This is a genomic window from Amnibacterium soli, assembly GCF_039544415.1.
In the GTDB taxonomy this organism is placed as follows: domain Bacteria; phylum Actinomycetota; class Actinomycetes; order Actinomycetales; family Microbacteriaceae; genus Amnibacterium; species Amnibacterium soli.
The window spans coordinates 109255-165365 of sequence record NZ_BAABLP010000005.1; the positions used below are offsets into that span (position 1 = coordinate 109255).

At 72.9% G+C, this 56111-nt stretch carries 52 protein-coding genes, 2 tRNA genes and 2 pseudogenes (2 of these 56 only partly in view); 38 read left to right on the forward strand and 18 right to left on the reverse strand.

Annotation, left to right across the window (positions count from 1 at the left end; all coding sequences use genetic code 11):
- Positions 1-477 (forward strand): annotated as a pseudogene (locus tag ABEA53_RS12775) (site-specific integrase); its annotated part reaches 592 nt to the left of the window's first position; the annotation flags it as partial.
- A gap of 109 nt (positions 478-586) precedes the next feature.
- Here ABEA53_RS12775 and ABEA53_RS12780 read toward each other — a convergent pair.
- Positions 587-658: transfer RNA gene (locus ABEA53_RS12780), tRNA-Arg, on the reverse strand.
- A 32-nt stretch (positions 659-690) separates the two neighbouring features.
- On the opposite strand from ABEA53_RS12780, the pseudogene ABEA53_RS12785 reads away from it, so the two are divergent.
- Positions 691-1014, forward strand: a pseudogene (locus tag ABEA53_RS12785) (nuclear transport factor 2 family protein); the annotation flags it as partial.
- Here ABEA53_RS12785 and ABEA53_RS16945 read toward each other — a convergent pair.
- Positions 933-1217, reverse strand: a complete 285-nt coding sequence (locus tag ABEA53_RS16945; RefSeq protein WP_425550632.1) for a helix-turn-helix domain-containing protein — start codon at positions 1215-1217, stop codon at positions 933-935. The pseudogene ABEA53_RS12785 and the gene ABEA53_RS16945 overlap by 82 nt on opposite strands.
- Between ABEA53_RS16945 and ABEA53_RS12790 the strand changes: the two genes are divergently transcribed.
- Together ABEA53_RS12790 and ABEA53_RS12795 are read left to right on the forward strand one after the other, a co-directional pair.
- Positions 1164-1316, forward strand: coding sequence for a hypothetical protein (locus ABEA53_RS12790; RefSeq protein WP_345481611.1), 153 nt, complete (start codon positions 1164-1166; stop codon positions 1314-1316). The genes ABEA53_RS16945 and ABEA53_RS12790 overlap by 54 nt on opposite strands.
- Before the next feature lie 209 nt (positions 1317-1525).
- Complete coding sequence (locus tag ABEA53_RS12795) at positions 1526-5359, forward strand: AAA family ATPase (protein WP_425550633.1); 3834 nt, start codon at positions 1526-1528, stop codon at positions 5357-5359.
- Positions 5360-5420: 61 nt separating this feature from the next.
- Here ABEA53_RS12795 and mscL read toward each other — a convergent pair whose 3' ends face one another.
- Genes mscL through ABEA53_RS12810 form a run of 3 tightly spaced genes read right to left on the reverse strand, consistent with a single transcriptional unit; the run spans position 5421 to position 6861 of the window.
- Complete coding sequence (gene mscL, locus ABEA53_RS12800) at positions 5421-5858, reverse strand: large conductance mechanosensitive channel protein MscL (RefSeq protein WP_345481613.1); 438 nt, start codon at positions 5856-5858, stop codon at positions 5421-5423.
- A 52-nt stretch (positions 5859-5910) separates the two neighbouring features.
- Positions 5911-6243 (reverse strand): FmdB family zinc ribbon protein, encoded by a 333-nt coding sequence (locus ABEA53_RS12805; protein ID WP_345481614.1) that lies wholly within the window; start codon positions 6241-6243, stop codon positions 5911-5913.
- A 6-nt stretch (positions 6244-6249) separates the two neighbouring features.
- Positions 6250-6861, reverse strand: coding sequence for a 5-formyltetrahydrofolate cyclo-ligase (locus ABEA53_RS12810; RefSeq protein ID WP_345481615.1), 612 nt, complete (start codon positions 6859-6861; stop codon positions 6250-6252).
- A gap of 39 nt (positions 6862-6900) precedes the next feature.
- On the opposite strand from ABEA53_RS12810, the gene galU reads away from it, so the two are divergent.
- From galU to ABEA53_RS12825, 3 genes are all read left to right on the forward strand, one after another.
- Entirely contained in the window at positions 6901-7791 is an 891-nt protein-coding gene (galU, locus tag ABEA53_RS12815) for a UTP--glucose-1-phosphate uridylyltransferase GalU (protein ID WP_345481616.1), read from the forward strand.
- A gap of 4 nt (positions 7792-7795) precedes the next feature.
- On the forward strand, positions 7796-8443 hold the full coding sequence (locus tag ABEA53_RS12820; protein WP_345481617.1) for a GNAT family N-acetyltransferase: 648 nt from the start codon (positions 7796-7798) through the stop codon (positions 8441-8443).
- 102 nt (positions 8444-8545) lie between these two features.
- Positions 8546-9442: a hypothetical protein gene (locus ABEA53_RS12825; protein ID WP_345481619.1), complete on the forward strand. Its 897-nt coding sequence runs from the start codon at positions 8546-8548 to the stop codon at positions 9440-9442.
- Positions 9443-9523: 81 nt separating this feature from the next.
- Here the strand turns inward: ABEA53_RS12825 and ABEA53_RS12830 are convergent, their stop codons facing one another.
- Positions 9524-11908 (reverse strand): glycoside hydrolase family 31 protein, encoded by a 2385-nt coding sequence (locus ABEA53_RS12830; RefSeq protein WP_345481620.1) that lies wholly within the window; start codon positions 11906-11908, stop codon positions 9524-9526.
- Between the two features lie 71 nt (positions 11909-11979).
- On the opposite strand from ABEA53_RS12830, the gene ABEA53_RS12835 reads away from it, so the two are divergent.
- From ABEA53_RS12835 to ABEA53_RS12855, 5 genes are all read left to right on the forward strand, one after another.
- Positions 11980-12052, forward strand: a tRNA-Ala gene (locus ABEA53_RS12835).
- A gap of 103 nt (positions 12053-12155) precedes the next feature.
- The gene (locus ABEA53_RS12840; RefSeq protein WP_345481622.1) at positions 12156-12632 is read left to right on the forward strand and encodes a heme-degrading domain-containing protein; all 477 of its coding nucleotides are present in this window, start codon (positions 12156-12158) and stop codon (positions 12630-12632) included.
- Between the two features lie 147 nt (positions 12633-12779).
- The gene (locus ABEA53_RS12845; RefSeq protein WP_345481623.1) at positions 12780-13808 is read left to right on the forward strand and encodes an NAD-dependent epimerase/dehydratase family protein; all 1029 of its coding nucleotides are present in this window, start codon (positions 12780-12782) and stop codon (positions 13806-13808) included.
- A gap of 209 nt (positions 13809-14017) precedes the next feature.
- On the forward strand, positions 14018-14362 hold the full coding sequence (locus tag ABEA53_RS12850; RefSeq protein ID WP_345481624.1) for a histone-like nucleoid-structuring protein Lsr2: 345 nt from the start codon (positions 14018-14020) through the stop codon (positions 14360-14362).
- Positions 14363-14435: 73 nt separating this feature from the next.
- Positions 14436-14855 (forward strand): pilus assembly protein CpaE, encoded by a 420-nt coding sequence (locus tag ABEA53_RS12855; RefSeq protein WP_345481626.1) that lies wholly within the window; start codon positions 14436-14438, stop codon positions 14853-14855.
- 18 nt (positions 14856-14873) lie between these two features.
- Here ABEA53_RS12855 and ABEA53_RS12860 read toward each other — a convergent pair whose 3' ends face one another.
- A complete protein-coding gene (locus ABEA53_RS12860; RefSeq protein WP_345481627.1) occupies positions 14874-16085 on the reverse strand; it encodes an MFS transporter in 1212 nt (403 codons plus the stop codon).
- A 270-nt stretch (positions 16086-16355) separates the two neighbouring features.
- On the opposite strand from ABEA53_RS12860, the gene ABEA53_RS12865 reads away from it, so the two are divergent.
- The 5 genes from ABEA53_RS12865 (at position 16356) to ABEA53_RS12885 (ending at position 22072) form a co-directional block, all read left to right on the forward strand.
- Positions 16356-18857, forward strand: a complete 2502-nt coding sequence (locus tag ABEA53_RS12865) for a ribonucleoside-diphosphate reductase subunit alpha (RefSeq protein ID WP_345481629.1) — start codon at positions 16356-16358, stop codon at positions 18855-18857.
- Between the two features lies 1 nt (position 18858).
- Entirely contained in the window at positions 18859-18963 is a 105-nt protein-coding gene (locus ABEA53_RS12870; RefSeq protein WP_345481630.1) for a ribonucleotide-diphosphate reductase subunit beta, read from the forward strand.
- A 46-nt stretch (positions 18964-19009) separates the two neighbouring features.
- Entirely contained in the window at positions 19010-20002 is a 993-nt protein-coding gene (locus ABEA53_RS12875; RefSeq protein WP_345481631.1) for a ribonucleotide-diphosphate reductase subunit beta, read from the forward strand.
- Positions 20003-20433: 431 nt separating this feature from the next.
- Positions 20434-21453: a RelA/SpoT domain-containing protein gene (locus ABEA53_RS12880; RefSeq protein ID WP_345481632.1), complete on the forward strand. Its 1020-nt coding sequence runs from the start codon at positions 20434-20436 to the stop codon at positions 21451-21453.
- 118 nt (positions 21454-21571) lie between these two features.
- On the forward strand, positions 21572-22072 hold the full coding sequence (locus tag ABEA53_RS12885; protein ID WP_345481633.1) for a GNAT family N-acetyltransferase: 501 nt from the start codon (positions 21572-21574) through the stop codon (positions 22070-22072).
- 61 nt (positions 22073-22133) lie between these two features.
- Here the strand turns inward: ABEA53_RS12885 and ABEA53_RS12890 are convergent, their stop codons facing one another.
- Positions 22134-23462, reverse strand: coding sequence for an MFS transporter (locus ABEA53_RS12890; RefSeq protein ID WP_345481634.1), 1329 nt, complete (start codon positions 23460-23462; stop codon positions 22134-22136).
- A 71-nt stretch (positions 23463-23533) separates the two neighbouring features.
- Here ABEA53_RS12890 and ABEA53_RS12895 point away from each other — a divergent pair, with 71 nt between their 5' ends.
- The 9 genes from ABEA53_RS12895 to ABEA53_RS12935 all read left to right on the forward strand — a co-directional run bounded on the left by ABEA53_RS12895 (position 23534) and on the right by ABEA53_RS12935 (position 31975).
- The gene (locus ABEA53_RS12895) at positions 23534-24301 is read left to right on the forward strand and encodes an alpha/beta fold hydrolase (RefSeq protein WP_345481635.1); all 768 of its coding nucleotides are present in this window, start codon (positions 23534-23536) and stop codon (positions 24299-24301) included.
- Positions 24298-24978 carry an esterase/lipase family protein gene (locus tag ABEA53_RS12900; RefSeq protein WP_345481636.1) on the forward strand — a complete coding sequence of 227 codons (681 nt, stop codon included), beginning with the start codon at positions 24298-24300 and terminating at the stop codon, positions 24976-24978. The genes ABEA53_RS12895 and ABEA53_RS12900 overlap by 4 nt, the downstream gene beginning before the upstream one ends.
- 213 nt (positions 24979-25191) lie before the next feature.
- On the forward strand, positions 25192-25719 hold the full coding sequence (locus ABEA53_RS12905; RefSeq protein ID WP_345481637.1) for a DUF1697 domain-containing protein: 528 nt from the start codon (positions 25192-25194) through the stop codon (positions 25717-25719).
- A gap of 24 nt (positions 25720-25743) precedes the next feature.
- The gene (locus ABEA53_RS12910) at positions 25744-26373 is read left to right on the forward strand and encodes a TMEM175 family protein (RefSeq protein WP_345481638.1); all 630 of its coding nucleotides are present in this window, start codon (positions 25744-25746) and stop codon (positions 26371-26373) included.
- 186 nt (positions 26374-26559) lie between these two features.
- Positions 26560-28038 (forward strand): MDR family MFS transporter, encoded by a 1479-nt coding sequence (locus ABEA53_RS12915; protein WP_345481640.1) that lies wholly within the window; start codon positions 26560-26562, stop codon positions 28036-28038.
- 111 nt (positions 28039-28149) lie between these two features.
- Entirely contained in the window at positions 28150-29295 is a 1146-nt protein-coding gene (locus tag ABEA53_RS12920; protein ID WP_345481641.1) for a GAF domain-containing protein, read from the forward strand.
- An 18-nt stretch (positions 29296-29313) separates the two neighbouring features.
- Positions 29314-30135, forward strand: a complete 822-nt coding sequence (locus ABEA53_RS12925) for a sulfurtransferase (RefSeq protein ID WP_345481642.1) — start codon at positions 29314-29316, stop codon at positions 30133-30135.
- The gene (locus tag ABEA53_RS12930) at positions 30132-30740 is read left to right on the forward strand and encodes a GNAT family N-acetyltransferase (RefSeq protein ID WP_345481644.1); all 609 of its coding nucleotides are present in this window, start codon (positions 30132-30134) and stop codon (positions 30738-30740) included. Before ABEA53_RS12925 ends, ABEA53_RS12930 begins: the two co-directional genes overlap by 4 nt.
- 122 nt (positions 30741-30862) lie before the next feature.
- Positions 30863-31975: a type I restriction endonuclease gene (locus ABEA53_RS12935; RefSeq protein ID WP_345481646.1), complete on the forward strand. Its 1113-nt coding sequence runs from the start codon at positions 30863-30865 to the stop codon at positions 31973-31975.
- An 82-nt stretch (positions 31976-32057) separates the two neighbouring features.
- On the opposite strand, the gene hrpA is transcribed toward ABEA53_RS12935, so the two are convergent.
- Together hrpA and ABEA53_RS12945 are read right to left on the reverse strand one after the other, a co-directional pair.
- Entirely contained in the window at positions 32058-35951 is a 3894-nt protein-coding gene (gene hrpA / locus ABEA53_RS12940; protein ID WP_345481648.1) for an ATP-dependent RNA helicase HrpA, read from the reverse strand.
- A 65-nt stretch (positions 35952-36016) separates the two neighbouring features.
- Positions 36017-37111, reverse strand: a complete 1095-nt coding sequence (locus ABEA53_RS12945; RefSeq protein ID WP_345481649.1) for an NADH:flavin oxidoreductase/NADH oxidase — start codon at positions 37109-37111, stop codon at positions 36017-36019.
- Between the two features lie 143 nt (positions 37112-37254).
- Here ABEA53_RS12945 and ABEA53_RS12950 point away from each other — a divergent pair, with 143 nt between their 5' ends.
- The 5 genes from ABEA53_RS12950 (at position 37255) to ABEA53_RS12970 (ending at position 40971) form a co-directional block, all read left to right on the forward strand.
- Positions 37255-37524, forward strand: coding sequence for a GlsB/YeaQ/YmgE family stress response membrane protein (locus tag ABEA53_RS12950; RefSeq protein ID WP_345481650.1), 270 nt, complete (start codon positions 37255-37257; stop codon positions 37522-37524).
- Between the two features lie 110 nt (positions 37525-37634).
- Positions 37635-37850 (forward strand): hypothetical protein, encoded by a 216-nt coding sequence (locus ABEA53_RS12955; RefSeq protein WP_345481651.1) that lies wholly within the window; start codon positions 37635-37637, stop codon positions 37848-37850.
- 46 nt (positions 37851-37896) lie between these two features.
- Complete coding sequence (locus ABEA53_RS12960) at positions 37897-39723, forward strand: thioredoxin domain-containing protein (RefSeq protein ID WP_345481652.1); 1827 nt, start codon at positions 37897-37899, stop codon at positions 39721-39723.
- Positions 39724-39766: 43 nt separating this feature from the next.
- Complete coding sequence (locus ABEA53_RS12965) at positions 39767-40603, forward strand: aldo/keto reductase (protein WP_345481653.1); 837 nt, start codon at positions 39767-39769, stop codon at positions 40601-40603.
- A gap of 23 nt (positions 40604-40626) precedes the next feature.
- The gene (locus tag ABEA53_RS12970) at positions 40627-40971 is read left to right on the forward strand and encodes a DUF3140 domain-containing protein (RefSeq protein WP_345481655.1); all 345 of its coding nucleotides are present in this window, start codon (positions 40627-40629) and stop codon (positions 40969-40971) included.
- Between the two features lie 159 nt (positions 40972-41130).
- Here the strand turns inward: ABEA53_RS12970 and ABEA53_RS12975 are convergent, their stop codons facing one another.
- Positions 41131-41880: a PspA/IM30 family protein gene (locus tag ABEA53_RS12975; protein ID WP_345481656.1), complete on the reverse strand. Its 750-nt coding sequence runs from the start codon at positions 41878-41880 to the stop codon at positions 41131-41133.
- A gap of 57 nt (positions 41881-41937) precedes the next feature.
- Positions 41938-43995, reverse strand: coding sequence for a TPM domain-containing protein (locus ABEA53_RS12980; protein WP_345481657.1), 2058 nt, complete (start codon positions 43993-43995; stop codon positions 41938-41940).
- A 112-nt stretch (positions 43996-44107) separates the two neighbouring features.
- Between ABEA53_RS12980 and ABEA53_RS12985 the strand changes: the two genes are divergently transcribed.
- Positions 44108-45487: a GH1 family beta-glucosidase gene (locus ABEA53_RS12985; RefSeq protein WP_345481658.1), complete on the forward strand. Its 1380-nt coding sequence runs from the start codon at positions 44108-44110 to the stop codon at positions 45485-45487.
- Positions 45488-45553: 66 nt separating this feature from the next.
- Here the strand turns inward: ABEA53_RS12985 and ABEA53_RS12990 are convergent, their stop codons facing one another.
- Both ABEA53_RS12990 and ABEA53_RS12995 read right to left on the reverse strand, forming a co-directional pair.
- Positions 45554-46201: a response regulator gene (locus ABEA53_RS12990; RefSeq protein WP_345481659.1), complete on the reverse strand. Its 648-nt coding sequence runs from the start codon at positions 46199-46201 to the stop codon at positions 45554-45556.
- A complete protein-coding gene (locus tag ABEA53_RS12995; RefSeq protein WP_345481660.1) occupies positions 46198-47574 on the reverse strand; it encodes a sensor histidine kinase in 1377 nt (458 codons plus the stop codon). Before ABEA53_RS12995 ends, ABEA53_RS12990 begins: the two co-directional genes overlap by 4 nt.
- Before the next feature lie 198 nt (positions 47575-47772).
- On the opposite strand from ABEA53_RS12995, the gene ABEA53_RS13000 reads away from it, so the two are divergent.
- The gene (locus tag ABEA53_RS13000; RefSeq protein ID WP_345481661.1) at positions 47773-48648 is read left to right on the forward strand and encodes a hypothetical protein; all 876 of its coding nucleotides are present in this window, start codon (positions 47773-47775) and stop codon (positions 48646-48648) included.
- Positions 48649-48712: 64 nt separating this feature from the next.
- Here ABEA53_RS13000 and ABEA53_RS13005 read toward each other — a convergent pair whose 3' ends face one another.
- Both ABEA53_RS13005 and ABEA53_RS13010 read right to left on the reverse strand, forming a co-directional pair.
- The gene (locus ABEA53_RS13005) at positions 48713-49102 is read right to left on the reverse strand and encodes an NUDIX hydrolase (RefSeq protein ID WP_345481662.1); all 390 of its coding nucleotides are present in this window, start codon (positions 49100-49102) and stop codon (positions 48713-48715) included.
- Entirely contained in the window at positions 49099-49653 is a 555-nt protein-coding gene (locus ABEA53_RS13010; RefSeq protein ID WP_345481663.1) for an LOG family protein, read from the reverse strand. The genes ABEA53_RS13005 and ABEA53_RS13010 overlap by 4 nt, the downstream gene beginning before the upstream one ends.
- 71 nt (positions 49654-49724) lie before the next feature.
- Between ABEA53_RS13010 and ABEA53_RS13015 the strand changes: the two genes are divergently transcribed.
- Complete coding sequence (locus tag ABEA53_RS13015) at positions 49725-50939, forward strand: MFS transporter (RefSeq protein ID WP_345481665.1); 1215 nt, start codon at positions 49725-49727, stop codon at positions 50937-50939.
- Here the strand turns inward: ABEA53_RS13015 and ABEA53_RS13020 are convergent.
- The gene (locus ABEA53_RS13020) at positions 50923-51378 is read right to left on the reverse strand and encodes a DUF4395 domain-containing protein (RefSeq protein ID WP_345481666.1); all 456 of its coding nucleotides are present in this window, start codon (positions 51376-51378) and stop codon (positions 50923-50925) included. The genes ABEA53_RS13015 and ABEA53_RS13020 overlap by 17 nt on opposite strands.
- Positions 51368-51802, reverse strand: coding sequence for a thioredoxin family protein (locus tag ABEA53_RS13025; protein ID WP_345481667.1), 435 nt, complete (start codon positions 51800-51802; stop codon positions 51368-51370). The genes ABEA53_RS13020 and ABEA53_RS13025 overlap by 11 nt, the downstream gene beginning before the upstream one ends.
- Before the next feature lie 94 nt (positions 51803-51896).
- Here ABEA53_RS13025 and ABEA53_RS13030 point away from each other — a divergent pair, with 94 nt between their 5' ends.
- From ABEA53_RS13030 to ABEA53_RS13045, 4 genes are all read left to right on the forward strand, one after another.
- Complete coding sequence (locus tag ABEA53_RS13030) at positions 51897-52829, forward strand: DUF389 domain-containing protein (RefSeq protein ID WP_345481668.1); 933 nt, start codon at positions 51897-51899, stop codon at positions 52827-52829.
- A gap of 58 nt (positions 52830-52887) precedes the next feature.
- Positions 52888-54555 (forward strand): FAD-binding dehydrogenase, encoded by a 1668-nt coding sequence (locus ABEA53_RS13035; protein ID WP_345481669.1) that lies wholly within the window; start codon positions 52888-52890, stop codon positions 54553-54555.
- 111 nt (positions 54556-54666) lie between these two features.
- Positions 54667-55269: a TetR/AcrR family transcriptional regulator gene (locus ABEA53_RS13040; protein WP_345481670.1), complete on the forward strand. Its 603-nt coding sequence runs from the start codon at positions 54667-54669 to the stop codon at positions 55267-55269.
- On the forward strand, positions 55266-56111 hold the 5' portion of the coding sequence (locus tag ABEA53_RS13045) for an MFS transporter (RefSeq protein WP_345481671.1). The gene runs 390 nt beyond the window's last position; the window shows 846 of its 1236 coding nt (coding positions 1-846); it begins with the start codon at positions 55266-55268; the stop codon falls past the right edge of the window. The genes ABEA53_RS13040 and ABEA53_RS13045 overlap by 4 nt, the downstream gene beginning before the upstream one ends.

Below are 56111 nucleotides of genomic sequence, written 5' to 3' on the forward strand. Positions count from 1 at the left end.
GCGAGGCCGTCGCCCTGCGGCTGGACTCGGTCGACTTCGCTCGAGAGCGCATCGTCGTTCGGGCGAACGCAGTCAACGTCGCCGGTCACATCATCCCCGGCACGCCCAAGAGCCACGTCTCGCGCAGCGTCGCCTTCCCGCACTTCCTCGCGGCGAGCCTGCAGGTGGAGTGTGCGGGCAAGGCGCCTGGTGACCTCGTCTTCGGCGCCGGCACCGAGTACCTGCCTACGCCCACCCACCGGGACGGCTGGTTCGCCGGAGCGCGGAACCGGTGCGTGCAAGCCGACTCGACGTTCCCGGCCCGGCTCACCCTGCACGACCTCCGGCACACCGCTGCGAGCCTCGCGATCTCCGCCGGCGCGAACGTCAAAGCAGTGCAGCGCATGCTCGGCCATGCCTCCGCGGCGATGACGCTGGATACGTACGCGGACCTGTTCGAAGACGATCTGAACGACGTTGCAGGGGCCCTCGATCACGCAAGAACGGCTGCAGTTGCAGTCAAAACGCAGTCACGAGCCGGTTTCCAGAGGTCTGCCGGAACCCGCGATCCCCGGAACTACGCGGCAGAACCGGGCATGAAGAACGGTGCCCCTGGAGGGATTCGAACCCCCAACCGTTTCCTTAGGACGGAACTGCTCTTCCATTGAGCTACAGAGGCGGGCCAAGCGCGTTCTGGAGCAGTGTAGAGCCGTGGATGCAGACGACGCCGCCCGCCTGACCGCGCTCGAGGAATCGCTCTGGAGGCCCGCGACGCGGTTCGACCGGGCCCACCTCGCCCGCGTCTACGCCGACGACTTCGACGAGTTCGGCCGGTCCGGCAGGCACTGGTCGCGGGAGGCGTCGATCGCGGCGGACCCGGAGGCGTTCGAGACCGTGCTGCCGCTGCCCGGGCTGCGCATCCGCGACCTCGGGCCGGACGTCGCGCTCCTCACCTACCGCAGCGAGACCGCGTACCCCGACGACGGCGTGACGCTCGTCGCCAACCGCAGCTCGCTGTGGCAGCGGATCGAGGGGGAGTGGCGCCTCCGCTTCCACCAGGGCACGCCGGTGCACTGAGGCGCCGGTCGCGTCCGTCGGCGGCAGCGCGCGCAGCGCCCAGGCGGTCGCGCGGGCCAGCGGGCGGCGGCCTCGGTGCGGCTGCGGGCGCCGAGCTCGGCGCGGATGTGCTCCACCTGCTCCTCGACCGTGCGGGCCTCGATGCAGAGCGCGTCCGCGATGTCGCGGTTCGTGCGGCCGTCGGCGACGAGCGCGAGCACCTCGCCGCTCCCGCGGTGCTCGGCGGGAAGGGGACGGGCCAGATCCACCTCGTGCGCTGACCGAGGAGCAGGGGCGGCGCGGGGACCGATCAGTGTCCCCGCGCCGCTCCCGTTTCCTCGCGCGCCACGCCGCGGCGTGGCGGTGATGAGGCGGGCGCACCCCGACTTACAGTGGCGGCGTGCTGCATGCCGAGGAGGAGAGGGAGGCCGAGCAGGCCCCCGCGCCCCGCGTCGCGACCGGCACGGGGCTCGCCACCGCGCCGAACGCCCTGAGCGTCGGCGACCCCCGCTTCACCCCGGTGAACAGCGCGGTCGGCGCCTGGGACCGGTGGCGGGACGAGCTCGAGCAGGTCGGCGGCATCTCGCCCCTCATCCGCTTCGAGGACTCGGTGCGCACCCGCATCGAGCTGTCGACGACGCACCCCTCCGGCCTCGCGCAGTTCATCACGGGCAAGACGACGCTGCTGTCGAACCTGATCCGCGACGACCTCGCCTTCCGCACCGCCAGCGCGGCGGCCTCCACGCTCACCGCGAAGGCCGTCGAGCTCGCCGCCACCCGCGGCCTCGACGGCATGCACCTCGCGATCGGGCTCGCCGAGTGGCGGTTCGAGAAGCAGGACTTCCGCGGGCCGGTGCTGCTGCGCCCGCTCGCGATCCGCCGCTACGGCCGCGACTTCGAGCTGCGGCTGAAGGGCTCGCTGCAGCTGAACCCCGGCCTCGTCGCGGCGATGCGCGAGCAGTACGACATCGAGCTCGACCCCGCGGCGTTCGTCGCGCTCGCGCTGCAGGCCGGCGCGTTCAAGCCGCAGCCGGTCATCGACCGCCTGCGCGAGCTGACCGGCCACCTGCAGCGCTTCAGCGTGCAGCCCCGGCTGCTGATCTCCTCCTTCGGCGAGGTCGGCGCGGCCCTGCTCGCCGACGCGCGCGACCTCTCGCACCCCGTCATCGACGCGGTCGCCGGCAACCCGACCGCCGTGGCCCGGATCACGGGTGCGACGGAGCGGGTGGAGGTGATCCCGCAGGACCAGCGGCCGCCGACGCTCGACGGCGCGCTGCTCGACGCGGACCCCGAGCAGGAGCAGGCCGTCGCGGAGATCGCCGCCGGGCACCACCTCGCCGTGCACGCGCTGCCCGGCACGGGCGCGACGCAGACGATCGTGAACGCGATCGGCTCGCTCGTCGCGCAGCACAAGCGCGTGCTCGTGGTCAGCCCGCGCCACGCGACGCTGCGCGCGGTCGCCGGCCGGCTGGCCGACATCGGGCTGCCGGGGCTCACCGCGTCCGGCCGCTCCGCGCGCCGCGACCTGATCCAGGCGATCACCCGCAACGAGCGGGCCGAGGCCGCCGAGACGGGCGAGGTCGACGAGGCCCTGACCCGCCTCCGCTCCGTGCTGCTCGACTACCGCGCCGCGCTCGGCCGGCGCGACCCGGTGCTGCGCGTGAGCGTGCTCGACGCGCTCGGCGAGCTGTCCCGCCTGGCCCTGCTGCCCAGCCCGCCCGCGACGACGGCCCGCCTGTCGACCCGCGCGATGGAGGCGCTCGCGATGGACCGGGGCGCCGTCCAGCAGGACCTGCTGCACGCGGCCGCGCTCGGCGAGTTCCGCGTCGGCCCGCTGGACTCGCCCTGGTACGGGGCCGTCTTCGCCGACGGGCAGGGCGCCGCCCAGGCGCACGCGCTCGCCAAGCGGCTGTCGGCCACCGAGGTGCCGCGCCTGCTCGAGCGCGCCGACCAGCTCATCGCCGGCAGCCGGTTCCGGCCGTTCGGCACCGTCGCCGAGCTCGGCGTCTACCTCCGGCTGCTGCTCGACATCCGCGAGACGCTCGACAAGTTCCAGCCCGCGGTGTTCGACCGCTCGCTGGGCGAGCTGATCCTCGCGACCGGGCCGCGCCGCGACTCCAGCGAGATGTCCTCCGTGAACCGTCGGCGCCTCAAGCGCCTGGCGAAGGAGTACCTGCGCCCCGGCGTGCACGTCGCCGACCTGCACGACTGGCTGCAGCGGATCCAGCAGCAGCGGGTGCTGCACCAGCGCTTCGTCACGGCCGGGCAGACGCCCGACGTGCCCGCCGGCATCACCGACCTGTGGACCGAGCACTCGGCGGTCGCCGCCGACCTCGCCGCGCTCGACGAGCCGCTCGGGCTCACCGGCACGCCCGACTCGCTGCTGCAGGAGCCGATCGACGGCCTCGGCGACCGCCTCGCCGCGCTCGCCGCCGACTCCGACGTGCTCGAGAACCTGCAGGACCGGCAGACCGTGATGGCCCGCCTCAAGGCGCAGGACCTGGCGCCGCTGCTCGAGGACCTCGCCGGTCGGCACGTGCCGCCGGAGCGGGTCGGCGCCGAGCTCGAGCTCGCGTGGTGGAAGAGCGTGCTCGAGCGGCTGCTGGCCGAGGACCCGGCGCTGCTCGGCGCCAACACGACCGTGCTCGACCGGCTCGAGCAGGACTTCCGCCTCGTCGACGAGGCCCACGCCGGCGCGAACGCCAAGCGGCTCGCGTGGCAGCTCGCGGACGCCTGGCGGCTCGCGCTCGCCGACCGCGGTGCGGAGGCGGAGGCGCTGCGGCAGCTGCTCCAGAAGAAGGTCGACGACTTCCAGGTGCTGCACCGCGAGGCGCCGCACCTGATCAAGCTGCTCTCCCCGGTCTGGCTCGCGTCGCCGTACGAGGTGCACACCCTGGGCGACGTGGTGTTCGACGCCGTCTTCGTCGTCGACGCGGGCGCCCTGTCCTTCGCGGAGGGGCTCGGCGCGATCCGGCGCGCGAAGCAGGTCGTCGTGTTCGGCGACCCGGTCACGCAGACGCCCATGCCGTTCGACATCGCGGTGCGCGAGACGGAGCACGAGCAGGAGACGCAGAAGCGCCTCGACGAGCGCCAGGCGGACAGCGTCTTCCAGCGCATCGCGGACCTCGTGCCGACCGTCGAGCTGCGCACGAGCTACCGGGCGGGCGGCGAGGACCTGGCGGAGCTCGTGAACCGCCGCTTCTACGACGGCCGCATCGTCAGCGTGCCCTGGGCCGGCACCTTCCTCGGGCACGGCAGCCTCGTGCTCGACTACGTCGACAACGGCCACGGGCTGCCCGACGCGGAGACCGGCACGGTCGAGGCGACGGAGCCCGAGGTCCAGCGCGTGGTGGAGCGGGTGCTCGACCACGCCGCCACCCGCCCGCGGGAGTCGCTGATGGTGATCTCCGGCAGCGCGAAGCACGCGATCAAGGTGCAGCAGGCGGTGATGAAGGCGCTCGTGCGCCGCGGCGACGTCACCGAGTTCTTCACCCGCGACCAGGCCGAGCCGTTCATCGTCGTGACGCTCGCGGAGGCGGTCGGCCACAGCCGCGACCGCGTCATCCTGTCGGTCGGGTTCGGCCGCACGCCGCACGGCCGCACGCTGTCGCAGCTCGGGCCGCTCGCACGGCCCGGCGGGGAGCGCCTGCTCGCGGCGGCCGTCACGCGCGCCCGCCGCTCGCTCGCGATCGTCTCGTGCTTCCGGCCGGCCGACCTCGACGGCGACCGGATGCCCGCGGGCGTGCTCGCCCTGCGGCGGCTGCTCGCCGACGCGGAGGGGCGCATCTCGGACGAGGAGATCGACGACGACCGCGACGCGATGCTCGTCGACCTCGCCCGCCGCCTCCGGGCGCTCGGCATGACGGCGTCGCTCGGGTACCACGACAAGCTCGGGCTGGTCGCCTCCCACGGCGCCCGCGCGATCACCGTCGAGACGGACGCGGCGCTGCAGGGCAGCAGTCTGCGCCAGGGCCTGCGCCTGCGACCCGAGATGCTGAAGCGGCTCGGCTGGCACTACCTCCGGGTCCACAGCTTCGACCTGTTCAGCGACCCGGACATGATCGCCCAGCGCATCGCGATCGCCCTCGGCCCGCGAGCCCACTCCGCTGACGACGACGATCCCGATCGTCGAGGTCCGCACCTGACCGAGCCGCGCCGGCACCGCCGGGTGCGCACGCAGCCGGTACCGGGCTCCGACCCGACGCCGTCGGCGGGGGAGCGCGCCGCGGAGGACGAGCCCGCCGCCTGGGGCGACGCCGCCCTCGCGCCGGACACGGCGAACGACGCCCGCCTCCGCGCCGACAAGCCGCCCCACTGGGGCTGACCGGCTCCTGACGTCGACCGATCAGGGGGATCGGACCGCCGATCCCCCTGATCGATGGACATCAGTCCTGGCGGATGATGCGCTTGTCGCCGACCTGCTGGTCGCCCTGGAGCAGGTCGCGGATCTGCGCGAGCAGGTCCAGCTCCGTCGGGGGAGCCGGCACGTCGGCGGTCGGCTCGGCGGGCTGCTGGAACGCGCGCTTCATCATCGCGTTGATCGGCAGCACGAAGACGAAGTAGACGACCGCCGCGATGATGACGAAGTTGATGATCGCCCCGACGACGGCCCCGAACTTGATGTCCGCCGTGCCGGCCGTCAGCGGGATCGACACGACCCAGAGCTTGTCGAAGCTGTTCGCCCGGAAGATCGCGCTGATGATCGGGCTGAAGATGTTGGTCACGACAGAGGTGACGAGCGCCGTGAACGCGGCGCCGATCACCACCGCGACGGCGAGGTCGATGACGTTGCCGCGCAGGATGAACTCTTTGAAACCCTTCATGCCCTCCTGTCTAGCAGGCGGCCGACCGACGCCTGTGAACGGCGTGTAACGGTCAGGAGGAGGTCGACGGGGTCGACGCGGGCTTCGCGCCGCCGTCCGACTTCGCGGCCGGCTTCGCGCCGCCGTCGCCCTTCGGCGCGGAGGAGGACGACGAGTCGCTCTTGCCGCCGTCGCCGGATGTCTTGGCGCCGTCGCTGGAGGTGGAGCCCGCGCGCGAGTCGTTCCGGTAGAAGCCGGAGCCGTTGAACGTCACGCCGATCGAGCCGTACTGCTTGCGCAGCGCGCCGCCGCAGACGGGGCACTCGGTGAGCGGGGCGTCGCTGAACTCCTGGTGGACCTCGAGCGGGGTGCCGCAGTCGCGGCACTTGTAGGCGTAGACGGGCATGGGGCCTCAGATCCTCCGGTGGCGGGCGGAGCGGGTCGAGAACTCCACGGTCCTCGTCGGGGTCACGACGCCGTCGACGGCCTGGTCGTGACGTTCCCTGGGCACCTCGTCCACGAGCTCCGAGTCGAAGATTACCGCGTACACCGGAGGGCACCGCTCCATGGACCCGAGCGTCTTGTCGTAGTAGCCGCGGCCCCAGCCGAGGCGCATCCCGGTGCGGTCCACCGAGGCGGCAGGCACGACGATCAGGTCGACGTCGTTGATCGCGATCGGGCCGAGCAGCTCGCCGAGGGGCTCGGGCACGCCGGCGATGCCGAGCGTCTCCTCCTCCTCGTCCGTCGCGGTCGTCCAGTCGAGCAGGCCGTCGGTGCGGCTGATCGGGAACAGCACCCGGATCCCCTCGGCGCGCGCCCAGTTCGCGAACGGCCGCGTGTTCGGCTCGTCGACCGCGGAGAGGTAGCAGGACACCTGCTTCGCCCCGGTCGCGCGGGTCAGCGCGACCAGCTGCTCGGTGATCCCATCGCTCGCCGCGGACCGTTCGTCGCGGGTCAGGTTGTGCCGTCGCTCACGCAGCTCGGCACGCAGTGCCCGCTTCTGGGGTGCGAGGTCGCCCGTCATGGCCCGATTCTAGGAAGTGCGGGCGGATACCCTGACCCCATGGCGTACCACATCACCAAGGCCGTGATCCCGGCGGCCGGCCTCGGCACCCGCTTCCTCCCGGCGACGAAGGCCATGCCGAAGGAGATGCTGCCGGTCGTCGACAAGCCCGCGATCCAGTACGTGGTCGAGGAGGCGGTCGCCGCCGGGCTCAACGACGTGCTCATGGTCACCGGTCGCAACAAGTACGCGCTCGAGAACCATTTCGACCGGGTCTACGAGCTGGAGGCGACGCTCGAGAACAAGGGCGACCACGCGAAGCTCCAGCGCGTCCGCGAGTCGACGAACATCGCCGACATCCACTACTTCCGCCAGGGCGACCCGCGCGGTCTCGGCCACGCCGTGCTGCAGGCGCGCATGCACGTCGGGCACGAGCCGTTCGCGGTGCTGCTCGGCGACGACCTGATCGACGCCCGCGACCCGCTGCTGCAGCGGATGATCGACGAGTCGGGCAAGCGCAACGCCTCGGTCGTCGCGCTGATGGAGGTCGACCCCGACCAGATCCACCTGTACGGCGCCGCGAAGGTCGAGACGACCGACGAGGACGACGTGGTGCGGATCACCGGCCTCGTGGAGAAGCCCTCCAAGGAGAACGCGCCCTCCAACTACGCGATCATCGGCCGCTACGTGCTGAAGCCCGAGATCTTCCCGATCCTCGAGCACACGAAGCCCGGCAAGGGCGGCGAGATCCAGCTGACCGACGCGCTGGAGGAGATGGCCGGCGCCGCGTGGACCGGCGGCGTCTACGGCGTCGTCTTCCGCGGCCGCCGCTACGACACCGGCGACAAGATCGACTACATCAAGGCGATCCTGCAGCTCGCGACCGACCGCGACGACCTCGGCCCCGAGCTGCGGCCGTGGCTGCGCGAGTTCGCCGCCGGCCTCGACTGAGCACGTGGTCGTGCCCGTCCCCACCCTGCGCTCCGGCAGGGTCGGCATCCGTCCCATCCGCCTCCGCGACGCCCGCTCCATGGAGCGCGAGCTCGTGGAGGGGCGCGCGTGGATGCGCGAGTGGGAGGCGACCAGCCCCCGCGGCTCGGTCGGCTTCGACACCCGCGCGAGCATCCGCGCGCTGCAGCAGAACGCCCGCTCCGGCCAGGGGCTGCCGTTCGTCATCGAGGTCGACGGCGAGCTCGCCGGCCAGCTGAACGTCACGTCGATCGCGTACGGCTCGCTGTCCTCCGCGACGATCGGGTACTGGATCGCCGAGCGGTTCGCGGGCGCGAGCGCGACCCCGACCGCCGTGGCGCTCGCGACGGACCACTGCTTCCAGTCGCTCGGGCTGCACCGGATGGAGATCTGCATCCGGCCCGAGAACGCGAAGTCGCTGCGGGTCGTCGAGAAGCTCGGCTTCCGCTACGAGGGCCTGAAGCGCCGGTACATCCACATCAACGGCGACTGGCGCGACCACTACTGCTTCGGCCTCGTGACGGAGGAGGTGCCGGAGGGGGTCCTGCGGCGCTGGCAGGAGGGCCGCGTGCCGACCGACGCGGCCGCCGTGCCGGAGGAGGACCGCCGACTGGCGGCCACGCCCTTCCCCTGATCCGCGGACTCCCGAGCCCTCGGACTGGGGGCGCGGCGGACCGGCACGACACGCCGACGGCTCCTGCCGGGCGTGCTACCGCCTCGGCCCTAGCTTGACGCCATGGCAAGCCTGGGTGGCGGCGCGATCATCGCTTTCGCAGCGGTGCTGTGGTTGCTCTACCTGACCCCGACGTGGTTGCGTCGGCGCGAGTACGTGCGCACCGAGCGCACCGCGGTGCGCCTGCAGCAGACGCTGCGGGTGCTCGCGGAGACCGCGGAGGTGCCGGACGAGGTCCGCGCCGAGGTCTCGGCGAAGAGCGTCGCCGAGCAGCACCGCGCGCTGCGCGAGTCCGCCCGCCGTGCCGAGGCGGTCGCCCGGCCGCGCGACGCGAGGGCCGAGCGCACGCTGGCGAAGGCTGGACGGGTGCCGCGCGAGCCGCGCGTCCGCGCCGCCGCCGCCTCCGAGGTCGCGGCCACGCGCCTCCGCCGCTCGCGGGTGCTCGCCACCAACATCCTCGTCGTCGGCATCACGCTGACCGGGTGGGGCGTCTCCGACCTCGCCGCGGGCGGCCCGTGGGAGTTCCTGATCGCCGGGCTCGTCGTCTCGTTCCTCGCCGTCGGGCTGCTGCAGCGCGCCAGCACGGTCGCCGCCGCGCACCGCGCCGTCGCCGCAGTCGACCAGACGGTCGTCGTGCCGGAGGAGCAGCGCAGCTTCACGGACTGGCAGCGCGCCGAGCCCTCCCGTCCGACGTGGACGCCCGTGCCGCTGCCGAGGCCCCGCTACCTGGAGCAGGCGGTCGCCGAGGCGACGCCGGCCCCGCCGCGCAACGACATCGCGATCGCCGCCTCCCTCCGAGCCGCCGCGCAGCGCGCCGACGAGGCGCTGCGCGCCGCGCAGACCGCGCCGGAGGTCGCCGCGCTGGACCGCACGCCGGTCGACGCGGTCGACGCCATGGCCGAGAGCGGCCCGGTCCTCACGGACCTCGACGGCGTGCTGCGCCGCCGCCGCACCGCCTGACCCCGCGCGTCCTGCTGTTCGCCGATCAGGGGGATCGGTTCCCGATTCCCCTGATCGGCGAACAGCTCTCGACGACGCCGGTCAGCGGGCGGTGAGCAGCTCCGTCAGGGCGGCCAGCAGCGGCTCGGGCGGGTTCAGCGCCTGCAGCTCGGCGAGGCGGGAGGCGACGGGCCGGTCCGCGCTCGCGACGCGCCACAGCTCGGCCTTCGCCTCGTAGGGGTGCTGTGCGGCGTTCAGCAGCGCGAACACGCGCGTCGGCACGTCCTGCGTCGCGGGCTGCGGGTCCGCGCCGACGCCCACCGTGAACGCCTCCGTCGCGTCGCGGGTGACGGCGATGCTCACCCGGCCCACGCCCTGGTCGGTGATCGGCCGCTCCTCGCCGTCGACGAGCAGCGCGGTGCCGGCGGGCAGCCCGAGCACCGTGACGGTCCAGGTGCGCGTCTCCGGCACGACGCCGGCCGGGCCGTCCGCTGCGGCGACGTGCAGGGTGCCGGTCGCCTGGTCCCAGCGCAGCGCGGTCCGCACCGTCGGCACGGTGTCCGGCGCGGTGCCCGTCCCGTCGTCCTCCACGAGCGTGAACGCGCCGTCGGCGCCGGGCGCGACCAGCACCTCGAGGTGCGCGGGGTTCACCGTCGCATCGGTCTCGTGCTCCGCCGCGAGCGGCAGGATGCCGCCGGCGCGCAGCAGCGCGGGCACGCCCGTGTCGTCGCGGTGCAGCCGCACCGACCGGCCGCCCTCGTGCACGATCGTCGTCGCGACGTCGATCCAGGTGCCGGGCGGCAGCCAAGCGGTCACGTCGCCCTGCAGCGTCACGGCGTCGCGCGGCCGCGTGATCGGCGCGACGACCAGCTCGCTGCCGAACCGGAAGACGTTGGGGGAGGCGTACGCCGACGCCTCGGCGGGCGCGTCGTAGTACAGCGGCAGCACGAGCGGCACGCCCTCCTCCGCCGCCCGCCGGTTCATCGTGTGCAGGTACGGCACGAGCCGCACGCGCAGCCGCAGCGCCTCGTCGATCGCGGTGCGGGTCTCCGCGGGGAACGCCCACGGCTCCTTCGCGAGGAACGGGTTGTTCGACGAGTGGAGGCGCAGGATCGGCGACCAGACGCCGAGCTGCACCCACCGCAGCGTCAGCTCGTCGTCGCGGGTGCCCCACAGGTGACCGCCGACGTCGTGGCTCCACCAGCCGTACCCGATGTTCGAGGCGGTCGCCGTGAACTCCGGCTGGAAGTCGAGCGACGCCCAGCTGACGACGGTGTCGCCCGAGAAGCCGACGGGGTACCGGTGGCTGCCGGGGCCCGCGTACCGCGAGAACGTGAGCGGCCGGCGCCCGCCGCGACCGGAGTCGAGGAAGTGGAAGTGGTTCAGCATCCACAGCGGGTCGATGCCGGCGATGCGAGAGTAGGGGCCCTGCTGCCAGTCGAGCCACCAGAAGTCGACGCCCTCGTCCTCGAGGCGGTGGTGCAGCACGTCGAAGTACGCCTCGAGGAACGCGGGGTCGGTGATGTCGAAGGCGATCGGCAGCCCGTCCTCCGGGTCCCGCCCGAGCGCGCGCGCCATGTCCGCGTACGCGTCCTCGAACCCGCGCACGCCGTCGGCCGGATGCACGTTCAGGGTGATGCGCAGCCCGCGCTCGTGCAGCGCCGTGAGGAATCCCTCCGGGTCCGGGAACAGCGACCGCTCCCAGCTGTACCCGGTCCAGCCGCTGCCGAACTCCGGCACGGAGTCGACGCGGTGCCAGTCCATGTCGATCACGGCGACGCTGAACCGCACCCCCTCGCGGTCGAACCGGTCGAGCAGCGCCAGGTACTCGTCGGCGGAGTAGCGGTGGTACCGGCTCCACCAGTTGCCGAGCGCCCACCGGGGCAGCAGCGGCTGGCCGCCCGAGAGCGCGTAGAAGGCCGCGAGCGCGCCGGCGAAGTCGTGCCCGAACGCGAAGACGTACAGGTCGAAGCGGTCGCCCTCCGGCCGCACCCCGACCCAGCCGTCGTCCGTGAACAGGAAGGAGGCGGAGTCGTCGAGCACCGAGATGCCGCCGCGCGCGACGACGCCCGGTCCGAGCGGCACGCGCCCGTCGGCCATGTCGAGGGTGCGCGCGGTGCCGCCGAGGCTCGCGTCCGCGTCGCCGAACCGCCAGCTGCTGTGCCAGCCCGAGATCGCGCCGCGCGCATCGACCTTGAGGCCGTTCGCGGAGGGGCGCCGGCGGTCGTAGGTGAGGTGGAACCGGTCCGTGATGACCTCGAGCACCTCGTCGCCCTCCACCACGCGGAACGCGGGCACGGGCAGGTCGCGGTGCAGCGCGAGCGTGGAGGCGCGGTCCTCGAAGACGCCGTCCTCGGCCCACTCGATCCGCACGAGCCCGTCGGCGAGCACGGTCAGCCGGAAGCGGTCGCCCTGCACCACCGCGCCCTCGGCGGGGAGGGGGGAGAGCGGGACCTGGAAGCGGGCGTCGACGCCGGTCTTCTGCACGCCGCGATCCTAGGAGCGCGCGCCTGTTCGAGCCGGGGCCCCGGTCGGTGCTATCCTCGACAACCGAACACGGGGCCTTGGCGCAGTTGGTAGCGCGTCTCGTTCGCAATGAGAAGGTCAGGGGTTCGAATCCCCTAGGCTCCACCGCAACAGCAGGAAAGCCGCCCTCCGGGGCGGCTTTCCTCGTTCCCGGCCCGGCTCCTCGATCCGCAGGGGCCGGATCAGGGGCCCGTGGAAGACTGCGCGCGTGACGCAGGACGACGACGTGCAGGCCCTCGAGCAGCAGGAGCGCGAGCTCGTGTTCGACCGGTTCGACCACTTCCACGCCTGGCGGCTGGGGGTGCGGATCACCGAGGTCGCCCTCGAGGCCGGGCACCTGGTCGCGGTCGACATCCGCCGGCCCGGGCTGATCCTGTTCCGCTCGGCGCTGCCGGGCGTCACCGCGGACCAGGAGGCGTGGATCGCCCGCAAGTCCGCGCTGACCCTGCGGATGGAGACGAGCAGCGCGCTCGTCGACGCCCGCCACCGTGACGCGGGCGTCGACGCCCGGGCCGCGGGCTGGCTCGGTCCCGAGTACGCGATCACCGGCGGCTCGTTCCCCATCCGCGTCCGCGGCGCCGGCGTGGTCGCCGCGGCGACCGCCTCCGGCCTGACCTCGATGCAGGACCACGACCTGGTGGTCGACGGCATCCGCGACTACCTCGCCTCCGGGGCGGCGGACTGAGCGCCGAGGACCGGTCCTGCCGGATGGTCCGCACCCTGCCGGGCAGGTCCCGGCACGGGGGAGGCACGCCCTCCTCCGGCAGGGCGTCGGGTGGGAGCAGGCCCCGCACGACCTGAACGTGCAGGCCGTCCACCTACCGTGGCGGCCGTGCGCGTGGTCATCGTGGGAGCAACCGGGAACGTCGGCACGGCGGTCCTCCGCCGACTGAGGGACGAGGAGGGCGTCGACCTCGTCGGCGTCGTGCGGCAGGTGCCGCCACCGGGAGCGCCCGCGCCCTACGACCGCGTCGCCTGGCACGGCGTCGACGTCGCGCAGCCCTCGAGCGTCGCCGCGCTCACCGCGGCCTTCGCCGGCGCGGACGCCGTGATCCACCTGCCGTGGCTGCTGCAGCCGAACCACGACGAGCGGGTCATGGCGGCCACCAACATCGACGGCCTGAAGCACGTGCTCGCCGCGGTCGTCGCGGCCGGCGTCCCGCAGGCGGTCGTCGTGTCGTCCGTGGGCGCCTACAGCCCCGGCCCGAAGCGCCGACGAGTCGACGAGTCGTGGCCGACCGGCGGGCTGCACAGCTCGCACTACGCACGGCACAAGGCGGTCAACGAGCGCATCCTCGACCGCTTCGAGACGGACCACCCGGAGGTGGTGGTCGCGCGGCTCCGCCCGGGGCTCGTCATGCAGGGGGTCGTGGGCGACGAGCTGCGCTCGCTGTTCATGGGACCCTTCATCCCCGTCCGGTGGCTCGGCCGCGTACCGCTGCCGATCGTCCCCATCCCCGTGCGGACGGTGTCCCAGGTGGTGCACGCCGACGACCTCGCGGACGCGTTCGCCCGCGTCGTGCTGCGCCGCGCCTCCGGCGCGTTCAACATCGCCACGGAGCCCGTCATCGGGCCGCAGGACGTGGCGTCGGTGCTCGGCGGCCGCTGGCTGCCCGTGCGGATCGCTCCGATCCGCGGCCTCGTCTGGCTGCTCTGGCACCTCCGGCTGCTCGCGGCCGATCCCGGCTGGATCGACATCGCGACCTCGGTGCCGCTCATGTCGACGGATCGGGCGCGGGAGGAACTGGGCTGGGTGCCCAGGAAAGACGGGGTCGAAGCGGTCGCAGAAGCGGTGCGCGGCGTGTCCGACAGGACGCGTTCGGCCGGTTCTCCGCATCTCGGTCGAACGCGCGGAAGATGATGCGTCAGTGATTCCCCGCGCTGCTCCGGGGCCTCTCGGATAGAGAGCGTTCGACGCGGCCCCGGACTGCATTCGGTGCAGCAAGTGCCTGTTGATGCAACTCGCCGCGCAAAAGATGCGTGAATTCGGTGCAATAGTGTGTACAGTTCTTTTGTGCGCAAATTCCGCGCACCTCGAACTACCCTCTTCAACAGGAGCACTCCACACCCATGGCGCAGAAGTACATCGTGCAGCTCGTCGACGACCTCACGCAGCAGCCGATCGAAGACGGATCCGGCGAGAGCGTGCGGTTCTCGCTCGACGGCGTCAGCTACACCATCGACCTCACGAACGAGCACGCGGACGAGTTCCGCTCCGCGATCTCGCCCTACGTCAACGCGGCCCGCAAGGCCGACGTCGCCGTCCGCGCGAAGGCCTCGTCGTCCGGTGCGCCCCGTGCGCCCAAGGGCGACCTGAAGGCGATCCGCGAGTGGGCCAACGCGAACGGCTACACCGTCTCGTCCCGCGGCCGCATCCCGGCCGACGTGCAGACGGCCTACAACGCCGCCAACTGATCGATCCTCGGAAGCGGTGGGAGCATCTCGCTCCCACCGCTTCCGTGCATTCCGCGGTCCTTATCCTGATCGCATGATCTCGCGTCCGCTCGCCCTCCGCCTCCGCGAGGCCGGACTGGTCTGGAGACCCGCGACCGGCGACCGCTTCCAATTGCTCGCGCAGGACATGGACTCGACCGGCACCGACGCCTTCACCGTCAGCGACATGACGATCGAGGCGCACGCCTATCCGACCGGCACGGTGCTCGGATTCAACGGCACCACCGAATGGGCGCTCGATTCCATCGCGATCGAGGAGGCGCTCTGGCTGCCGCGGGAGGACCAATTGCGGGAAGCGCTGAAAGGCACGTTCCAGCGCCTCGAACGAGATGAGCAGCAGGGCGGCTGGCGGGTGACCTGCACCTTTCGGGGAGAGGCGATGAGCCATCTCGCCGACACCCCCGAGGACGCCTACGCGATGGCCGTCCTCGCGGAGGTCGAGGCCGCGGCCTGAGGGCCGTGCGGCGACCCGTCAGCTCGGCGGCAGGGGGATGGGCGCCGTCTCCGGCACCGGACCCGCGTCGCGCCCCTTGAGGTCGGGGGAGACGGGTATGCCGACGGCCGCGGCGATCGTCGCCAGCGCCGCGAGCGCGGCGCCGCAGAGGAAGGCCGTCTGCGCGCCGAAGTGGTCGAGCGCCTGCCCGGCGAGCGCCGCGCCCAGGGCCACGCCGACGAGCTGACCCGTGTTCGTCCAGCCGTACGCCTCCGCGGTGTCGCTGAACCGGACGGAGCTCGAGACGATCGCGGACATCAGGCCGAGCGCCGGAGCCAGGCCGAACCCGGCGATGACGAGCGCGCCGGTCAGGCCCCAGAAGCCGGGCAGGAACGGCGTCAGCGCCACGCCGACGGTCACGACGACCAGGCGCAGCGTCAGCGACCAGGGACGCATCGGCAGGCGCCCGAGCGCGAAGCCGCCGAGCAGCGACGCGAGCGACCAGATCGCCAGCACCACGCCGCTCGTCGGGTCGTCCTCCCCGAAGGCGCCGGCGACGCTCGCCTCGATGGCGGCGCAGGAGGCGATCACGAGGAAGCCGACCACGGTCATCAGCGCCACCTGCGGACGCAGCAGCACCACGCCGAAGCGGCGCTTGCTGCGCGGGATGCGCACCCGGCCCACCTCCCGCGACGCCGCGAACCAGGCGCCGCCGCCGATCAGCAGCACCGCGGACAGCACCAGCGCGGCGGTGGTGCTCACGCCGGTCGCGAGGAACGTGACGAGCACCGGCCCGCCGATCCAGATCAGCTCCTGCAGCGACGCGTCGAGCGAGAACAGCGGGCCGAGCATCGACGAGGGCACGAGCTTCGGGTAGATCGTGCGCACCGCGGACGTGATCGGAGGGAAGGTCAGCCCCGCGAGCAGCGCGAGCACCGTCAGGCCGACCGGCGGCAGGTCGAGCAGGGCGATCGACGTCACGGCCGCCGCGCAGAGCACGGTCGTGACCACGACGACCGGTCGGATGCCGAGCCGCCCCATGAGCCGGCCGGTCGCGGGTCCGGACAGCGCCTGCCCGATGCTCAGGGCCGCGAGCACCACGCCGGCGACGCCGTAGGAGCCCGTCCGGCCCTCGACGTGGAAGAGCAGGCCGAGCGAGAGCATGCCGGAGGGGAAGCGCGCGGTCAGCTGCGCGGCGATGATCCGCACCACCCCGCGGGTGCGCACCAGCTCCCCGTATCCACCGTCCACAGCCCCTCCAGCGTAGAGCCCCGGGATGTCGGTGCTCCGACCTACGGTCTCCCCAGGCGGCGTCCGATCCCTCCCCAGACGGAGCCGCTTTCTCCACAGGCGATTGGTATCACCTGTGGACGACACGCCGCCGAATTCCACAACATCTTGGGTTGCATCCCGCCAGGTGCCCCGACATATAGTGGTCCCCCGGTTGTGGGGGAGTGTCGGACGACACGGTGTCGACGACACCCGGCGCGAGTGCGCCGGTCCCGGAAGAAGGAGGCGTTCATGGGCATCACGGTGGTCAAGCGGGACGGGACTCGCGAGCCCTACGACGCGAACAAGATCAACCTGGCGATCGAGCACGCGAGCGCCGGCCTCGACCCGAACATCACCTGGGTCACGCAGATCGCCTCCGAGCTCGAGCTCACCCTCTTCGACGGCATCACCACCCAGCAGCTCGACGAGGCCGTCATCCAGGTCGCGCTGCAGAACGTCAAGGACGACCCGGCGTTCGACACCGTGGCGGCCCGCCTGCTGCTGAAGACGATCTACAAGAGCGTGCTCGGCGACTACGCCGACGACACCGAGGTCAAGGCGCTGCACACGCAGCACTTCCGCGGCTCCATCGAGCGCGGCATCGCCGAGGACCTGCTCGACGACCGGCTCGGCTCGATGTTCGACCTCGACCGCCTCGCCGCCGCGCTCGACCCCTCGCACGACGAGCTGCTGAAGTACATCGGCGTCGTCACGCTGAACAACCGCTACGGCATCAAGGCCCGCAACGGCGAGCCGCTCGAGGTGCCGCAGTACTTCTGGATGCGCATCGCCATGGGCCTGTCGCTGAACGAGGCCGACCCCACCGCCGCCGCCCTCGGCTTCTACGACAAGATGTCGCGCCTCGACTACCTCGCCGCGGGCTCCACCCTGGTGAACGCCGGCACCAAGTACCCGCAGCTCTCCAACTGCTTCGTGCTCGAGATGCAGGACGACATCGAGCACATCGCGAAGACCACCCGCGACGTCATGTGGCTCACCAAGGGCACGGGCGGCATCGGCCTCTCCGTCACCAAGCTGCGCGCCCAGGGCTCGCCGATCCGGTCGAACAACACGACCTCGACCGGCCCGATCCCGTTCATGCACACGATCGACTCGATCCTCCGCGCGGTCTCCCGCGGCGGCAAGAAGTTCGGCGCCCTCTGCTTCTACATGGAGAACTGGCACCTCGACTTCCCCGAGTTCCTCGACCTGCGCCAGAACTCCGGCGACCCGTACCGCCGCACCCGCACCGCGAACACGGCGGTGTGGATCTCCGACGAGTTCATGAAGCGCGTCCAGAACGACGACGCCTGGTACCTGTTCGACCCGCTGGAGGTCTCCGACCTCAACGAGCTGACGGGCAAGGCGTTCTCGGAGCGCTACGCCCACTACGTCGCCGAGGCCGACGCCGGCCGCATCCGCGCCTTCAAGCGCATCGGCGCCCGCGAGCAGTTCAAGGCGATCCTCATGTCCCTGCAGACCACGAGCCACCCGTGGCTGACGTGGAAGGACACGATCAACAACCGGGCGCTGAACAACAACACCGGCACGATCCACTCCTCGAACCTCTGCACCGAGATCACGCTGCCGCAGGACCGCGACAACGTCTCCGTCTGCAACCTGGCCTCGATCAACCTCTCCCGCCACCTGACGACCGACGAGAACGGGAAGCTCGGGTTCGACTGGCAGCAGATCCACGCCAGCGCGAAGAGCGCGATCCGTCAGCTCGACAACCTGATCGACATCACGATCTCGAGCGTCGACGAGGCGGACCACTCCAACGAGCAGAACCGCGCGGTCGGCCTCGGCGTCATGGGCTTCACCGACGTCGTCGAGCGCCTCGGCTTCTCCTACGAGAGCGAGGAGGCGTACGCCCTCATCGACGAGGTGATGGAGCACGTCTCCTACGCCGCGATCGAGGAGTCGGTCGACCTGGCCCAGGAGCGCGGGGCGTACCCGAACTTCCAGGGCTCGCGGTGGAGCGAGGGCCTCGTGCCGTTCGACACGATCGCGATCACCGAGGCGGAGCGCGGCGTGCCCGTGCTCGTCGACCGCACCACGCGCCTCGACTGGGACGCGCTGCGCGAACGGGTCAAGGGCGGCATGCGCAACGCGACGCTGATGGCGATCGCGCCGACCGCCTCCATCGGCCTCGTCGCCGGCACCACGCCGGGCCTCGACCCGCAGTTCTCGCAGATCTTCAGCCGCTCCACCTCCTCGGGCAAGTTCCTCGAGGTGAACCGCAACCTGGTCGGCACGCTGCAGCAGGCGGGCCTGTGGGAGCGGACGCGCGAGGCGATCCTGCGCAGCCAGGGCGACATCCAGAACATCGCCGAGATCCCCGACGAGATCAAGGCGACCTTCAAGACCAGCTTCCAGCTGTCGCCGTACTCGTTCCTCGAGGTCGCGGCGCGTGCGCAGAAGTGGATCGACCAGGCGATCAGCCGCAACATGTACCTCGAGACGCGTGATCTCGGCGACATGATGTCGATCTACTCCGCCGCCTGGGAGCGCGGCGTGAAGACGACCTACTACCTGCACATGAAGCCGCGGCACACCGCCGAGCAGTCGACCGTGCGGGTGAACAAGGCCGAGACCATCGACCAGGGCGCGGGGGCGTCCAACGGTCGACGCGGTTTCGGAGCGAGCGCGCCGCAGCCTGCGGCCGCCGCGCCCGCCGCCCCCGCTCGTCGGGGCTTCGGCGGACTCGGATCGCCGGTGCGCGGCACCGACGGCAACAAGGGGGAGTGACATGTTCGAGAACGACGGCGACCAGGTCGACGGCACCGACTTCATCGGCGGGTACAGCGTGCCGATGGACCCGATGGACCTGCTGCAGTGCGACTCCTGCCAATAGGCGGAGTTCGCGCGGGCGACTGACGACGACGGAAGAGGGTAGAGACATGGGCATTCTCGGCACCGGCATCCAGGAGGGACTCCTCCTGAAGCCCGTCCGCTACCAGTGGGCGATGGACCTGTACGAGCAGGCCGTGGCGAACACGTGGTTCCCGAACGAGATCCAGCTCGGCGAGGACATCGCGGACTTCAAGCGCATGACCGACGAGGAGCGCCACGCGGTCACGTTCCTGATGAGCTACTTCAACCCGAGCGAGCTGCTCGTGAACAAGGCGCTCGCGTTCGGCGTCTACCCCTACGTCAACGCTCCCGAGGCGCACCTCTACCTCGCGAAGCAGATGTGGGAGGAGGCCAACCACTGCATGTCGTTCGAGTACGTCCTCGAGACGTTCCCGATCGACCGCGACGAGGCCTACAACTCCCACGTCGACATCCCGTCGATGGCGGCGAAGGAGGCCTTCGAGGTCGAGTTCATCAAGCGGATGTCCGAGCAGACGCTCGACATCACGACGACCGAGGGCAAGCGCGACTTCGTGCGCAACCTCGTCGCCTACAACGTGATCCTCGAGGGCATCTGGTTCTACTCGGGCTTCATGGTGGCGCTGTCGTTCCGCCAGCGGAACCTGCTGCGCAACTTCGGCTCCCTGGTCGACTGGATCGTCCGCGACGAGTCGCTGCACCTGAAGTTCGGGATCAACCTGATCCTCACGGTGCTCGAGGAGAACGAGGACCTGCAGACGCCGGAGTTCGCGGAGGAGATCCGCCAGATGATCCTGAACGCCGTCGAGATGGAGGAGCAGTACAACCGCGACCTGCTCCCCGGCGGCATCCTCGGGCTCAACGCGAACTACATCAACCAGTACGTCAAGTACCTGGCGGATCGCCGGCTCGAGGAGCTCGGCTTCGAGGCCGAGTACAAGGTCTCGAACCCGGCGAAGTGGATGGCGACGGCGAACGACACGCTGCAGCTCGTCAACTTCTTCGAGTCGACGAACACCTCGTACGAGTCGAACGCGTCGGCGGCGGTCAGCTCGCGCTGACCCGCGGAGTCTTTGAGGTACGTCACCCCGCGGGCGTCACCTTCCCGAGAAGGATGTGCCCCTCGCCGGCCAGGGCGAGGGGCACGGGTTCCACTGGTGAGCGGAACCGTCAACCTATCCCACGCGGGGTGGAAGGAGGGATGACCATGGCTCGATCCGGAGGACGCACAACCGCCCGAACCGCACGAGTTGCTTCTCGTGTGCTTCGCGACGCTCGGTACTCAAAGGCCGCGAAGACCGCGGCCGCCAGTGCCCTTGCCCAGCGGAAGCGCTAGGTAACAGCTTGCGAGGCGCGCGTCTACTGTCTCTGGTCCGGCAGTAGATGCGCGCTCGCAGTTTGCATCGGTCGCTTACGGTGGCCGCGATCGCAGTAATTCGGTCCGTAGAAGCTAATTGTTTATGTCGGCTTGTCGCCGTCGCTAGGAGATCAGATGGCGTGGACCAGGCCTATTCACACAAAGGGCGAGATTCAGCGTGCTGGCCTAGTGCTTGCGGACGCGAGCGCGGTTGATGCTGATCGCAAGGCGGCAATTGCGATTGTGAATAACTGGCGGTCTGCACACGGATTTCCTCTCAACACCTTGACCGTAAACTTGCGCAAAAGGGCGACTGATGTTGATGCAAATGCCCTAGTCGCTCAGCGCATCAAGCGTCTTCCGTCGATCGTGGGGAAGCTGCAACGTTTTCCGAGCATGAACCTTGCTCGGATGCAGGATCTTGGTGGATGCAGAGCCGTGATGCCCGAGGTGCAGCAAGTGCACGAGGTCGTCGAGGGCCTCATGACCGGCAAGCATAAGCATCGCTTGATCCGGCAAGACGACTACCTGACCAGCCCCAAGGGCTCTGGCTATCGCGGTGTTCACCTCTTCTACTCGTACCGAAGCGACAGGCGGCAAACCTGGAACAACCTAGCCATCGAAGTGCAGGTTCGGTCGCAGTTGCAACACGCCTGGGCTACCGCAGTTGAAACGGTAGGTCTCTTCACAAGTCAGGCCTTGAAGTCAAGTAGGGGCGAAGACCACTGGCTGCGTTTTTTTGTGGTCATGAGTTCGGTCATCGCTCTGCGCGAAAATCTTCCTGTCGTGCCGGGGACAAGCGATGATCCGGCTCAACTTCGGGATGAACTTCAGGAGCTTGCTTCTCTCCTTGACGTCATCAATAGGCTTGAGGGGTACGCCGCGCTGCTCCAGGAGAGCGAGCAGCACATGGCTAACGCTAAGTTCGTCATCCTCACGCTAGATGTCCCGAATAGTCAGTTGACAATCCGTGGTTACGTCAAGCAGGACGATGCGGCAGAAGCGTACGCGCAGATGGAGGCCGAGACCGGAGACGGCGTGGATGTGGTAATGGTGTCTGTTAGTTCCATTGCTGGACTCCGTACTGCGTACCCGAACTACTTCCTCGATACGACTCGATTTGTGAGTGTTCTGCGTGAGGCTCTCGAGTTGTAAGCACATCGCCGGCTTGAGGAGCTCGGCTTCGAGGCCGAGTACAAGGACGCCGCCGTCGCCCATCCCGAGGGCGGCGGCGGCGTCCTCGTTCTGCGCCCGGAACCGGAGGAGACGCCCGATGGAGCCCGTCGAGACGACCGCGGGCGGCCGTGCCCTGCGCATCCGCCGCGCGACCGCCCAGGACGTGCCCGCGATCGTCGCGCTGCTCACCGACGACGCCATCGGCGCGGGTCGCGAGCGCGCGGACGACCTCGAGCCGTACCGCCGCGCGTTCGCCGCGGTGGACGCCGACCCCGCGCACCTGATCGTGGTGGCGGAGGTGGACGGCGAGGTGGCGGCGACCCTCCAGCTCTCCCTGCTCCCCGGCCTCTCCCGGCAGGGCGCGCTGCGGGCCCAGGTGGAGGGGGTCCGGGTCGGAGGCGCCCACCGCGGCTCCGGGCTCGGGACCGCACTGCTGCGCTGGGCGCTCGGGGAGAGCCGCGACCGGGGCGCCGCACTCGTGCAGCTGACGACCGACCTGCGGCGCGAGGACGCGCGGCGGTTCTACGAGCGGCTGGGCTTCGCCGGCTCGCACCTCGGCATGAAGCTCGACCTCGGCGCCGGACCCGCAGGCGCCTGACCGGATCTGCGACGTCCGACCAGGGGAGCGCCTGGTCACGTGTCCGCGATCCGGTCAGGAGTCAGCGGGTGAGCGGCGCCGCCGAGGTACGCGAGGCGACGAGCACCACGAGCAGGCCGAGCAGCGCGGCGAGGCCGAAAGCGGCCGCGAACTCCTGGCCCGGCACGGCGACCGCGATCACGCCGACCAGGGTCAGCGCGAGGCCGTTGCCGAAGCCGTCGCCGATCTGCAGCGCCGCGCTGTTGCGGCCCCGCTCCTCCGGCGCGGACAGCGCGAGCGTGGAGGTGCTGAGGCGCGGGTACGCGGTGCCGATGCCGAGCCCCGCGAGCAGCCAGCCGACCACCACGAGCGGGATCAGCGCCGTGGCGGTGCCGGTTCCGACCACGAGCGCCCCGGTGAAGAAGACGCCCGCGCCGATCCCGATGCACCGCCGGTCGGTGAGCCGGCCGCTGAGGCGGCTCTGCAGCTCCGAGCCCGTGGCCCAGGAGACGGCGCCGACGGTCGTGATGCCGCCGGCCACGACGGGCGACAGGTCGCGCAGGGCGATGAGCGAGTACGGGAGGTAGGCGTCGGCCGCCGCGAACCCGGCGCTGAACAGCCCGCGCGCGACGATCACCGACGGCAGCCCGCGCGCGGCCCGCAGCGCGCCCCTGGGCAGCAGCGGGCGCAGCGCGGCGATCGCACCGACGGCCGCCAGGGCGGCCAGCACCGGGCCGACCCCCGGCACGTCGAGCAGCGGCCGCATCGCGAGCAGCGCGACCGCCGCCGCGACGGACCAGGCGAGGCGGGAGGCGGGCATGCGGTCGCCGGTCCCGGGCATCGGAGCCCGGCGCAGCTGGGGCAGCAGCAGCGCCGTCGAGCCGGCGACGAGCGGCAGGATCCCGAGGAACACCCAGTGCCAGCTGAGGTACGTCGACACCGCGCCGGCGGCGAACGGCCCGATCAGCGACGGCAGGACCCAGGCGGCGGCGAGCAGCGCGAAGATCCGCGGGTGGAGGCGCTCGGGGTAGACCCGCGCGACCAGCACGTAGAGCGCGACCCCGATGCCGCCGGCGCCGAGGCCCTGCAGGGTGCGTCCGGCGATCAGCACCGGCATCGTCCCCGCCGTGCCGGCGAGCACCAGCCCGGCGGCGAACAGGGCGACGCCGACGAGCAGCGCGCGCGCGGGCCCGCTGCGGTCGCTCCAGGCGCCGCCCGCGACGTTGCCGATGACGCCTGCCGCGGAGAAGGAGGAGAACGTGAGCGCGTAGACGGAGGCGCCGTGCAGGTCCCGGGCGGCCAGCGGCATGGCGGTGGTGACCGCCAGCGCCTCGAAGGCGATCAGGAACCCGAGGGCGAACACCCCGACGGTCGCGACGCGGAAGCGCGGGGAGAAGGCGCCGTCGGTCACCGCCCAAGCCTAGGAAGGCGACCCCGAGGCGCTTCGCAGGCAGCGGCGGGAGCGGCCCATACGCTCGAGGGATGGGCTCCCGGACACTGACGCGCGCGGCCGGTCCGGACCGGTTCGAGCACGCGGGGTGCACCGTGGTCGACCACCGCTACGGTGCGGGTCCCGGAACGCCGTTCGTGCTGGTGCACGGCATCGGCTGCGGCCTCTCGTACTTCGAACCGATCGCGCCGCTGCTCGCCGAGCACGGGCCCGTCCACGTGCTCGAGCTGCCGGGCTTCGGGGACGCGCCGAAGCCGCCGTCGGTGCTGACCATCGAGGAGCACGCGGGGCTCGTGGTCGCGCTGCTGCGCTCGATGGGCCGGCCCGTCGTGCTCGTCGGCCAGTCGATGGGCTGCGAGATCGTGCTCGAGGCCGCGCTGCGAGCGCCCGAGCTGGTCGAGCGCGTCGTGTTGATCGGCGCCGTGACCGACCCGGACGAGCGGACCGCGCTGCAGCAGGGGCTGCGGTTGGCGCAGGACGTGCTCGGGGAGACCCCGGCGACCAACTGGCGCGTGTTCTCCGAGTACCTGAAGTGCGGACCGCGCCGGTACCTGGCCACGCTGCCGTCGATGCTGGCCTACGACACCGAGGCGGCGGCGGCCGCGCTGACGGTGCCGGCCCTGCTCATCAGGGGCGAGAAGGATCCGATCTGCCGCCGGCCGTGGGCTCGACGCCTGGCCGCCCGGCTCGCCGTGGGACGGCTCGTGGAGATCCCCGGCGGGCATCACAACGCGCACTCGACCCACCCTCGCGCGACCGCGTCCGCGATCCTCACCGCACCGCTGCGGACGCGCGTGTGAGCGTCGCGCGGATCGCCGGCTGGTGGGCGCGCGACTACGTCGCGGCGGTGCAGTGGCAGGTCGGGCCGCTGCTGCAGCACCACGACCCGGCGGACTACCTGCAGGGGCGGCCGGGGCAGCGGCACGTCGTCGTCCTGCCCGGCATCTGGGAGACCTGGCGCTTCCTCCTCCCGCTCGTCGACCGCCTCCACCGCGCCGGGCACCCGGTGCACGCGGTGACCGCGCTGCGGAACAACGGGGCGACCGTCGACTCGAGCACGGACGTCGTGGCGTCCTACCTCGCGGATCACGACCTCGACGACGTGCTGATCGTCGCCCACAGCAAGGGCGGGCTGATCGGCAAGGACCTGATGCTGCGGCCGGACACCGGGCCGCGGGTGCGCAAGATGTTCGCGATCTCGTCGCCGTTCTCCGGGTCGATCTACGCCCGGTACATCCTGCTGCCGAGCCTCCACGCGTTCTCACCGAAGGACCCGACGACGGTGCGCCTCGCGGCGGACCGCAGCGTGAACGCCCGCATCACCTCGGTGTGGGCAAAATTCGACCCGCACATCCCGGGCGGCTCCGAGCTGCCGGGTGCGGCGCTGAACCGGCGCATCGACGACGGCGGGCACTTCCGCATCCTCCGCAACCCGGAGGTGCTGCGCGAGCTCGACCGGTTCGCCGCCACTCCCTGATCCGTTGCGCCGACCCTTGCGTTCCCGGGCCGATCGGCGCAGCATCGGAGGCGAGGAGGTGGTGCGCGTGGCAGATTCATCCATGGACATCGACGCGCCTTCCACCTCGCCCGTCCTCCACTGAACGGTCGGGCGAGCGAGGCAAGGCCGCGCGTCGAGTCGGGCCGGCTCCCTTCCGGGGACCGGCCCGACACCTTTCCCTCAGGAGGCACGATGCGAGCGGTCGCCCTGCTGCGCGGCGTCAACGTCGGCGGCGTCCGCTTCGCGATGGCGGACCTGCGGACCGCGCTCGAGCAGGCCGGCTTCTTCGAGGTGCGGACCGTGCTCGCGAGCGGCAACGTCGTGCTCACCGCGAGCGAGGACGACCCCGTGGCGATCGCGAGCCGGGTGCACGCGGTGATCCAGGAGCGGTTCGGCTTCGACGTAGCCGTGCTGGTGGTGAGCCTGCCGGTCGTGCGGGAGGCGGTCGACGAGTACCCCTTCCCCCGGGCCGACGACCGGCACGCCTACGTCGTCTTCGCGGAGGACCGCGCCGCGCTCGCGGAGCTGGTCGACGGGGTGGGGGAGCTCGATCCCGAGGAGGAGCAGGTGCGGCACGGCGAGGACGTCCTCTACTGGGACGCCCCGAAGGGCCGCACGCTCGACACCCGCTTCGGGAAGCGCTTCGGGAAGCAGCAGCGGTCGGGCGCGGTCACCACCCGCAACATCAACACGCTCGAGAAGATCCTCGCCGGCGGCTGACGGGGTTCCGCCATGCTGGGCGGCGTGGACGACGACCGCGGCCGCAGCGCCGAGCGCCTGATCACCTTCACCGACGCGGTCGTCGCGATCGCGATCACCCTGCTGGCCCTGCCGCTGGCGGAGATCGGGCACGACGCGGTCGGGCACGGGCTGGACGGGTTCCTCGAGGAGAAGGGCTCCACGATCCTCGGGTTCGTGATCAGCTTCTTCGTGATCGCCCGGCTCTGGTGGGGCCACCACCGGATCCTCGAGCACGTGCAGCGCTGGGACGGCGCGCTCGTGGTGCTCACCGTGCTCTGGCTGTTCACGATCGTGCTGCTCCCGCCCGCGACGGCGCTCACCACGGTAAACCACCCGGAGGTCCACCCCGAGGTGATCACGGTGTACATCGGGGTGATGGTGGTCAGCAGCGCGCTGCTGACCGCGTTGGCGAGCCACGTCGCGCGTCGCCCGGCCCTCACCGACGGTCACGACGACGAGGCCGGCGCCCGCCTCCTCGGCTCCGTGGTCAGCACGGTCGGCTTCGTCATCGCCCTGGTGATCGGGACGCTCGTCCCGTCCGTCAACTACTTCGCGCTCTTCGTCCTGGTGCTCACCGGCCAGGTCGGCCGCTTCGCGCGGCGCCGTCGGCGACGGCGACTGAACATCCGGTGACGATCCGCCGCGCCTGTGCGCGGCCTCGTTGCCCGCTGTCCGAGGAGGATGGAACACTTGAGCCGTCGCTGAGGTTGACGACCCGGTGACCCGTCGAGGGCGAGCGCTCCACGCTCCGTCCCTGTCGTCCCGGCTCGCTGCGCGAGCCCGTCAAGGACGCCGCCCCCGAACATCCCGGAGGTCCTCGTGACCGAGACCATCGACCGTCAGCAGGGCGCGCCGGCGAGCGGCCCCGAGCGGATCAGCCGCCGCAACGCGATCGTGATCGGCGTCCTGCTCGTCTCCGCCTTCGTCGTCGTGCTGAACGAGACGATCATGAGCGTCGCCATCCCGGTCCTCATCAAGGACCTGCACGTCGACGCGAGCACCGGCCAGTGGCTCTCGACCGCGTTCATCCTGACGATGGCGGTCGTCATCCCGGTGAGCGGGTTCCTCATCCAGCGGATGACGACCAGGTCCCTGTTCGCGATCGCCCTCGGCTCCTTCGTCGCCGGAACGCTGCTCGCGGCGCTCGCGCCGACCTTCTCCGTGCTGCTCGTCGCCCGCATCATCCAGGGCGTCGGCGCCGCCGTCGTCACGCCGCTGCTGATGACGACGGTGATGACGATCGTGCCCGAGTCCCGCCGCGGCGTGATGATGGGCAACATCTCGATCGTCATCTCGGTGGCGCCCGCGATCGGCCCGACCGTCTCCGGCGCGATCCTCAGCGTGCTGCCGTGGCCGTTCATCTTCTGGTGCGTGCTGCCCATCGCGGCCGTCGCGCTGGTGCTCGGCCTGCGCCTCATCTCGAACATCGGCGAGCCGCGCCACGTCCCGATCGACCTGATCTCGATCCCGCTGTCCGCCATCGGCTTCGGCGGGATCGTCTACGGCCTGAACGCGGTGGGCCAGGGGGCGTCCTCGAAGGAGGGCATCTCGCCGACGGCCGTCGCGGTGCCGGTCGTGATCGGCGTCGTCTCCCTCGTGCTCTTCCTGCTGCGGCAGCGCGCGCTGCAGCGCAACGACAACGCGCTGCTCGACCTGCGGGTGTTCCAGTCGCGGGTGTTCAGCGCCTCCGTCGCCTCCGGCTCGCTCGCCTTCCTCGGGCTGCTCGGCAGCGCGATCCTGCTGCCCATCTACCTGCAGAACGTGCTGGGCCTGACGACGTTGCAGACGGGCCTGCTGGTGCTGCCCGGCGGCCTGCTGATGGGCGTGCTCGGCCCGGTGGTCGGCAAGCTGTACGACCTCTTCGGGCCCCGTCCGCTGCTCATCCCCGGGCTCGCGATCGGCACGGTCGGGCTGGTGCTGCTCGGCACGCTGACCGCGACCACGCCGGCGTGGCAGGTGCTGATCTACCACGTGGTGCTCAGCCTCGGTCTGGCGTCGGTGCTGCCGTCGGTGTTCACGGCCGGGCTGTCCGCCGTACCGCCGCGCTTCACCTCCTACGGCAGCGCGATCTTCGCCACGGTGCAGCAGGTCGGCGGTGCGGCCGGCACCGCGCTCGCCATCACGCTGCTCGCCCTCGGCGCCTCCGGCTTCCACGGCGCCGGCGGTGCCGGTGCGGCCGAGGCGGCGGGCACCCGGCTCGCGTTCCTCGTCAGCGCGGGCATCTTCGTGGTCGCGATCCTGATCGCGACGATGGTCAAGCGCGTGGAGGGGAACGGCCCGGTTCCGGCCGGGCACTGAGCCCGCTCGCGCCGCCCGCCGCCCGGAGTGCACCGAGGCGGCGGGCGGCGCGCTGCCGAATGCACTCAGCGCGATCCGGGGCGCAGGCGTCATCATGAGCGCGGAGGTGCCGTGGAACGCAACCCGCAGACCGGCCGCAGCTCACGGCTCTCGATGCAGCGCCTCCATCACAGCGGCTCCCAGCCCGTGAAGGTGCTGCTGATCGGCGACCGCGCGCACCTGTTCGCGGCCGTGGAGGGCGCGACGCTCGCGGAGCGCGCCGCCGATCGCATGTGGCTCTCGACGCGGCACGGCGTCGACCTCGACGTGCTGACCGACCTCGCGCCCGTGCTGCGGGCCGTGCAGGGCGTGTTCCACACCTGGCGCCTGTGGCGCTACGACGTGGTGCTCGTCGCGCTCGGGGAGGGGCTCGACTCGGCGCGCAGGCCCCGCACCCTCGCCCGGGTCGGCGACCTGCTCGAGGAGGTCATCGAGGACGCGGCCGATGCGACCGAGGTGGTCGTCGTCGCCCCGCCGATCGTCGCGCCGGAGGGCAGCCGGCACGCGGCAGCCCCCGAGGACCGCCTCCGTTCCACGGTGGGCCGCATCGGCTCCGCCCGCATCCGCTTCCGCACGGTGCAGACGCCCGACGAGGCGCTGCAGCGCTCGCGCGCGTGGGCGACGGCGCTCGGGGAGGAGGTCGCCGACTCCGTGCGCCGCCTCCAGCAGGCTCCCGTCGCGGCGACCGCCTCCGCCCGCCGCGGCGGCCCCGACGACGAGCAGGCCCGGCAGCACGCGCTCGACGCGCTGCACGTCGTCGGCCGGGGCCCCGACCCGAGGCTGAACGACCTCGTCGAGCTCGCCCGCAACGCCTTCGGCACCGAGAGCGCGGAGATCAACTTCATCGACCACGACCGGCAGTGGAAGATGGCCGTCGCCGGTGCCGATCCGGGCGAGAACCCGCGTGCGCACTCGTTCTGCACGATGACGATCGAGCGGGAGGAGCCGACCGTGGTCAGCGACGCGACGGTCGACCCGCTGTTCCGGAACAGCCCGCTGGCGCAGGGGCCGCACCCGATCCGCTTCTACGCCGCGCACCCGATCGAGTCCGCGGACGGCTACCGGATCGGCTCGTTCTGCATCTACGACCCGGAACCGCGCGACGTGCGCGGCCTCGACCTCGGGGTGCTGCGCGACCTCGCACTGCTGGCGCAGGCCGAGATCACGGGCGCCGACGCGCCGCCCGAGGGGCTCTCGCCCGACCTGGCCGCCCGCTAGGCCTGCGACCATCGAGGCGTGCTCGCCGAACCGCTCGACCTCCTCCCGCTGCTGTCGGACCCGCGCCTCGTGCTGCTCGACGTGCGGTGGCGGCTCGACGCCCCCGACGGTCGGCCCGCCCACCGGGAGGCGCACCTGCCCGGCGCGGTCTACGTCGACCTCGACACCGAGCTCGCCGGGCCCCACGCGCCGGGCGCCGGACGGCACCCGCTGCCGCGTCCGGAGGACCTGCAAGCGGCCGCACGCCGCTGGGGCGTGCGCCAGGACAGCGTCGTCGTCGCGTACGACGACCTCGGCGGCATGTCCGCGGCGCGCGCGTGGTGGCTGCTGCGGGACGCCGGGCTGCCGGACGTGCGGGTGCTCGACGGCGGGCTCGCCGCCTGGCGCCGGGCCGGCCTGCCCCTCGAGGCGGGCGACGTGACGCCCGAGCCCGGCGACGTGCGGCTCGAGCCCGGCCACCTGCCGGTGCTCGACGCGGACGGTGCAGCGGGGTTCGGCGGCGCCCTGCTCGACGCGAGGGCCGGCGAGCGGTACCGCGGCGAGGTCGAGCCGATCGATCCGCGGGCGGGCCACATCCCGGGCGCGGTGAGCGCACCGACCGCGGGGAACCTCGACGCCGACGGCCGCTTCCTGCCTCCCGCTGCGCTGCGGGAGCGCTTCGCGGCGCTCGGGGTCGACCTCGACGCACCCGTCGCCGCGTACTGCGGTTCGGGCATCACCGCCTCGCACGAGGTGCTCGCGCTCGCCGTCGCCGGGGTGGACGCGGCGCTCTACCCCGGCTCGTGGAGCGCCTGGTCGAGCGACCCCGCCCGCCCGGTCGCGACGGGTGCGACTCCGTGAGCCCGGGCGACGGACCGGCCGCGCACGATCCGCAGGTGCTGCGGGAGGACGACCCGGGCGTCGCCGTGCTGCTCGCCGGCGGCTGGGTCGTGGCGCACCGCTCGTGGGGCGCCCGCCTGCGGGTCATCGACCCGGAACGCCTCCGCGCGCTCGTCGCGACGGCCGAGGCCCGCGGCTGCACGGTCGTCGAAGCCGGATCGGAGGCGGATCCGGGCATCGCCGCGCTCGAGGCGAGCGTGCGCGAGGACTACCCGGGCGGTCCCGCGACCGCGCCCGCCGAGCACGACGAGGCGGCGCTCGCCGCGCTGCGGGAACGCGGCACCCGATTCTTCGCCGCGCTCGACGACGGGGAGGTCGTCGCGGTCACGGCGATCGAGCGCGACGGCGAGCGGGCCGAGACGGACTTCACCGCCGTCGCCCGCACCCACCGCCGGCGCGGCCTTGCGGAGGCGGTCAAAGCGGCCTCCGTGCTCGCGCTCGCAGCGGAGGGCGTGCAGGTCTTCGGCACCGGCGGCGCGGACGAGAACGCCGCGAGCCTCGCGATGAACGCCCGCCTCGGCTACGCGGTGACGGAGCGCTGGCTCACCCTCGTCCCGCCCCGCTGAGGTCCGAACCGATTCGCGCGGCGCGCCTCCGGCATGGTGGACGGCGCCACTCCCGCGAGAATCCGGCGGGATTCGACACGCGCACCTAGAGTTCCTCCGCGCTCACGAGTCGGAGGAGACCAATGGAGTTCGAAGACAAGCTCGCTGCACTCGCGACGAAGGTCCGGAATCAGCGCGACGCGATCCAAACGGAGGAGGCGACGAAGAACGCCTTCATCATGCCGTTCATCTCGACGATCCTCGGATACGACGTGTTCAACCCGCTCGAGGTCGTGCCCGAGTTCACCGCCGATGTCGGTGTGAAGCGCGGGGAGAAGGTCGATTACGCGATCATGCGCGACAGCGAGGTGCAGATCCTCATCGAGTGCAAGCGGTCGACCGATGCGCTTCGCATCGAGCACGCTTCACAGCTGTTCCGATACTTCGCCGTCACGAACGCGCGGATCGCGGTGCTCACCAACGGGCAGGTGTACCAGTTCTACACGGACCTCGATGCGCCGAACCGCATGGATGAGAAGCCGTTCCTCGTGCTCGACCTCCTCGATCTCGACGAGACGCTCGTACCCGAGCTGCGGAAGCTGACGAAAGAGGTCTTCGACCTCGATTCGGTGATCAACGCAGCGGAGGAACTGAAGTACGTCGGGCAGATCAAGCGATTGATCGCGTCGCAGTTCAAAGCCCCCGAGGACGACTGGATCAAGTTCTTCACGCAGCGCGTCTACGACCGGTCGATCACGCAGCGGGTGCGTGAGCAGTTCGCGCCCCTGGTGCTGAAAGCCGGCGTGCAGTTCCTCAACGAGCAGGTGAACGACCGGCTCAAGACGGCGCTCGGGTCGAGCGGATACTCGGCGATCAGTCCGACGCAGGCGGCGGAAGCCGTGACGAGCGAGCCGATCGCCGAGGAGGACCTGGCCCGCGACACCGAGATCGAGACCACCCTCGAAGAGCTCGAGGGGTACCAGATCGTGAAGGCGATCGCCTGCAGCGAGGTGAAGCCCCAGCGGATCGCGCAGCGGGACGCGAAGTCGTACTTCGCAATCCTGTTGGATGACAACAACCGCAAGCCCATCGCGCGCCTCCACTTCAACAGCAAGAAGCAGAAGTACCTCGGGCTGTTCGACGCGGACAAGAACGAGACGCGCCACACCCTCACCGGTCTGGACGACATCTACCAGCACGCGGATTCCATCAGGTCGGCGGTGCGGTCCTACCTCGAGTCACCGGTGGACGCCTGACGTCTGCTCGTCCCACCGTCCTGCGGTGATTCCGACTGGTGCGGCTGCTGTCGCAGCCGCACCAGTCCGGGTTCACCGCCTTTCAGGAAGGCGTGAGGGCCTTGCGGATGCGCTGGAGGGAGACCGCCTCGCTGGTCGGCAGCGTCTGGGCGAAGAGGCTGAGGCGGAACTCCTCCAGCAGCCAGCGCGCGTGCACGAGGTTCGGCGCGAGCCCGGGCGTGAGCGGCAGCGTGCCGCCGGCCTGGAGGTAGAGCTGCTGAGCGGTCTGCGCCTCGTTCATCCACACGCGGTCGCGGTTCGCCTGCTCGGGCAGCCGCTCGACGCGGCGCACGACGCCCGCCGCGTATACCGCGACGCGCGGCAGCCGGTCGGCGCCGTCGACCCGCACGAAGCCGGGGTGGATCAGCGCGTCGAGCTGCGCGCGGGCGTCCGACAGGGCCGGCACGAGCGCGAGGCTCGTCGCCTGCCGGATCGCCCGGTCCGCCTCCCGCGCCCCGGCGAGCGCAGCGGCGGCGGCGCCGACGACCTGGAACAGGTCGTCCACGACGCGGGCGGACGCGGCCTCGCGCATCCGGTCGAACGTCGCGCGGTCCCAGGCGACGCCGTCGGGCGCGACCTGCAGCTGGATGCGGTCGAGCACGGCGTCGAAGCAGTCCTGGAACAGCGCCTCGGTGCTGCGGTACGGGCTGGCGCCGAGCGCCAGCTTCTCCGCGCCGGACAGGTGCTCCCGCACGTAGGACGCGGGGGAGGGGGTCGCGAGGGCGAGCAGGCGGTGCACGCCCGCACGGGTCGACGCGACCTGCTCCTCCGGCGTCGCGAGCAGCCGCAGGTCGACCGCCTCGCCGGTGTCGACGAGCGCGGGGTACGCGCGCACGACGCCGCCGGCCGCGCGGGTGTCGAGCACCCGCGGCAGCTCGTCGAGGTCCCACGTCGTCATCCCGGTGCGCTCGATCGGCGCGCTGCCCGGCGCGGGCCGGGCGACCACCTGCGCCGCGGAGGTACGGGCCCGGTCGGCGAACCGCTGCTGCAGCGCCGCGAGGTCGGTGTCGCGGCCGACCTCGCGGGGGGCTCCGCGGCCGCGCTTCGGCGCCTCCGTGACCGCGAAGGCCGGGCGGAGGTGGGCGGGCAGTCGTGCGAGGTCGAAGTCGGCGGGCGTCACGGCCACGCCGGCGACCCGCCGGATCACCGGCAGCAGCGCGTCGACCAGCGGACCGGGGTCCGCGCCCGTCTCGGGGCCGGGCGGCAGCTCGGGCAGCAGCCGCCGCGCCCAGTCGGCGGTCGGCACGACGTGGCGGCGGATCGGCTTCGGCAGCGTCTTCAGCAGCGCGGCGACGAGGTCCTCGCGGAACCCCGGCACGAGCCAGTCGAAGCCGGCGGGGGAGAGCGTCGCGAGCAGCGGCAGCGGCACCCGCACGGTGAGGCCGTCGTCCTCCGCGCCCGGCGCGAACCGGTAGGAGAGACGGAGGCGCTGGTCGCCCTGCTGCCAGGTCGGCGGGAAGTCCCGCTCGTCGACCTCCGGGGCGTCCTCCTCGTCGAGCAGGTCGGCACGGGTCATCGTCAGCAGGCCCGGCGCCTCCTGCCGCGTCGCGCGCCACCACGTCTCGAACCGGCGCACGTCGGTGACGTCCGCGGGCACGCGGTCCTCGTAGAAGTCGACGATCCGGTCGTCGTCGACGGGGCGGCTGCGGGTGCGCTCCGCGTCCTGGTCGAGGTCGGTGCGGAGGCGCCGGTTGGCCCGGTCGAACTCGTAGAGCGGGTCGCGGCCCACCTCGCGCTGCCACTCGCCGCCGAGCAGCGCGTGCTCGATGAACAGGTCGCGCGCGTGCGCCGGGTTGAGCCGCGAGTACTGGATGCGGCGCTTCTCGACGATGGGGACGCCGAACAGCGTCACGCGCTCGTCCGCGACCGCGGCGCCCTGCCGCTGCTCCCAGCGCGGCTCGCCGTAGGTGCGCTTCACGAGGTCGCCCGCGATCGGCTCCGCCCACGCGGGGTCGATGGCCGCGTTCATGCGGGCGAACAGGCGGGAGGTCTCGACGAGCTCGGCCGACATGATCGCGGCCGGCGGCTTCTTGACCAGCGACGACCCGGGGAAGATCACGAAGCGCAGCTGCCGGGCGCCGAGGAACTCGACGGCCCCGCGCCGGGGCGTCGGCCGCCCGTCGCGGCCCTTGACCTGCGCGGCGCGCTCGTCGCGCAGACCGATCTGCGACAGCAGCCCCGCGAGCAGCGACTTGTGGATCGCGTCCGCGTTCCGCGACGGCGCGTTCACCTCGAGCTGCACGTCGCGCGCGATGCCGGTCAGCTGGCGCACGAGGTCCTGCCACTCGCGGATCCGCACGAAGTTCAGGAACTCGTTCCGGCAGCGCCGCCGGAACGCGGACGACGACAGCTCCTTCTGCTGCTCCTCGAGGTGGTTCCAGAGGTTGAGCAGGCCGATCAGGTCGCTCGTCGGATCGGCGAAACGGGCGTGCAGCAGGTCCGCCTGATCCCGCTGCTCGACCGGGCGCTCGCGCGGGTCCTGCACGGTCAGCCCGGCGACGATCGCGATGACCTCGCGGCTGACGCCGTGCCGCTTCGACTCGAGCAGCATCCGGCCGAAGCGCGGGTCGATCGGGAGGCGGGAGAGGTCGCGTCCGACCCGCGTCAGCGACGGCGGCTGCCCGCCCCGCGCCTCCTGGATCGCCCCGAGCTCGCGCAGCAGGTCGAGTCCCGCGCGCACGCCGCGGGAGTCGGGCGGGGTGAGGAAGGGGAACGCCTCGATGTCGCCGAGGCCGAGCGACAGCATCTGCAGGATGACCGCCGCCAGGTTCGTCCGCAGGATCTCGGGGTCCGTGTACGCCGCGCGCTTGCCGAAGTCCTCCTCCGAGTAGAGGCGGACCGCGATGCCGGCGCTCGTGCGGCCCGCACGGCCGGACCGCTGGTTCGCGGACGCCTGCGACACCGCCTCGATCGGCAGGCGCTGCACCTTCGCGCGCACGGAGTAGCGGGAGATGCGCGCCGTGCCGCCGTCGATCACCGCGCGGATGCCCGGCACCGTGAGGCTCGTCTCCGCGACGTTCGTCGCGAGCACGATCCGCCGGTCGACGCCGGCGACGTGCGACCGCTCGAACACCCGGTGCTGCTCGGCCGCGGACAGGCGGCCGTACAGCGGCAGGATCTCGACCGGGCGCGAGCTGCCCGAGTAGTGGCCGCGGAGGGAGTCGGCGACGTCGCGGATCTCGCTCTCGCCCGAGAGGAACACGAGCACGTCGCCGCCCGGCAGGTCGCGCTCGAGCTCGTCGAGCGACTCCTGGATGCCGGTGACGAGGTCGCGGTCCTCGGAGGCGCGCGGGTCCGGGTCGCTGTCGTCGTCGCCCGCGTCCTCGAGCACCAGCGGCCGGTACCGGACCTCGACCGGATAGGTGCGCCCGGAGACCTCGACGATCGGCGCGGGGTTCCCCTCCGCGTCCGCGAAGTGCGCGGCGAACCGGTCGACCTCGATCGTGGCCGAGGTGACGATGATCTTGAGGTCCGGGCGGCGCGGCAGCAGCCGCTTCAGGTAGCCGAGCAGGAAGTCGATGTTGAGGCTGCGCTCGTGCGCCTCGTCGAGCACGATCGTGTCGTAGCGCTTCAGGTCCCGGTCGCGGCGGATCTCGGCGAGCAGGATGCCGTCGGTCATCAGCCGGATCCGGGTGTCCGGGCCGGAGGTGTCGGTGAAGCGCACCGAGTAGCCGACGAGGCCGCCGAGCGGCACGTCGAGCTCCTCCGCGATCCGCTCCGCGATCGTGCGGGCCGCGATGCGGCGCGGCTGCGTGTGCGCGATGGACGTGCGGCCGAGGTCGAGGCAGATCTTCGGCAGCTGCGTCGTCTTGCCCGAGCCGGTCTCGCCCGCGACGATCACGACCTGGTGTTCCGCGATCGCCACGGCGATCTCGCCGCGCATCGCGCTGACCGGCAGCTCCGGGGGGTAGGTGATCGTCGGAGCGGCGGCAGTCATGGGCACTCCATCTTTACGGAGTTCTGGTCGGCCGGAGGTCGACCAGAACTCCGTAAAGATGAAACTCAGGCGCGGACGGTCGCCCGGCGGGGACGGGCCCGCTGGTACTGCACCGGCCAGGCCGCCTCGGCGCCCAGCTCGGCGGCCCAGGCGAGCGGGAGGTGCGGGTCGCGCAGCAGCGGGCGGGCCAGCATCACGGCGTCGGCGCTGCCGGAGGCGATGGCCGCCTCCGCCTGCTCGGCCGTCTCGATCAGGCCGACCGCGTTCACGGGCACGCCCGTCGCGGTGCGCACGGCCGCGGCGAGCGGCACCTGGTAGCCGGGGCCGACGGGGATGCGGGCGTCGGGCACCATGCCGCCGCTCGAGACGTCGAACCAGTCGGCGCCCGCCTCCGCGGCCCAGCCCGCGACCGTCTCGGTCTCCTCGATCGTCCAGCCGCCCTCGGCCCAGTCCGTGCCGGAGAAGCGCACGAACAGCGGCACGTCCGCACCGACCTCGGCGCGGACCGCGCGCACGACGTCGAGCAGCAGGCGGGCGCGGTCCTGCAGCGATCCGCCCCATTCGTCGGTGCGGCGGTTGGCGAGGGGGGAGAGGAACTGGTGCAGGAGGTAGCCGTGCGCGGCGTGCAGCTCGAGCACGTCGAAGCCGGCGTCGACGGAGCGGCGGGCCGCGGCGGCGAAGTCCGCCACCACGCCGGCGACTCCAGCGGCGTCGAGCGCGGCGGGCTCCGCGTAGCCCGGAAAGGCGACGGCGGAGGGGCCGACCGGGGTCCACCCGCCGTCCTCGACCGGCTGCGAGCCGTGGCCGCGCCACTCGGGGTAGGTCGACGCCTTGCGCCCGGCGTGCGCCAGCTGCACCGCCGCGACCGCACCCTGCGCGTGGATGAAGGCCACGATGCGGGCGAGCGCGTCGCGCTGCTCGTCGTTCCAGATGCCGAGGTCCCACCCGGTGATGCGCGCCTCGGGGCTGACCGCGGTCGCCTCCGTCATCACGAGGCCGGCGCCGCCGCGGGCGAGTGCGCCGAGGTGCGCGAGATGCCAGTCGGTCGGCATCCCGTCGAGTCCGTCCGCCGAGTACTGGCACATCGGTGAGACCCAGACCCGGTTCGGCACGGTCAGCGAGCGGATGCGGACGGGCTGGAACAGCGCGGAGTCGGTCACGTCGAGGCTGGAACGCTGGTGGGCGGGCGCTATTCCTCCCGGACGTCCCTCGATCGGGTTACATGGAGGTAGTACTCCAACCGCTCACAGACTTTCTTCAGCTGAGTTGGAGATTCTGTGGGCGTCTTGAAAGGACGGTTCTTGTGAGCATCATCATCTTCCTCATCGTCGGAATCATCGCCGGCTTCATCGCTCGCGCGGTCGTCCCGGGTCGTCAGAACATGGGCATCGTCGCGACGCTCATCCTCGGCGTCGTCGGTTCGTTCGTCGGCGGCCTGATCCTGTCGTTCCTCCCCGGTGGACAGCCCTTCCCGTCGTTCAACCCGGCCGGCCTCATCGGCTCGATCATCGGCGCCATCGTCGTTCTCCTGATCTACATCGCCGTCCGTCGCCGCTCGGGCCGCACGGTCTGACGCTTCGCCTCACCACGAAGGGCCTCGTCCATGGCGGACGGGGCCCTTCGTGCATCCCGGCGCGCGGTCGCGAGGAGCCCCCTCCCATCGGCGACCGGTAGAGAGGGGGCATGAGCAACAGCACGCCGCAGGGCCCCGGCCCCCAGTTCGGCTCGAACCCGGACGCGACCCCCATCGACGAGCAGACCGCGGTCCAGCAGGCGATGGACGAGGAGTCCGCCGCCGTCGACGCGCAGCCCGACGCCGCCGAGCCGATCGACATCAGCGACAACGCCGGCCCCGAGCTGACCGCCGACGTCGACGACGTGGACGCCGGCTCCGCCTGATCCCGGCCCGCCGTCTCCCGCCCCGCCGTCTCCCGCCCCGCCGCGCATGAACCGCCTCGCCGACGCCGTCAGCCCGTACCTCCGCTCCCACGCGGACAACCCGGTCGACTGGCGTCCCTGGGGCGAGGCGGCGTTCGCGGCGGCGCGGGAGCGGGACGTGCCCGTGCTCGTGTCCATCGGGTACGCCACCTGCCACTGGTGCCACGTCATGGCCCGCGAGAGCTTCAGCGATCCAGTGCTGGCCGAGCGGCTGAACGCCGGGTTCGTGGCGATCAAGGTCGACCGGGAGGAGCACCCCGAGGTCGACGCCGCGTGCATGGCGGCGGCCGGCGCGTTCACGCCGAACCTCGGCTGGCCGCTGAACGTATTCCTCACGCCCGAGGGACGCGCGTTCCACGCGGGCACCTACTCGCCGCCGCAGCCGGTGCAGGGGCACCCGTCGTTCCGGCAGGTGCTCGACGCGGTCGAGGAGGCGTGGGTCGACCGGCGCGGGGAGGTCGAGGCCTCCGCCGCCGGGCTGGCCGCCGCGCTCGCCGAGGCCGGGTCGGCAGCGCCCACCGCGTCGCCGGTGACGTCCGAGGCGCTGATCCGGGTCGTCGACGAGCTCGCGGCGTACGAGGACCGGCAGCACGGCGGCTTCGGCGGGGCGCCCAAGTTCCCGGTCGCGCCGGTGCTGCTGACGGCGCTCGCGCTCGGCCGGTCGCCGCTGCTCGACGCCGGACGGCGGTCCGCGGTGGCCGGCGTCGCCGAGCGGGCGCTCGCGGCGATGCGCACCCGCGGCCTCCGCGACCCCGTCGAGGGCGGCTTCTTCCGCTACGCGGTGCGGCGCGACTGGACCGAGCCGCACTACGAGCGCATGCTCACCGACAACGCGCTGCTGCTGCGCGCGTACGCGGCGGCCGGCGACCACAGCACCGCCGCGGGCGTCGTCGGCTTCCTGCGCGACGTGCTGCGGCGCCCGGGCGGCGGCTTCGGCTCCGCGCAGGACTCGGAGAGCGTGGTCGACGGGCAGCGCGTCGAGGGCGGCTACTACGCGCTCGATGCAGCGGCTCGCGCCGCCCAGCCGCCGCCCGCCGTCGACGGCAAGGTCCTCACCGGCTGGAACGGCATCGCGATCGGTGCGCTCGCGGCGGCCGGCACGCGGTTCGGCGAACCGGCGTGGATCGACCTCGCGGTCGAGGTCGCGGACGTAGTGCTCGCGGCGCACCTGCGGGAGGACGGTCTGCTGCGGGCGAGCCTCGACGGCCGCCCCTCCGACGCGGTCGCGACGCTGGAGGACTTCGGCGGGCTCGCCGACGGGCTGCTCGAGGTCGCGCTCGCCGCCGGGCGCGCGGACCTCGCGACGACCGCCCGCCGCCTCGTCGACGCCTGTCTGCACGACGGCGGGCTCCGCGCCCCGTCCAGCGACCCGACCCTCGCCGCGCTCGGCATCGGGGGCGGCGCGGACTCGGGCGAGGGCGCCTCCCCGTCGGGCACGACGCTGATCGCGTCCACCGCGTGGCGGCTGCACCTGCTGACGGGCGAGGCCGCCTACCGCGACGCGGCGGCGGCCGCGGTCGCCCCCCTCGCCGCAGCGGGCCTCGAGCGCCCGATCGGGTACGGCGCCGCTCTGGGGCTCGCCGTCGCGATGGCCGAGCCGGTGCGGCAGGTCGTGGTCGTGGGGCAGGCAGGGGACCTCGCCGCCGCGGCCCGCGCGCTGCCCGCCTCCGTCACCGCGGTGGTCGACGACGCGGCGGCCGCCGCATTCGCCGCCGCGGGGTTCGAGCTGTTCGAGGAGCGGCGCAACATCGGCGGCCGAGCCGCCGCCTACGTCTGCCACGACTTCGTCTGCCGGCTGCCCGTGACGGAGGCCGCGGACCTCCCTGCCGCCTGAACGCGCCGGACGGGCTCGGAGGGACGCCTGGCAGCCTTGCCGCATGCCCGACATCCCCCTCCTCTCCGGCCAGGACGGCGCCCGCCTCCCGGCGATCGGCCTCGGCACCTACGACCTGCGCGGCGCCGACGGCGTCACGGCCGTCGGGTCGGCGATCGACGCCGGCTACCGGCTGCTCGACACCGCCTTCAACTACGACAACGAGGGCGTCGTCGGCCGGGCGATCGCGCAGGCGGCGGTGCCGCGCGAGGCGCTGCTGTTCTCCACGAAGCTGCCTGGCCGGTACCACCGGCACGACCTGGCGCGGCGCGCGATCGAGGAGAGCCTCTTCCGCAGCGGGCTCGACCGCCTCGACCTCGTCCTGATCCACTGGCCGAACCCGCGCCAGGGGCTGTACGCGGAGGCGTGGCGTGCGCTGGTCGAGGCGCGGGAGGACGGCCTCGTGTCGATGATCGGCGTCTCGAACTTCCTGCCGGAGCACCTCGACCGGATCATCGGCGAGACCGGTGTCACCCCGGTGCTGAACCAGATCGAGGTGCACCCGTGCCTCCCGCAGGACGACCTGCGGGCGGCGAACGCGGAGCGCGGGATCCTGACCGAGGGCTGGTCGCCGCTCGGCAACGGCACCGACCTGCTGCGGAACGCGACCGTGGAGCGCCTGGCCGCCGCCCGCGGGGTGAGCGCCGCGAGGCTGCTGCTGGCGTGGTCCGTCGCGCTCGGCGTGATCCCGCTGCCGAAGTCGGCGACGCCGGCCCGCCAGGCGGAGAACCTCGACGTGTTCGGCATCGAGCTGACGTCGGACGACCTGGGGGAGCTCGCGGACCTCGCGACCTCGGGCCGGTCGAGCGGGCTGGACCCGGCGACGCACGAGGAGTTCTGAGCCGGTCGTGCCAGGGTCGCCGCATGGCGGACACCGCACCCGACGGGCTCGACGACATCTGGGACGACTGGCGGGCGGCGGTCAACATGACGCCGAAGGAGCTGGAGGAGTGGCTCACGACCGACGACTCGAAGTCGGTCGGCGACACGGGCGGCGACGGCGAGTCGACCGGTCACGCCTCCGGCCGCCGGATCGTCGAGATCCTCCGCACGAAGAAGGCGGACCTCACCGACGACGACGTCGCCCACATGCACAAGGTCGTCGGCTACGTGCACCGGCACGCGGCGCAGGGCGGGCCAGAGCACGACAAGGAGCACTCGAAGTGGCGGTACTCGCTCATGAACTGGGGCAACGACCCCCTCAAGTGACGAGCCCCGTCCACGGATGAGGGGTCCGGTCGACCTCGGCCGGATCCCCTCATCCCCGGAGGCGTCAGCGCAGCAGGTCGCGGAACTCCTCGACGCGGCGCACGATCACGAACGCCGCGACCACGATGAGTATCCGCAGGACCAGCTTCTTCACCCGGATCAGCCCTCGCTGTCGCGCAGCGGCGTCGCGGTCAGCTCGACGGGCTGCTTCAGCGCCGCGAGCCGGGCCTCGATCTCGGTCTGCTTGCCGAGGTCCTCGAGGCTCTCGAACTGCTTGTCGAGGCTCGACGAGGCCAGCTCCTGCTGCCCCATCACCTTCGCCTCCTCGCGGCGGACCTTCTCGTCGTACCGGCCGAGCTCGCTCGTCGGGTCCATGATGTCGATCGACTTCATGGCGCCGAGCACCTGCGACTGCGCCGCTGCGGTCTTCGAGCGGGCGACGAGCTCGTTGCGCTTCGACCGCAGCTGGTCGAGCTTCTGGCGCATGCCGTCGAGGCCCTCCTTCAGCTTGTCGACGACCTCGGTCTGGGAGGCGATGGTCGGCTCGGCGTCCTTCGCCTCCTTCTCCGACTGCATCTGCTTGCCGATCGCGATCTTGGCGAGGTTGTCGAACTTGTCGGCGTCGCCCGCGTTGCCGGAGCCGCGCAGCTGGTCGGCCTTCGTCGACGCCGCGATCGCCTTGCGGCCCCAGTCGTTCGCCGCCTCGACGTCCTCGCGGTGGTCCTGCTCGAGCATGCGCAGGTTGCCGATCGTCACGGCGACGGCGTCCTCGGCCTCGGCGATGCTGTTCGTGTAGTCGCGGACCAGCTGGTCCAGCATCTTCTCCGGGTCCTCCGCCTGGTCGATCAGCGAGTTGATGTTCGCGCGGACCAGGGTCGAGATGCGGCCGAAGATCGACTGCTTCACCATGTGCGTTCCTTTCGTCGTCCTGCTCTTGGGTATTCGTCCGACCGGCGTCGGGCGGGGCTAGAAGGAGCCGCCGCCTCCGCCGCCGCCGTCTCCGCCTCCGCCGAAGCCGCCGCCTCCGCCGAAGCCGCCCCCGCCGCCGCCCCAGCCGCCTCCGCCGCCGGCCCAGCCGCCGCCGTAGCCGCCACCGCCGTGCCCGCCGAGGATGCCGCCGAGCACGCCGGCGATCACCGCGCCGGTGACGATGTCGCCGCCGCGGCCTCCGCCGCCGAAGCCTCCGCCGCCGTAGCCGCCGCCGTTGCGGAAGTCGTCGATGTCCTGCTGGGCGAGGTCGGACGCCTCGTTCGCCAGCGACAGCGCGTGCTGCGCGGAGCCGAGGGCGTCCACCGGGTCGGTGCGCTGCAGCGAGGCCGCGCGGTCGAGCTCGCGCTGCGCCTCGCTGAGCCGCGTGCGCGCCTCGCTGCGGACGCCGCCTCGACGGCTGTTGATGTACCGCGTCGCGTCGCGGATGGCCTGCTCCGCCGAGTCGAGGGAGCGGGGCAGCGTGGCGACCGCGCGCTCGAGGCGCTGCTGCTGGTCGCGGGCCGGTGCCAGCGCGCGGTCGAGGCGGCCGTTCGCCTGCTCCACCGTCGCGAGGCCCGCGGGCGGGGCCTGGAGGTCGGCGGTCTCGATGGCCGTGCGCGCGGCGGTGATCGCGGCGACGAGCTCCTTGTCGCGCGAGCCCGTGCGCTCGGCCTCCGCGATGTCGTGCCGCGTGTCCTCGACGGCGGCGTCGAGCTGCCGCTTCACCGCCATGAACTCGTTCGGGGTCGCGATGACGCCGTCGAGCAGCTCCGTCGCCTGGCCGAGCGCCTGCTGCGCGCTGCGGAGCGCCACCGCGCCGCCGCCGCCGCTGCTCGAGGTGCCCGCCTCCGCCAGCGCGTTCCGCGCCAGCTCGAGCAGCGCGTCGGCCTGCTGCAGGTCGTCGGCCGCGCCGCGCACCGCCTCCTCGCCGAAGCGCGCGCGGATGGTGTGCAGGGTGCCGGCCGCCTCGCGGGACCGCGCGGTGAGCTGCTGCTGCTGCTGCGACGCCGCGGGCACCGCCGTCGGCAGCTGCTGCTCGAGCTTCCGCAGCTCGTCGAACGCGGCGGTCTGCGCGGACAGCGTCTTCTCCGCGTCCGCGCAGAGCGCGATGATGCGCTCCGTCATCTCGCGGCGCTGGTCCGGCGTCTCCGGGATCTCGTCGTCGAGCTGCTGGCGGATCGCGAACGCGTCACGGGCGCGCTGCTTCGCCGTGCCGAGCGCGACGGTGAACGGCTTCGCGGCCTCGTCGCCGAACTCCGCGACCGCGAACCCGAGCTCCTGCTCGCTGGTCGTCAGGTCGTCGTCGAGGGCGATGAGCGCACGGCTCGACCGCTGGTCGAGCTCCTTCTGGTCGACGGGCGGCGGCCCCACGGGCGCGGCGCCCGATCCGCCTCCTGCGCCGACGGCCTGCTTGGAGCGGCGGCGCAGCGCGCGCACCACGAACACGGCCACGACGATCAGCGCGATCAGCAGGAACACGGTGATGAAGGTGCTGACGCCCCCGCCGCTCGAGCGCGTCGCGGGCTCCTCCTGGACGGCGCCGCCGTCGCTCGAGCCGCCGTCGCTGCTGCCGGCGGCGTTCTGCAGCCCGGTCAGGAACGGGGTGATGGATCCCGACCAGTCGCCGCTGCGGACGGCCGAGGACAGGGCGGGCTCCAGGTCGTCGGTCGCGACCGACTGCACCTCCGACTCCGAGAGCGGGAAGGCGTCGTCGCCGTAGAAGCCGTAGTTGCGCGCCTGGGTGGCGATCGCCAGCACCAGCGCCCCGCCGCTCGCGTCCGCGCGCTGCAGCGTCGCCTGCGCCCAGCCCGTGCGGTCGGACGGGTCCTCGAACGTCTGCACGAACACCACCCGGAGGTCCGAGCCCGTCGCGTCGTCGTACGCCTGGATCCGGTCGCGCATCGTCGACTCCTGCGCAGCGCTGAGCACGCCCGCCGAGTCGTCGAGCTTGGACGCGCCGAGGTCGACGGGCGACTCCGCCCACGCCGCCGAGGCGCCGGTGAGCGTCAGCAGCCCTGCCACGACGAGGCCCACCATTCCGCGGTGCATTCGCATCGGTCCTCCTGGGTCCCGGATCGTACTGGGGGCGCCCGCGGTGTCGATGTGCTGCCCCTATGCGCGCGCACGGAGCGCCGGATGGAAGGATCGGAGGCGACGAGGAGGTCACATGGGATTCCCCGAAGGGTTCGTGTTCGGCAGCGCCACGGCGTCGTACCAGATCGAGGGCGCGGTCGCGGAGGACGGCAGGCAGCCGTCCATCTGGGACGTGTTCAGCCACACCCCCGGCAAGACGCTGGGCGGTGACACCGGCGACGTGGCGGACGACCACTACCACCGGCTCGAGGAGGACCTCGACCTGATGCAGTCCCTCGGGCTGCACGCGTACCGGTTCTCGGTCGCGTGGCCGCGGGTGGTGCCCACCGGGCGCGGGGCGGTGAACCGGGCGGGGCTCGACTTCTACTCCCGGCTCGTCGACGGGCTGATCGAGCGGGGCATCACGCCGATCGCGACGCTGTACCACTGGGACCTGCCGCAGGTGCTCGAGGACGAGGGCGGCTGGACCGTGCGCTCGACCGCGGAGGCGTTCGCGGACTACGCGAAGGTCGTCGCGGAGGCGCTCGGCGACCGCGTCGACACGTGGACGACGCTGAACGAGCCGTGGTGCGCCGCGTTCCTCGGCTACGGCGCCGGCGTGCACGCGCCCGGCCGCACCGAGCCGCTCGCCGCGCTGCAGGCGGCCCACCACCTCAACCTGGCGCACGGGCTCGCGGCGCAGGCGATCCGCTCCGTGCTGCCCGACGCCAAGCTGTCGGTCACGCTGAACCTGCACGTGTTCCGTCCCGAGGGGCCGACCGGCGAGGAGGCGGCCCGCCGTCTCGATGCCGTGGGCAACCGGATCTTCCTCGGGCCGATGCTCGAGGGCGCCTACCCGACCGATCTGTTCGGCGACACCGCGGGCATCACCGACTGGTCCTTCGTGCAGGCCGGCGACCTGGAGGCGATCAACCAGCCGATCGACGTGATCGGCATCAACTACTACTCCACGTCCCGGGTGCGCCTGTTCGACGGCGACGGGGTCGCTCCGCGCAACGACGGGCACGGCGGCGGCGACGCCAACCCGTGGCCGGGCGCGGAGGCGGTCGAATTCCTGCCGCTCGAGGGCCCGCTCACCGACATGGGCTGGAACATCGACCCGCAGGGCCTCACCGACCTGCTCGTGTCGGTGCACGAGCGGTACCCGGACCTGCCGCAGATGGTGACGGAGAACGGCGCCGCGTTCCCCGACGTGGTCGAGGACGGCGCGGTGCACGACGAGCAGCGCACCGACTACCTCCGCCGGCACTTCCAGGCGGCCCAGACGGCGATCGAGCAGGGCGTCGACCTGCGCGGCTACTTCGTGTGGTCGCTGATGGACAACTTCGAGTGGGGCTACGGCTACTCGAAGCGGTTCGGCATCGTGCGCGTCGACTACGACACGCAGGAGCGCATCCCGAAGGACAGCGCCAGGTGGTACGCGGAGGTCATCCGCACCGGCGAGCTCGGCTAGCCCCTCTGCTCACGCTTCTTGCCGCGCGACCCTCGTCGCGGCGGCAAGAAGCGTGAGCAAGGTGATTCAGGCGTCGAGGAAGCGGAGGACCGCCAGGACCCGGCGGTGCGCCTCCGGCGACTCCTCCAGCCCGAGCTTGCCGAAGATGCTGGTGACGTGCTTCTCCACGGCGCCCTGGCCGACGACGAGCCGCGCCGCGATCGCGCCGTTGCTGCGCCCCTCCGCCATCAGGCCGAGCACCTCCCGCTCCCGCGGGGTGAGCCGGGTCAGCGGATCGGCCCGAGCGAGCAGCAGGTGCTGCACCAGCGTCGGGTCGAGCACCGTGCCGCCCGCCGCGACCCGCTCGACCGCGTCCGCCAGCTGCGCCAGGTCCGTCACGCGGTCCTTCAGCAGGTAGCCGACGCCGCGGGCGCCCGCGGCGAGCAGCTCCCGCGCGTAGGTGGACTCCACGTACTGGCTGAGCAGCAGCACGCCGACCTCCGGTGCCGCGGACCGCAGGGCGATCGCGGCGCGCACGCCCTCGTCGCGATGCGTGGGCGGGAGGCGGATGTCGAGCAGCACGACGTCCGGCCGGAGCCGGGCGACCGTGTCGACCAGCCCCTCGGCGTCGCCCACGGCCGCGAGGACCTCGAACCCCGTCTCCTCGAGGAGACGGACGAGGCCCTCGCGCAGCAGGGTCGAGTCCTCGACGAGGACCACGCGGATCGGCGTCACGGCAGCGGCACCCGCACGGCCGCCGTCGTCGGGCCGCCCTCCGGGCTGGTGACGGTCAGCGTGCCGCCCAGGCCCGTGAGGCGGTCGACCGCGCCGGCGAGGCCGTGCCCGGGCACGATGCGCGCGCCGCCGCGCCCGTCGTCCTGCACCGAGAGCACGAGCGCGCGGGACGCTCCGGCATCCTCCGTGCGCGCCTCCAGGCGGACCTTCGTGGCGCCGCTGTGCTTGATGGCGTTCGCGGTCAGCTCCGCGGCCACGAAGTAGAGGCTGCGCTCGACCGCGTCGGGCACGTCGGCGGGCAGGTCGATCGCGGTCTCGACGGGCACCGCGCCGCGGTGGCCGAGGGCGCCGAGCGCGGCGGACAGTCCGCGGTCCTGCAGCAGCGGCGGCGCGAAGCCCTGGGCGAGCGCGCGCAGCTCGTCGAGCGTCTCGGCCGCCAGCCGGCGGGCGGCCGCGATCGACTCCGTCGCCTCCGGCCGCGTGCCGTCGAGGCGGCGCTCGGCGGTGGACAGCTCCATCTGCAGGCGCAGGAGGCGCTGCTGCGGGCCGTCGTGGATGTCGCGCTCGAGGCGGCGCAGCGCGGTGTCCTCCGCCGTCACCGCGGCGAGACGGGCGGCGTCGACGCGGGCGACCTCGCCGCGCAGGTCCTCCGAGGCGAAGCGGGAGAGCAGGAGGCGGGCGGCGCCCCAGTGGGCGAGCGTCGCGCCGCGCGTGATGAAGGGGAGCAGGGCGAGCATGAGCAGGCCGAGCGCGGTGACGCCGGCGATGCCCCAGCCCGTGGCGGCGGCGTCGCTCCCGGCGCCGGTGAGGAACAGCACCAGACCGACGACGTTCTCGCCGCCCCGGTCCCCGTTCCACAGCGAGTCGCCGTTCGCGAGGGTGATCGTCGCCCAGGCGGGCGACGTGATCGCGACGAGCGCGGTGCCGAGCCAGGTCGACCACACCACGAAGGTGATGAGCGCGAGCACCGGCGTCACGACCGCCGCGTGCAGCGCGTACAGCCAGTAGTGCGGGTCCGCGATCACGTCGCCGACCGCGCGGAGGAAGCGCTTTCCGGCGAAGGGGCGGTCCCAGGTCGGCGCGGCGATCGGGCGGGTGCCCGCCCAGCGCAGGCGGCGCAGATCGAAGACCCCGAGGTAGCGGGAGGCGAGCATCAGCGCGATCAGCAGGGCGACGCCGAGCACGACGAACGCCGAGCCGGCGCCGATGACGCCCCACGCCGTGATCGAGACGACCAGGCCGATGATCGCGGTGAGCGCCAGGTAGCCGAGCTCGCGGGGCACGCGGCCCCACATGCGGCCGTACCGCCGGCCGAGGGGGTCGGGCCGCGCGGAGGCGGGCTGCAGGGGAGTGGAGAGGGTCGCTGTCGTCATGGTTCGAGCGTCGCGGGAAGCGCGGTCGCGCCCCATCCTGCCCGCAACCGTCTTCCCCCGGGGGTTGTCCCCACCCCTCGACTTTGCTCACGCTTCTTGCCGCTTCGCCGACGCTCGCGCGGCAAGAAGCGTGAGCAAAGCGGGTGGGGTGTGGAGAACGCGACGCGCGGAGCACCACGGAGCACCACGATGCTCGCCATGCCCGAGCCCACGCCGCTGCCCGACGATCTCCAACGCCGCGCCTTCAGCCGCGGCGACGCCGACGGCGCGGGCCTGCGACCCGGGCGCCTGCGGAGGCGCGACATCCGGCGCCCGTTCCACGGCGTGCAGATCGTCGGGTCCTTCGGCAGCCTGCAGGAGCGGTGCCACGCCTACCGCGTCCGGATGAAGCCCGGGCACGCGTTCAGCCATCAGACGGCGGTGCTCCTCCACGGACTGCCGCTGGCGCGGGCGTTCGAGGAGGAGCTCGACCTCCACGTGTCGGTGGTCATGCCCGGCCGCGCACCGACGACGCGCGGGGTCGTCGGCCATCGCATCCGCATCGCACCGCCGGTGGTCGACCTCGGCGGCCTGCCCGTCGTCCGCGCCGACGAGGCGTGGGCCCAGCTCGGACCGCTGCTCGCCCTCGACGAGCTGATCGTGCTGGGGGACGCGGTGCTCTGGGCGGACCGCTCGCTCCAGGACCCGATGCACGCAGCCGCTCGCGTGCCGTACCGACCGGCGCGGGAACGACTGCAGAAGGCGTTGCGTGAGATCCGATCGGGCTGCGCGAGCCCTGGGGAGACGCGCGTGCGGCTCCTCCTGGTCCGTGCGGGGGTCCCGGAGCCGGAGCTGAACGCGGAGGTCCGGCTGCCCGGCGAGACCGTCCACCCGGACCTCGTGTGGCGGGATCGCCGGGTCGCGCTCGAGTACGAGGGCGACGGGCACCGTGAGCGCGAGCAGTTCCAGTACGACGTGGGCCGCTACGGGCGCCTGCGGGAGGCGGGCTGGACCGTGATCCAGGTGACGGCGGCGGACCTGCAGGGCGGTGGCGCGCAGCAGCTCATCCGCCGGGTGCTGGCCCTGGTGGGCTGACCTTGCTCACGCTTCTTGCCGCGCCGACGGCTGCGGAGCGGCAAGAAGCGTGAGCAAAGTCGGGTCAGGGGAGGAGGAGGTGGGCCAGCGGGGCGAGGCGGGGGCCCAGGGCCGCAGCCTCCGCAGAGGTGCACCAGCGGAGCTCCTCGATCTCCGCCTGCGCGGCGACCGGTTCGGCGACCACGAGACGGAAGACGTCCGCCTCCAGGCGGTGGCCCGCCTCGTTCGCGGCATCGGTGACGAAGGCGCCGACCGGCTCGAGCGCGTCCTCGGACACGGCGAGACCGAGCTCCTCCTGCAGCTCGCGCACGAGTGCGGCGCGGGGCGTCTCGCCCGCCTCCGGCTTGCCGCCCGCCTGCATGAAGCGGTCGGTGCCCCGCTTCCGCACGAGCAGCAGGCGACCGTCGGGACCGGTGATGAGCGCCGCGACGACGCGGATCACGGGAGGGGTCACACGTCCTCGAGGGCGGCGATCAGCGGCTCGAGGGAGGTCTCGAAGCGGATCATCGCGGCGCCGCGGTCGGAGAGGAAGCCCTGCTCGTGCATGTGGCGCACGAGCTGCTGCATCGGCGACCAGTAGCCGAGCACGTCGAGGAACCCGCAGGGCTTCGAGTGGTAGTCGAGCATCGCCCACGACCACTGCTCGATGATCTCCTCGAGCGTGCCCGCGCCGCCCGGCAGCGCGATGAACGCGTCGGCGAGGTCGGCCATCATCGCCTTGCGCTCCGCCATCGTGTGCACGACGTGCAGCTCGGCGAGGTCGGGGTGCGCGAGCTCGGGGCCGATCAGCGCCTCCGGGATCACGCCGATCACGGTGCCGCCCGCGCCGAGCGCGCCGTTCGCGACCGCGCCCATCAGCCCGGTGCCGCCGCCGCCGTAGACGACGGTGATGCCCCGCTCGGCGAGCGTGCGGCCCACGGCGGACGCGGCCTCGAGATGCCTGGGGTCGACGCCGTCGCGCGCCCCGCAGAACACCGCCACCGCCTGGATCGCCCGCTCGGTCATCCGCAGGAGCGTAGGCGATGCGCGCGACGCGCACGGTCAGGCCGTCAGGGGCACCTGCCAGGGTGGGAGCCATGCAGGGGAGGCGCGCGGAGGCGGTGTACCTCGCCGGAGCGATCCCCGTGCGCCTCGTGACGAACGGCGCCGGCGTCGCCCTCGCGCTCGCCGCGGCCACCCGTCTCGACAGCGTCGCGGTCGGCGGGCTGCTGATCGCCGTGCTCAACGCGCCGAGCGTGATCGCCGCACCGGTGATCGGCGCGCTCACCGACGCCGTGCGGTCGCCGAAGCGCTTCATGCTCGGCGCAGCCGTCGTGATGGCCGCCGCGCTCGCCCTCACCGCGTTCCTCGGTCAGGTGCCGCTCGCCCTCGTGGTCGTGGCGCTGCTCGCCGCCGGCTGCGTCGTGCCGGTGTTCATCGGCGGCCTGTCCGCCTGGGTCGACGAGGCGATGCCCGGCGACCACGCGCGCGGGTTCGCGGTCGACGCGCTCAGCTACAACCTCGCGGGCATCGCCGGGCCGGCGATCGTCGCCGGGATGAGCGCGCTGCTCACCGCGACGGGCGCGCTGCTCGCACTCGCCGTCGTGATGGTGGCGGGCGGCCTGCTGCTGCAGCTGCTGCCGATCGCGGGCCGCGGCGGCGCCGCCGATCCGCGGTCGCTGGCGCGGGGCATCGCCCGCGCGACCCGCCACCTCGTGACCCACGGCCCGCTGGCGCGCGTGGTGCTCGCGGGCGCCGTCGTGCAGCTCGGCGGCGGCATGATGCCCGTCGTCGCGGTGCTCGTCGCGGTGCACCGCGGGCTCTCGGAGAGCGCCGGCGGCCTGCTGCTCACCGCGTTCTCCATCGGCGGCGTGACCGGTGCGCTGCTCGTGGCGGTGCCCGCGATCACCCGGCGGATCGCCGCCGTGCCGCCCCGGCTGATGATGGCGGGCAGCTTCGCGGCGACCGGGGTGCTCACCCTGCTGGCCGCGGTGAGCCCCTCCTTCGCCCTGACGGCGATCGCCCTCGGGCTGTCCGGACTGCCGGACGCGACCGGGGTCGCGGCGATGCTGCGGCTGCGGCAGGAGGAGAGCCCGCCCGACGTGCGGGCGCAGGTCTTCGTGGTCGCGGCGGGCACGCGGGCGGTGACCGCGGCGATCGGCGCCGCCGTGGCGGGCGCGATCGCGGGCCTCGACCCGTCGCTGCTGCTGGGGCTCGTCGCCGTGCCGTGGATCGCGTCGGCGCCGATCCTGCTGCTGCACCTGCGACGCCCCCGTGCGGAGGCGGAGGGGGCGCCTACGCCGGCCGGATGATCCGGGCGCGCAGCAGCAGCACGTACGCCCGGCACCCCAGGCAGTAGCCGAAGACCGAGTTCAGGAACGCCGCCACGAAGGCGAGCGCCGCGAGCACGGCGAGCAGCCCGGTCGCGCCGAGCAGCCCGGCGACGACGCCGAGCAGCGTGATCACGAAGCCGACGCCCTGCGCGAACGTGGGCGGTGCCGCCTCCTCCAGCTCCGCGGGCGGCGCGAGCCGCGGCCGCACGAACCGGCGGAACAGTGCGCCGTAGGGGTGCCGGCCGATGCCTGCGAAGGCGCCCCACGCGAACACCGCGCAGATCGCGGCGAGCAGCACGACGGCCGCGACGCCGGCGCCGGTGAGCGCGAGGAACAGGTCGACGAGCAGCAGCACGGCGGTGACGCCGGCGCCGAAGCGCGGCCCGCGCGGGTCGATCGGGGGGCGGTCAGCGGGCATCGGGGCCTCCGAGGACGGTGCGCAGCTCGTGCTCCAGGGCGTCCCGTCGCGGAGCGCCGCCGATGCGGGCCCGGACGGCGCGGCCCGCGTCGACGAGCAGGGTGGTGGGGGTCTGCAGCACGCCGAACCGGTCGGCGACGTCGGGGTGCCGGGTCAGGTCGACCTCGAGGTGCACGACGCCGGGGTGGTCCGCGGCGAGGCCGGACAGGAGGCGGGCGGTGCCGGGGCACTGCGCGCAGGTCGGCGTCGAGAACTGGACGAGCGACGCCCGCGCGCCGAGCGGGGCGTCCACACCGAGGTCGGCGGCGGTCACGGTCCCGGAGGCGCTGCGGAGGCGCCCCGCGCGGGCCCGCTGCACGAGGCCGACGGCGGTGGCGAGCAGCACGAGCGCGGCGAGGAGCGCCAGCGCGGCCACCGGTGACATGGCGCGAGCGTAGAGGGGCGCCGGGCGGCGGCGACGCATGTGACGGAGGATGACGCGCTGGGCCGATCGGCGGGCCGTCCGGCAGGATCGCCGGGTGCTCCACCTGGCCCTCGTCCTGCCCGCCGAGCGCGCCCGGGCGGCGATCGACCTGCTCGCGCGGCACCCCGGCGTCGCCGACGTCGTGCACCTGCTGGGCGCGGCGGTGGCGCCGCCCGGCGACGTGGTGCAGGCGGACGTCGCGCGGGAGGCGGGGGACGAGCTCATCGAGGCGCTGCGGGCGCACTGCACCGCGGTCGGCGGCACCATCACGGTCACCGAGACCGACGTCGCCCTCGGCGAGCCGATCGACCGCGCCGAGCGGAACGCGCCGGGCGAGGGCGTCGACGCCGTGATCTGGGAGCAGCTGGAGCAGCGCACGGACGAGGACGCGGCGCTGTCCGGCACGTTCCTGGTCTTCCTGATGGCCGCGACGCTGATCTCGTCCGTGGGCCTGCTGACCGACAGCGAGGTGCTCGTGGTCGGCGGCATGGTGCTCGGTCCCGAGTTCGGCCCCCTCGCCTCCGTCGCCGTGTCGATCGTGGGCCGGCGGCCGCGGCGTGCGCTGCGCTCCGCCGGTGCCCTGGTCGTCGGCTTCCCCCTCGCGATCGCGGTCACGGCGGCGGCGGTCGCGCTGCTCGCCGCGACCTTCGGGATCCCGGACGGGTACCTGCAGGGGCGGCGCCCGCTCACGTCCTTCGTCTCGCACCCCGACGAGTTCAGCGTCGTCGTCGCCCTGATCGCCGGGGTCGCGGGCATGGTGTCGCTGACGAGCGCGAAGGCGGGCGCCCTCGTCGGGGTCTTCATCAGCGTGACCACGATCCCCGCGGCCGCGAACATCGGCACCGCGCTCGTCGCCGGCCGCCCGGACGACGCCGCGGGCGCGGCGCTGCAGCTCGGCGTGAACGTGGTGTGCCTGCTCGTCTCGGCGGTGCTGACGCTGCTCGTGCAGCGCGCGCTCCTGCGCCGGCGGGCGCGCCGCGGCGGCTGACGCGTCTGGCACGCTTGCGCCGGACGCGCTCGACGGGGAGCCGCGGAGGAGGAACGGTATGGACGCCGATGTCCTGGTGATCGGGGGCGGGCTCGCGGGCCTCGTCGCCTGCGCCGAGCTGACCGCCGCGGGCAGGCGGGTGCTGCTCGTCGAGCAGGAGAGCGCCGCGAACCTGGGCGGGCAGGCGTTCTGGTCGTTCGGCGGGCTGTTCCTGGTCGACACCCCCGAGCAGCGCCGGTGGGGCATCCGCGACTCGGCGGAGCTCGCGTGGCAGGACTGGCGCGGCAGCGCGCAGTGGGACCGCCTCGACGACGAGGACCGCTGGGGCGCCGCCTGGGGCGAGGCGTACGTCGCCTTCGCGGCGGGGGAGGAGCGGGCCTGGCTGCAGCAGCAGGGCGTCCGCTTCACGCCGCTGGTCGGCTGGGCGGAGCGCGGCGACGGTCGCGCCGGCGGCCACGGCAACTCCGTGCCGCGGTTCCACCTGCCGTGGGGGACGGGCACGGGCGTCTCCGGGCCGTTCGCCGCGAAGGCGAGGGCCGCGGCCGAGGAGGGGCTGCTCGGCTTCCGCTTCCGGCACCGCGTCGACGGCCTGATCCTCGAGCAGGGCGCGGTCACCGGCGTCCGCGGCGCCGTGCTCGCGCCCGACGAGGCCGCCCGCGGCGTCGCGACGAACCGGCGCGAGGTCGGGGAGTTCGTGCTCACCGCACGGGCGGTCGTCCTCGCGACCGGCGGCATCGGCGCCGATCACGACGTGGTCCGCGCGATGTGGCCCGAGCGCCTCGGCACCCCGCCCGCGCGGATGCTCACCGGCGTGCCCGCGCACGTCGACGGCCGCATGCTGCCGATCGCGGAGGCCTCCGGCGCCCGCGTCGTGAACAAGGACCGCATGTGGCACTACACGGAGGGGGTCGCGAACCACGACCCGATCTGGGCCGGGCACGGCATCCGGATCCTGCCCGGGCCCTCCTCCATGTGGTTCGACGCGCTCGGGCGGCGGCTGCCGGCCCCCGGCATCCCCGGCCACGACACCCTGGGCACCCTCCGCCTGCTGCGCACCGACCCGGCCATCGCGGGCTTCGACCACTCCTGGTTCGTCGCGTCGCAGCGGATCGTGGAGAAGGAGTTCGCGCTGTCGGGCTCGGAGCAGAACCCGGACCTGACGGGCCACGACTGGCCGCTGCTGCTGCGCACCCGCCTCGGCAGCGGACCCACCCCGCCGGTCGCGGCGTTCGAGCGCCGCGGCGAGGACTTCGTGGTGGCGGACGACCTGCCCGCGCTCGTCGCGGGGATGAACCGGCTGACCCCGGACGCCCCGCTCGAGCTCGCCGTGATCGAGTGGCAGATCCGCGAGCGCGACGCCGAGCTCGCGAACCCCTTCACGAAGGACGCGCAGGTGCAGAGCATCCACAACGGCCGCCGCGCCCGCAGCGACCGGTTCACCCGCGTCGCGTCGCCCCACCGCATCCTCGACCCGGCCGCCGGGCCGCTCGTCGCCGTGCGGCTGCGCGTGCTGACCCGCAAGACGCTCGGCGGCATCGAGACCGACCTGGCGAGCCGGGTGCTCCGCGCGGACGGGACGCCGATGCCGGGCCTCTACGCGGCGGGGGAGGCCGCCGGCTTCGGCGGCGGCGGCGCGCACGGCTACAACGCGCTGGAGGGCACGTTCCTCGGCGGCTGCCTCTTCACCGGCCGCGCGGCCGGGCGGGCGCTGGTCGCCGCGCTCTGACCCGCGCGCGGGATCGCGGTCCCGTTCGCGCATGTCGCCTGCGCGGACCGTCCTCCCCTCCAGTACTGTCCGTCCGAGTTGGACGACCGTCCAACTCGGACGGAGGGCGACGTGCAGCGCATCGCGGTGGAGGACCGGCGCACGGCGCTGCTCGCCGCCGCCCTGCACGTCATCGGACGCGAGGGCATGGGCGCCGCGTCGACGCGGACGATCGCCGCCGAGGCGGGCATGCCGACGGCGAGCTTCCACTACGTGTTCGCCTCGTACGACGCGATGGTCGAGCAGCTCGTCGCGACCGTGCTCGACGCGCAGGCGGAGGCGGTGTCGACCTCGGTCGAGGCCGCGGACACGCTGCGCGGCTTCGTCGAGGGCGCGCTGCAGGGCTGGCTGGACCGCGCGTCGGCCGAGCCCGACGCCGAGGTGGCGCTGCACGAGATCGTCGCGTGGAGCCGCTCGTCACCCGGGCGCCGGCACCTCGCCGAGGTCGTCTACGCGCGCTACACCGCCGCCGTCGAGGCGTTCATGCAGGCGGCCGAGGCGCGGTTCGGCGTCCGCTGGCGGATCCCCGCCGGCGACGTGGCGCGCTTCGTGCTCGTGCTGACCGACGGCGTGGCCGCGCGCTGGCTGGTCGACCGCGACGTCGCCGCCGCTCGGACCGCGCTCGCGCTGGGTGCGGACGCCCTGCTCGCGCTCGCGCAGGACGTGCGGCCGTGACCGCCCTCGAGCCCGTCGCGCGGGTGCGCGGGCCGTGGATCGGTCGGTTCGCCGCCGCCTGGCTCGGGGTGTGGCTCGCGCAGACCACGGTGATCCAGCTGCTGCTGCCCGCGCAGGTGGAGGCGGCCGGCGGCCGGTCCGGGCTGCTCGACACCATCGCGCGGTTCGGCTGGGTCTCCGCCGTCGCCGGGGCGGCCGCGCTCGTCGCCTTCCCGCTGGTCGGCGCGCTGTCCGACGCCACCGCCTCCCGCTTCGGCCGTCGCCGGCCCTGGATCGCCCTCGGCACCGCCCTGTTCGCGGCCGGCCTGGTGCTGCTCGGGATGCAGACGACGATCGGCGGGATCGCCGCCGCCTGGTCCATCGCGCTCGTGGGGTTCGCGGCCGTGTCGTCGGCGCTCACCGCGCTGATCGCCGACCAGGTCCCGGTGGACCAGCGCGGCGCGGTCTCCGGCTTCGTGTCCGCGCCGCAGGCGGTCGGCACGATCCTCGGGCTGGTGCTCGTCGAGGCGTTCGCGCTCGCCGCGCCCGGCTCCTACGCCCTCGTCGCGGCCGTGCTCGTGCTGCTCGTGGTGCCGCTGGTGGCGTCGCTGCCCGACCCGCAGCCGCTCGAGGCGTCGGGCCCGGTCTGGATCGCGCAGATCGCCGGCTCGCTGTGGATCGACCCCCGCACGCACCCCGACTTCGCCTGGACGCTGCTCGGACGCCTGCTCGTCAACCTCGGCAACGCGCTCGGCACGAGCCTGCTCCTCTACTTCCTGTCCGCGGGGCTCCGCGACCCGGACGCGGAGTCGGACCTCATCCCGCTCGTGCTCGTCTACCTCGTCCTCCTCGTGGTCGCGACG

What these genes read in the sequence shown, in the direction of transcription:
- hrpA (WP_345481648.1), bottom strand. Translation starts at nt 35,951, where the DNA reads ATGACTGCCGCCGCTCCGACGATCACCTACCCCCCGGAGCTGCCGGTC.
- ABEA53_RS12935 (WP_345481646.1), top strand. Translation starts at nt 30,863, where the DNA reads ATGGAGTTCGAAGACAAGCTCGCTGCACTCGCGACGAAGGTCCGGAAT.
- ABEA53_RS12985 (WP_345481658.1), top strand. Translation starts at nt 44,108, where the DNA reads ATGGGATTCCCCGAAGGGTTCGTGTTCGGCAGCGCCACGGCGTCGTAC.
- ABEA53_RS12955 (WP_345481651.1), top strand. Translation starts at nt 37,635, where the DNA reads ATGAGCAACAGCACGCCGCAGGGCCCCGGCCCCCAGTTCGGCTCGAAC.
- ABEA53_RS12805 (WP_345481614.1), bottom strand. Translation starts at nt 6,243, where the DNA reads ATGCCCGTCTACGCCTACAAGTGCCGCGACTGCGGCACCCCGCTCGAG.
- ABEA53_RS13035 (WP_345481669.1), top strand. Translation starts at nt 52,888, where the DNA reads ATGGACGCCGATGTCCTGGTGATCGGGGGCGGGCTCGCGGGCCTCGTC.
- ABEA53_RS13015 (WP_345481665.1), top strand. Translation starts at nt 49,725, where the DNA reads ATGCAGGGGAGGCGCGCGGAGGCGGTGTACCTCGCCGGAGCGATCCCC.
- ABEA53_RS12960 (WP_345481652.1), top strand. Translation starts at nt 37,897, where the DNA reads ATGAACCGCCTCGCCGACGCCGTCAGCCCGTACCTCCGCTCCCACGCG.
- ABEA53_RS12875 (WP_345481631.1), top strand. Translation starts at nt 19,010, where the DNA reads ATGGGCATTCTCGGCACCGGCATCCAGGAGGGACTCCTCCTGAAGCCC.
- ABEA53_RS12895 (WP_345481635.1), top strand. Translation starts at nt 23,534, where the DNA reads ATGGGCTCCCGGACACTGACGCGCGCGGCCGGTCCGGACCGGTTCGAG.
- ABEA53_RS12810 (WP_345481615.1), bottom strand. Translation starts at nt 6,861, where the DNA reads ATGACGGGCGACCTCGCACCCCAGAAGCGGGCACTGCGTGCCGAGCTG.
- mscL (WP_345481613.1), bottom strand. Translation starts at nt 5,858, where the DNA reads ATGAAGGGTTTCAAAGAGTTCATCCTGCGCGGCAACGTCATCGACCTC.
- ABEA53_RS12855 (WP_345481626.1), top strand. Translation starts at nt 14,436, where the DNA reads ATGATCTCGCGTCCGCTCGCCCTCCGCCTCCGCGAGGCCGGACTGGTC.
- ABEA53_RS13020 (WP_345481666.1), bottom strand. Translation starts at nt 51,378, where the DNA reads ATGCCCGCTGACCGCCCCCCGATCGACCCGCGCGGGCCGCGCTTCGGC.
- galU (WP_345481616.1), top strand. Translation starts at nt 6,901, where the DNA reads ATGGCGTACCACATCACCAAGGCCGTGATCCCGGCGGCCGGCCTCGGC.
- ABEA53_RS12995 (WP_345481660.1), bottom strand. Translation starts at nt 47,574, where the DNA reads ATGACGACAGCGACCCTCTCCACTCCCCTGCAGCCCGCCTCCGCGCGG.
- ABEA53_RS12865 (WP_345481629.1), top strand. Translation starts at nt 16,356, where the DNA reads ATGGGCATCACGGTGGTCAAGCGGGACGGGACTCGCGAGCCCTACGAC.
- ABEA53_RS12905 (WP_345481637.1), top strand. Translation starts at nt 25,192, where the DNA reads ATGCGAGCGGTCGCCCTGCTGCGCGGCGTCAACGTCGGCGGCGTCCGC.
- ABEA53_RS12885 (WP_345481633.1), top strand. Translation starts at nt 21,572, where the DNA reads ATGGAGCCCGTCGAGACGACCGCGGGCGGCCGTGCCCTGCGCATCCGC.
- ABEA53_RS12970 (WP_345481655.1), top strand. Translation starts at nt 40,627, where the DNA reads ATGGCGGACACCGCACCCGACGGGCTCGACGACATCTGGGACGACTGG.
- ABEA53_RS12825 (WP_345481619.1), top strand. Translation starts at nt 8,546, where the DNA reads ATGGCAAGCCTGGGTGGCGGCGCGATCATCGCTTTCGCAGCGGTGCTG.
- ABEA53_RS12870 (WP_345481630.1), top strand. Translation starts at nt 18,859, where the DNA reads ATGTTCGAGAACGACGGCGACCAGGTCGACGGCACCGACTTCATCGGC.
- ABEA53_RS13000 (WP_345481661.1), top strand. Translation starts at nt 47,773, where the DNA reads ATGCCCGAGCCCACGCCGCTGCCCGACGATCTCCAACGCCGCGCCTTC.
- ABEA53_RS12975 (WP_345481656.1), bottom strand. Translation starts at nt 41,880, where the DNA reads ATGGTGAAGCAGTCGATCTTCGGCCGCATCTCGACCCTGGTCCGCGCG.
- ABEA53_RS12980 (WP_345481657.1), bottom strand. Translation starts at nt 43,995, where the DNA reads ATGCGAATGCACCGCGGAATGGTGGGCCTCGTCGTGGCAGGGCTGCTG.
- ABEA53_RS12850 (WP_345481624.1), top strand. Translation starts at nt 14,018, where the DNA reads ATGGCGCAGAAGTACATCGTGCAGCTCGTCGACGACCTCACGCAGCAG.
- ABEA53_RS13025 (WP_345481667.1), bottom strand. Translation starts at nt 51,802, where the DNA reads ATGTCACCGGTGGCCGCGCTGGCGCTCCTCGCCGCGCTCGTGCTGCTC.
- ABEA53_RS12965 (WP_345481653.1), top strand. Translation starts at nt 39,767, where the DNA reads ATGCCCGACATCCCCCTCCTCTCCGGCCAGGACGGCGCCCGCCTCCCG.
- ABEA53_RS12880 (WP_345481632.1), top strand. Translation starts at nt 20,434, where the DNA reads ATGGCGTGGACCAGGCCTATTCACACAAAGGGCGAGATTCAGCGTGCT.
- ABEA53_RS13010 (WP_345481663.1), bottom strand. Translation starts at nt 49,653, where the DNA reads ATGACCGAGCGGGCGATCCAGGCGGTGGCGGTGTTCTGCGGGGCGCGC.